Origin of the sequence: Oceanobacillus sojae (assembly GCF_007991515.1) — a bacterium.
Lineage (GTDB): Bacteria > Bacillota > Bacilli > Bacillales > Amphibacillaceae > Oceanobacillus > Oceanobacillus sojae.
This window is the reverse complement of sequence record NZ_BJYM01000008.1, coordinates 57,672-115,342: the sequence shown is the minus strand read 5'-3', so window position 1 is coordinate 115,342 and position 57,671 is coordinate 57,672. Positions and strand designations below refer to the sequence as shown.

General features: G+C 37.6%; 58 protein-coding genes and 1 riboswitch (2 of these 59 cut by a window edge). Of the genes, 12 read left to right on the top strand and 46 right to left on the bottom strand.

All coding sequences use genetic code 11. The features are described 5' to 3' along the window. A protein-coding gene (locus OSO01_RS10895; RefSeq protein WP_186813633.1) for a response regulator crosses the window boundary here: on the top strand, window positions 1-117 show its 3' end. The gene continues 573 nt to the left of window position 1, outside the view; 117 of the gene's 690 nt are visible here — the last part of the coding sequence; its start codon lies off the left edge, out of view; its stop codon occupies window positions 115-117. Then, window positions 114-1,136: a HAMP domain-containing sensor histidine kinase gene (locus tag OSO01_RS10890; protein ID WP_147210460.1), complete on the top strand. Its 1,023-nt coding sequence runs from the start codon at window positions 114-116 to the stop codon at window positions 1,134-1,136. Before OSO01_RS10895 ends, OSO01_RS10890 begins: the two co-directional genes overlap by 4 nt. Window positions 1,137-1,232: 96 nt before the next feature. Here the strand turns inward: OSO01_RS10890 and erm are convergent, their stop codons facing one another. Together erm and OSO01_RS10880 are read right to left on the bottom strand one after the other, a co-directional pair. Beyond that, window positions 1,233-1,970, bottom strand: a complete 738-nt coding sequence (erm, locus tag OSO01_RS10885; RefSeq protein WP_147210459.1) for a 23S ribosomal RNA methyltransferase Erm — start codon at window positions 1,968-1,970, stop codon at window positions 1,233-1,235. Between the two features lie 259 nt (window positions 1,971-2,229). Further along, window positions 2,230-2,985 carry a sensor histidine kinase gene (locus tag OSO01_RS10880; protein WP_147210458.1) on the bottom strand — a complete coding sequence of 252 codons (756 nt, stop codon included), beginning with the start codon at window positions 2,983-2,985 and terminating at the stop codon, window positions 2,230-2,232. A 39-nt stretch (window positions 2,986-3,024) separates the two neighbouring features. Here OSO01_RS10880 and OSO01_RS10875 point away from each other — a divergent pair, with 39 nt between their 5' ends. From OSO01_RS10875 to OSO01_RS10865, 3 genes are all read left to right on the top strand, one after another. After that, window positions 3,025-3,297, top strand: coding sequence for a hypothetical protein (locus OSO01_RS10875; RefSeq protein ID WP_147210457.1), 273 nt, complete (start codon window positions 3,025-3,027; stop codon window positions 3,295-3,297). Between the two features lie 8 nt (window positions 3,298-3,305). Next, window positions 3,306-3,578 carry a hypothetical protein gene (locus tag OSO01_RS10870; protein ID WP_147210456.1) on the top strand — a complete coding sequence of 91 codons (273 nt, stop codon included), beginning with the start codon at window positions 3,306-3,308 and terminating at the stop codon, window positions 3,576-3,578. An 88-nt stretch (window positions 3,579-3,666) separates the two neighbouring features. Continuing rightward, window positions 3,667-3,852 (top strand): hypothetical protein, encoded by a 186-nt coding sequence (locus OSO01_RS10865; RefSeq protein WP_147210455.1) that lies wholly within the window; start codon window positions 3,667-3,669, stop codon window positions 3,850-3,852. Window positions 3,853-4,015: 163 nt separating this feature from the next. Here the strand turns inward: OSO01_RS10865 and OSO01_RS10860 are convergent, their stop codons facing one another. The 12 genes from OSO01_RS10860 to OSO01_RS10810 form a co-directional block, all read right to left on the bottom strand. Continuing rightward, window positions 4,016-5,053: a serine hydrolase domain-containing protein gene (locus tag OSO01_RS10860; RefSeq protein ID WP_147210454.1), complete on the bottom strand. Its 1,038-nt coding sequence runs from the start codon at window positions 5,051-5,053 to the stop codon at window positions 4,016-4,018. A 157-nt stretch (window positions 5,054-5,210) separates the two neighbouring features. Next, a complete protein-coding gene (locus OSO01_RS10855; protein ID WP_147210453.1) occupies window positions 5,211-5,981 on the bottom strand; it encodes an NUDIX domain-containing protein in 771 nt (256 codons plus the stop codon). A gap of 76 nt (window positions 5,982-6,057) precedes the next feature. Continuing rightward, a complete protein-coding gene (locus tag OSO01_RS10850; protein ID WP_147210452.1) occupies window positions 6,058-6,690 on the bottom strand; it encodes a response regulator in 633 nt (210 codons plus the stop codon). Next, window positions 6,683-7,735, bottom strand: coding sequence for a sensor histidine kinase (locus tag OSO01_RS10845; RefSeq protein ID WP_147210451.1), 1,053 nt, complete (start codon window positions 7,733-7,735; stop codon window positions 6,683-6,685). Before OSO01_RS10845 ends, OSO01_RS10850 begins: the two co-directional genes overlap by 8 nt. Further along, on the bottom strand, window positions 7,732-8,466 hold the full coding sequence (liaF, locus tag OSO01_RS10840; protein WP_147210450.1) for a cell wall-active antibiotics response protein LiaF: 735 nt from the start codon (window positions 8,464-8,466) through the stop codon (window positions 7,732-7,734). Before liaF ends, OSO01_RS10845 begins: the two co-directional genes overlap by 4 nt. A 106-nt stretch (window positions 8,467-8,572) precedes the next feature. After that, window positions 8,573-9,208: a PspA/IM30 family protein gene (locus OSO01_RS10835; protein WP_147210449.1), complete on the bottom strand. Its 636-nt coding sequence runs from the start codon at window positions 9,206-9,208 to the stop codon at window positions 8,573-8,575. Between the two features lie 24 nt (window positions 9,209-9,232). Beyond that, complete coding sequence (locus OSO01_RS10830; RefSeq protein ID WP_147210448.1) at window positions 9,233-9,586, bottom strand: lmo0954 family membrane protein; 354 nt, start codon at window positions 9,584-9,586, stop codon at window positions 9,233-9,235. 391 nt (window positions 9,587-9,977) lie between these two features. Beyond that, window positions 9,978-10,421, bottom strand: coding sequence for a GNAT family N-acetyltransferase (locus OSO01_RS10825; protein WP_147210447.1), 444 nt, complete (start codon window positions 10,419-10,421; stop codon window positions 9,978-9,980). 35 nt (window positions 10,422-10,456) lie between these two features. Then, on the bottom strand, window positions 10,457-10,612 hold the full coding sequence (locus tag OSO01_RS23375; RefSeq protein WP_156987580.1) for a hypothetical protein: 156 nt from the start codon (window positions 10,610-10,612) through the stop codon (window positions 10,457-10,459). A gap of 124 nt (window positions 10,613-10,736) precedes the next feature. Beyond that, complete coding sequence (locus OSO01_RS10820; protein ID WP_147210446.1) at window positions 10,737-11,894, bottom strand: serine hydrolase; 1,158 nt, start codon at window positions 11,892-11,894, stop codon at window positions 10,737-10,739. Between the two features lie 19 nt (window positions 11,895-11,913). Continuing rightward, window positions 11,914-12,780 (bottom strand): DUF2705 family protein, encoded by an 867-nt coding sequence (locus OSO01_RS10815; RefSeq protein ID WP_186813632.1) that lies wholly within the window; start codon window positions 12,778-12,780, stop codon window positions 11,914-11,916. Beyond that, window positions 12,773-13,705 carry an ABC transporter ATP-binding protein gene (locus OSO01_RS10810; protein ID WP_147210444.1) on the bottom strand — a complete coding sequence of 311 codons (933 nt, stop codon included), beginning with the start codon at window positions 13,703-13,705 and terminating at the stop codon, window positions 12,773-12,775. The genes OSO01_RS10815 and OSO01_RS10810 overlap by 8 nt, the downstream gene beginning before the upstream one ends. Window positions 13,706-14,052: 347 nt before the next feature. On the opposite strand from OSO01_RS10810, the gene OSO01_RS23370 reads away from it, so the two are divergent. Beyond that, entirely contained in the window at window positions 14,053-14,193 is a 141-nt protein-coding gene (locus OSO01_RS23370; RefSeq protein ID WP_156987584.1) for a hypothetical protein, read from the top strand. Between the two features lie 108 nt (window positions 14,194-14,301). On the opposite strand, the gene OSO01_RS10805 is transcribed toward OSO01_RS23370, so the two are convergent. From OSO01_RS10805 to OSO01_RS10710, 20 genes are all read right to left on the bottom strand, one after another. After that, window positions 14,302-14,808 carry a DUF3189 family protein gene (locus OSO01_RS10805; RefSeq protein WP_147210443.1) on the bottom strand — a complete coding sequence of 169 codons (507 nt, stop codon included), beginning with the start codon at window positions 14,806-14,808 and terminating at the stop codon, window positions 14,302-14,304. Between the two features lie 211 nt (window positions 14,809-15,019). After that, entirely contained in the window at window positions 15,020-15,430 is a 411-nt protein-coding gene (locus OSO01_RS10800) for a VOC family protein (RefSeq protein WP_147210442.1), read from the bottom strand. A 48-nt stretch (window positions 15,431-15,478) separates the two neighbouring features. Next, entirely contained in the window at window positions 15,479-16,579 is a 1,101-nt protein-coding gene (locus OSO01_RS10795) for a CAP domain-containing protein (RefSeq protein WP_246145126.1), read from the bottom strand. A gap of 649 nt (window positions 16,580-17,228) precedes the next feature. Further along, window positions 17,229-18,455: a DUF819 family protein gene (locus OSO01_RS10790; protein ID WP_147210441.1), complete on the bottom strand. Its 1,227-nt coding sequence runs from the start codon at window positions 18,453-18,455 to the stop codon at window positions 17,229-17,231. Window positions 18,456-18,635: 180 nt separating this feature from the next. Further along, window positions 18,636-19,517 (bottom strand): 4-hydroxy-tetrahydrodipicolinate synthase, encoded by an 882-nt coding sequence (gene dapA / locus OSO01_RS10785; RefSeq protein WP_147210440.1) that lies wholly within the window; start codon window positions 19,515-19,517, stop codon window positions 18,636-18,638. A 242-nt stretch (window positions 19,518-19,759) separates the two neighbouring features. Next, window positions 19,760-19,940, bottom strand: a riboswitch (Lysine riboswitch). 188 nt (window positions 19,941-20,128) lie between these two features. Beyond that, window positions 20,129-21,052 (bottom strand): cysteine synthase A, encoded by a 924-nt coding sequence (cysK, locus tag OSO01_RS10780; protein ID WP_147210439.1) that lies wholly within the window; start codon window positions 21,050-21,052, stop codon window positions 20,129-20,131. A 15-nt stretch (window positions 21,053-21,067) separates the two neighbouring features. Further along, complete coding sequence (locus OSO01_RS10775; RefSeq protein ID WP_147210438.1) at window positions 21,068-21,481, bottom strand: PH domain-containing protein; 414 nt, start codon at window positions 21,479-21,481, stop codon at window positions 21,068-21,070. 299 nt (window positions 21,482-21,780) lie between these two features. Further along, window positions 21,781-22,677: a 5'-3' exonuclease gene (locus tag OSO01_RS10770; RefSeq protein WP_147210437.1), complete on the bottom strand. Its 897-nt coding sequence runs from the start codon at window positions 22,675-22,677 to the stop codon at window positions 21,781-21,783. 18 nt (window positions 22,678-22,695) lie between these two features. Next, window positions 22,696-26,304: a dynamin family protein gene (locus OSO01_RS10765; RefSeq protein WP_246145125.1), complete on the bottom strand. Its 3,609-nt coding sequence runs from the start codon at window positions 26,302-26,304 to the stop codon at window positions 22,696-22,698. Between the two features lie 300 nt (window positions 26,305-26,604). Beyond that, window positions 26,605-27,594 (bottom strand): phosphotransferase enzyme family protein, encoded by a 990-nt coding sequence (locus tag OSO01_RS10760; RefSeq protein ID WP_147210436.1) that lies wholly within the window; start codon window positions 27,592-27,594, stop codon window positions 26,605-26,607. A 459-nt stretch (window positions 27,595-28,053) separates the two neighbouring features. Next, entirely contained in the window at window positions 28,054-29,583 is a 1,530-nt protein-coding gene (locus OSO01_RS10755) for an acyl-CoA carboxylase subunit beta (protein ID WP_147210435.1), read from the bottom strand. Window positions 29,584-29,604: 21 nt separating this feature from the next. Beyond that, window positions 29,605-30,384 (bottom strand): enoyl-CoA hydratase, encoded by a 780-nt coding sequence (locus OSO01_RS10750; RefSeq protein ID WP_186813631.1) that lies wholly within the window; start codon window positions 30,382-30,384, stop codon window positions 29,605-29,607. A 21-nt stretch (window positions 30,385-30,405) separates the two neighbouring features. Beyond that, entirely contained in the window at window positions 30,406-30,615 is a 210-nt protein-coding gene (locus OSO01_RS10745) for an acetyl-CoA carboxylase biotin carboxyl carrier protein subunit (protein WP_147210433.1), read from the bottom strand. Between the two features lies 1 nt (window position 30,616). After that, a complete protein-coding gene (locus tag OSO01_RS10740; protein ID WP_147210432.1) occupies window positions 30,617-31,972 on the bottom strand; it encodes an acetyl-CoA carboxylase biotin carboxylase subunit in 1,356 nt (451 codons plus the stop codon). Window positions 31,973-31,988: 16 nt separating this feature from the next. Further along, window positions 31,989-33,131 (bottom strand): acyl-CoA dehydrogenase family protein, encoded by a 1,143-nt coding sequence (locus OSO01_RS10735; RefSeq protein WP_147210431.1) that lies wholly within the window; start codon window positions 33,129-33,131, stop codon window positions 31,989-31,991. 319 nt (window positions 33,132-33,450) lie between these two features. Then, a complete protein-coding gene (gene parC / locus OSO01_RS10730) occupies window positions 33,451-35,910 on the bottom strand; it encodes a DNA topoisomerase IV subunit A (protein ID WP_147210430.1) in 2,460 nt (819 codons plus the stop codon). A gap of 25 nt (window positions 35,911-35,935) precedes the next feature. Next, window positions 35,936-37,891 carry a DNA topoisomerase IV subunit B gene (gene parE, locus OSO01_RS10725; RefSeq protein WP_147210429.1) on the bottom strand — a complete coding sequence of 652 codons (1,956 nt, stop codon included), beginning with the start codon at window positions 37,889-37,891 and terminating at the stop codon, window positions 35,936-35,938. Window positions 37,892-38,509: 618 nt separating this feature from the next. Then, a complete protein-coding gene (locus tag OSO01_RS10720; protein WP_147210543.1) occupies window positions 38,510-38,926 on the bottom strand; it encodes a CoA-binding protein in 417 nt (138 codons plus the stop codon). 19 nt (window positions 38,927-38,945) lie between these two features. Next, complete coding sequence (locus tag OSO01_RS10715; protein ID WP_147210428.1) at window positions 38,946-40,469, bottom strand: ABC transporter permease/substrate-binding protein; 1,524 nt, start codon at window positions 40,467-40,469, stop codon at window positions 38,946-38,948. Next, window positions 40,466-41,530, bottom strand: a complete 1,065-nt coding sequence (locus OSO01_RS10710) for an ABC transporter ATP-binding protein (protein WP_147210427.1) — start codon at window positions 41,528-41,530, stop codon at window positions 40,466-40,468. Before OSO01_RS10710 ends, OSO01_RS10715 begins: the two co-directional genes overlap by 4 nt. Window positions 41,531-42,799: 1,269 nt before the next feature. Here OSO01_RS10710 and plsY point away from each other — a divergent pair. From plsY to OSO01_RS10690, 4 genes are all read left to right on the top strand, one after another. Beyond that, window positions 42,800-43,381 (top strand): glycerol-3-phosphate 1-O-acyltransferase PlsY, encoded by a 582-nt coding sequence (gene plsY / locus OSO01_RS10705; RefSeq protein WP_147210426.1) that lies wholly within the window; start codon window positions 42,800-42,802, stop codon window positions 43,379-43,381. Between the two features lie 114 nt (window positions 43,382-43,495). Beyond that, window positions 43,496-44,428 (top strand): GTP cyclohydrolase FolE2, encoded by a 933-nt coding sequence (gene folE2, locus OSO01_RS10700; RefSeq protein ID WP_147210425.1) that lies wholly within the window; start codon window positions 43,496-43,498, stop codon window positions 44,426-44,428. A gap of 7 nt (window positions 44,429-44,435) precedes the next feature. Further along, window positions 44,436-44,666: a membrane protein insertion efficiency factor YidD gene (gene yidD, locus OSO01_RS10695; protein ID WP_222595726.1), complete on the top strand. Its 231-nt coding sequence runs from the start codon at window positions 44,436-44,438 to the stop codon at window positions 44,664-44,666. 17 nt (window positions 44,667-44,683) lie between these two features. Then, the gene (locus OSO01_RS10690) at window positions 44,684-44,980 is read left to right on the top strand and encodes a HesB/YadR/YfhF family protein (protein WP_147210423.1); all 297 of its coding nucleotides are present in this window, start codon (window positions 44,684-44,686) and stop codon (window positions 44,978-44,980) included. Window positions 44,981-45,037: 57 nt separating this feature from the next. Here the strand turns inward: OSO01_RS10690 and OSO01_RS10685 are convergent, their stop codons facing one another. The 5 genes from OSO01_RS10685 to OSO01_RS23705 all read right to left on the bottom strand — a co-directional run bounded on the left by OSO01_RS10685 (window position 45,038) and on the right by OSO01_RS23705 (window position 50,666). Then, window positions 45,038-45,334 carry a hypothetical protein gene (locus OSO01_RS10685; RefSeq protein ID WP_147210422.1) on the bottom strand — a complete coding sequence of 99 codons (297 nt, stop codon included), beginning with the start codon at window positions 45,332-45,334 and terminating at the stop codon, window positions 45,038-45,040. Between the two features lie 2 nt (window positions 45,335-45,336). Beyond that, window positions 45,337-45,765 (bottom strand): acyl-CoA thioesterase, encoded by a 429-nt coding sequence (locus OSO01_RS10680; RefSeq protein ID WP_147210421.1) that lies wholly within the window; start codon window positions 45,763-45,765, stop codon window positions 45,337-45,339. Between the two features lie 28 nt (window positions 45,766-45,793). Beyond that, a complete protein-coding gene (locus OSO01_RS10675) occupies window positions 45,794-46,396 on the bottom strand; it encodes a TlpA family protein disulfide reductase (protein ID WP_147210420.1) in 603 nt (200 codons plus the stop codon). 157 nt (window positions 46,397-46,553) lie between these two features. Further along, a complete protein-coding gene (gene acnA / locus OSO01_RS10670) occupies window positions 46,554-49,265 on the bottom strand; it encodes an aconitate hydratase AcnA (protein WP_147210419.1) in 2,712 nt (903 codons plus the stop codon). A 279-nt stretch (window positions 49,266-49,544) separates the two neighbouring features. After that, window positions 49,545-50,666, bottom strand: a complete 1,122-nt coding sequence (locus OSO01_RS23705) for an ATP-binding protein (RefSeq protein ID WP_246145124.1) — start codon at window positions 50,664-50,666, stop codon at window positions 49,545-49,547. A 222-nt stretch (window positions 50,667-50,888) separates the two neighbouring features. On the opposite strand from OSO01_RS23705, the gene OSO01_RS10660 reads away from it, so the two are divergent. Beyond that, window positions 50,889-51,362, top strand: a complete 474-nt coding sequence (locus tag OSO01_RS10660; RefSeq protein WP_147210418.1) for a DUF2621 family protein — start codon at window positions 50,889-50,891, stop codon at window positions 51,360-51,362. A 73-nt stretch (window positions 51,363-51,435) separates the two neighbouring features. Here OSO01_RS10660 and OSO01_RS10655 read toward each other — a convergent pair whose 3' ends face one another. The 7 genes from OSO01_RS10655 to OSO01_RS10625 all read right to left on the bottom strand — a co-directional run bounded on the left by OSO01_RS10655 (window position 51,436) and on the right by OSO01_RS10625 (window position 56,902). Then, window positions 51,436-51,909 (bottom strand): CcdC family protein, encoded by a 474-nt coding sequence (locus OSO01_RS10655; protein ID WP_147210417.1) that lies wholly within the window; start codon window positions 51,907-51,909, stop codon window positions 51,436-51,438. A 128-nt stretch (window positions 51,910-52,037) separates the two neighbouring features. Beyond that, window positions 52,038-52,742 carry a cytochrome c biogenesis CcdA family protein gene (locus OSO01_RS10650; RefSeq protein WP_147210416.1) on the bottom strand — a complete coding sequence of 235 codons (705 nt, stop codon included), beginning with the start codon at window positions 52,740-52,742 and terminating at the stop codon, window positions 52,038-52,040. A gap of 214 nt (window positions 52,743-52,956) precedes the next feature. Then, on the bottom strand, window positions 52,957-53,184 hold the full coding sequence (locus tag OSO01_RS10645) for a YneF family protein (protein WP_077601369.1): 228 nt from the start codon (window positions 53,182-53,184) through the stop codon (window positions 52,957-52,959). 47 nt (window positions 53,185-53,231) lie between these two features. After that, window positions 53,232-53,690, bottom strand: a complete 459-nt coding sequence (sirA, locus tag OSO01_RS10640; protein ID WP_077601368.1) for a sporulation inhibitor of replication protein SirA — start codon at window positions 53,688-53,690, stop codon at window positions 53,232-53,234. A gap of 157 nt (window positions 53,691-53,847) precedes the next feature. Continuing rightward, window positions 53,848-55,848, bottom strand: a complete 2,001-nt coding sequence (tkt, locus tag OSO01_RS10635; protein ID WP_147210415.1) for a transketolase — start codon at window positions 55,846-55,848, stop codon at window positions 53,848-53,850. A 101-nt stretch (window positions 55,849-55,949) separates the two neighbouring features. Next, the gene (locus OSO01_RS10630; RefSeq protein WP_147210414.1) at window positions 55,950-56,183 is read right to left on the bottom strand and encodes a DUF896 domain-containing protein; all 234 of its coding nucleotides are present in this window, start codon (window positions 56,181-56,183) and stop codon (window positions 55,950-55,952) included. 68 nt (window positions 56,184-56,251) lie between these two features. Next, window positions 56,252-56,902, bottom strand: a complete 651-nt coding sequence (locus tag OSO01_RS10625) for a YneB family resolvase-like protein (protein WP_147210413.1) — start codon at window positions 56,900-56,902, stop codon at window positions 56,252-56,254. 477 nt (window positions 56,903-57,379) lie between these two features. Between OSO01_RS10625 and lexA the strand changes: the two genes are divergently transcribed. After that, window positions 57,380-57,671 carry the 5' end (the start) of a transcriptional repressor LexA gene (gene lexA, locus OSO01_RS10620; protein ID WP_147210412.1) on the top strand. The gene runs 329 nt beyond the window's last position, so 292 of the gene's 621 nt are visible here — the first part of the coding sequence; the start codon lies at window positions 57,380-57,382; the stop codon falls past the right edge of the window.

The window sequence follows — 57,671 nt, the reverse complement described above, 5'->3', positions numbered from 1 at the left end:
GGAGACATCAATACAGTTATGATTCATATACAAAAAATCAGAGAAAAGCTGGGGAACAGCAGCTACATCACTACTTTACGCGGAATAGGCTATCGTTTCGACGGTGAAATACAATGAAGCAGAGTATTGTAAAAGAACTTATTTGGATGTGTATCATCACTGCTTGTATACCGCTGCTGATTGCTTTTATGATGGCACAGTCTGATATTATCTTTATTATTATCCTGATAACAACCTTGCCTTTTTTTCTATTCTCTTTTTGGATGATTACCTACGTGAGAAAAAGAATGATTGCCCCTCTATCCATTTTAGCTGAGGAAGCTCAAAAAATTTCTCAAGGGAACTTATCACATCGAATCTCATACAAAAAAGAGGATGAATTTGGCCGTTTTATCTCTGCTTTTGATCAGATGAGAAATACATTACATCTGCAAGAGCAGCAGCAGCAATCCTTTGAAAAGGAACGTAAGCATTTTATCGACAGCATTTCCCATGATTTAAAAACACCGATTGCTTCGATTTCTGCTTATATTGAAGCATTACAGGATGGCATGGCAGAGGGTCCGGAAGAAGAACAGCTTTATTTACAAGTCATTCAAAAAAAGGTACATGTATTAAATGACCTTTCCAATCAATTAAGCCTAAGCTATGAAACACCGGACACCATTCATTTGGAAACACAATCAATCAATTGCTATGAATGGGCAGTGGACTGGCTGGAAAATATTCTTGTGGAGTGCCAGACAATGGGTATACATGCCCAATTAGAAAATCAACTTAACAGTAAGGATGCTTCCAATTTCTGCATCGATGTCTATCAGCTGGATCGAGCGCTGCAAAATATTCTTAACAATGCCTACCGATATGCGAAAGAATTTTTATCGGTTAAAACAAGTCTCGACGCTGCTTCTTTTAAAATATACATGGCAAATGATGGAGCCCGCCTTCATAACACACAGATCCATAGGATTTTTGAACGGTTTTATACGGAAGAACTGCACAATGCAGATGGTCATCTGGGTTTAGGGCTTTATATAACAGATACACTGGTCCAGGCGATGGATGGGAAAATAACGGCAGCTGTGAAAGATGGCCGGATATATTTTGAAATTACTTTTCCGATTGTAAGTATATAATTTGATTCAGCAATTTTAGTTCTATATAAAATAGAGAAAAGGTAAAGCATTCAATTTATTTTCTTCTAAATGCTTTACCTTATCATTATCTTTTCTTCAGTTCAAGAATAACTTATAGCTATGAAACATTGATAAGGCCTGCTCACCAGTTAAACAATTTATGTTTGTGACCCCGGTATGCTTCAATGTCTTTTTAAACTGATTTTTTGTAAACAGCTTATCATATTCCTTATTTACCAATTTATAAACAAAATATTGATACAAATCTCTATCACTAGAGTGAATTCCAGATTCTTTTCTTCTAAGTCTGATTAAAACAGAATCAACTTTCGGTTTTGGATGAAAATAATCTCTAGGAATTCTTCTTAAAACCTTTATATCAACTTCAGGAAATAGGAATAATCCTAAAGTCCTTCTATAATCTGTCAGCCGCTTCGCAAAACCTGCTTCTACAATCAGAAAACAGTATGCAGCAGCACTTTCAAATACAATCTTTTTTATTATTTTTGTACTTATATTGTAAGGTATATTTCCGAAAATTTTATACGGTTGATTTCCTTTTGAAAATCTATATTTTAATATATCTGCATGCACAACTTGAATGTTTTCAGAACGTTTGATAGACCTCTGCATCATAGATACAAGCTTCGTATCTATTTCAACAGCTGTGAGAAAATGACAGATCTTAACGAGCTCTCTGGTGAAGTGACCTTTCCCCGAACCAATCTCAATAACCGTATCATTTTTCCCAATGTTTGTTTGGGATAATATGTCATTAATATGCTTTTTCGACGTAATAAAATTTTGACTATCTTTTAGATTTATTTTGTTCATTATAACCCTCTATCCTATTGGTTATAACAAACTTTACCTATCGTTCATTATAACCATTTCGTATTTTTCTTGGTTTATAATGAACTTTTTTAACAACAGCAATGCTACAAATCCCCATGTCTACCCTCCTTTTAAATTTTAGAAGAGTAGACTGTTATCTACTACTGCGATAGATGCAATTCCCATTACGATAACCTCCAAATATAATATGACAGATTGATTATAACAGATGCGTGCATCTAAAAACAGCCTAGCTCTATCATTTAGCTGTTGGCAATACAATCTGTACAGCCAAACCTCCATACTGGCTCTGGTCAATAACGACTTCACCGCCATGCGAAGAAATAATCTGTTTTACAATCAGCACTCTCAGACCATGCCGAAACTCTCCAGAACGATTGGTCCTAAGCATATAGTGCGGGGTATTATTTAAATGTTGAATTTGTTCCTTCGTTGCACCTTTTCCATTGTCTTCTACTGAAATAACGCATTTACTCTCCGCTATTTTAATAGATATAAAAATGGTACATCCATCCTCATTATGATTCATGCAATTTTGAACCAGATTGCTGATCGTCCGTTTTAGTAAGGATTTATCTGCCACAATGATACAAGCGGATACCTCTTTATCAGCAATCCATTCTACCGGATATTTTCCATCCAAATCGATATTCATAAATTCTACTGCTACTTCCCGCACAACAGCAACCACATTTTCGTCCTTTAAATGAATCGGCTGCATATTATATTCCAATTTGGAAGCCAAGTTCAAATCATCAATTAACCGCTTCATTTTTTCACTTTGTTTTCTAATGACTGATATTTTTTTCCTGGATTCTTGATTCAGTGTATCTTCCTCTTCCAGTTGCCCGACATAGCCCATTACCATCGACAAAGGAGCCCGTATATCATGCGAAACGCCGGCAATCCAATTCGATCGTGCTTCTTCCTTCCTTTTCAGCATCCGCTGTTGCGATTGTAAAATAGCAGCAGTTTGATTGATATTTGCCGCCAATTCAGATAAAGCGCCCTTCTTTTTCCTGGCGGCTAACCAATGCTTTCTGTATTTTGGATGTTGTCTATCTGCATTCAGACACCTATTTTTGCCACAGGACTCAGACTGGCTTCTGTCGTTCCATCTGTACTAATAATTAATACGAAACTTTGGTTTATTTATCCGATGTGCTACCCGTTTTACGTAATAACCGCCAAATACATTTCGACAGCTCAGGTCAGTCTCTTCCCATGGATACCTGCTGCAGTTGGAATTACAATCGTTTGTTTAGCCATTTCCTGTATCTTTTTTGGGAAAGCGGAAAGGAGGTAGGATTATAAATGAAAAATATTTTTATAAGCATTTGTACAATCATGCTGTTTATCCCCTGGACAATTCTAATTCTCAGGACAAATGATTGGGCACTTGAATCACCAACAGCTGAATTTATAATTTTATCCTATGCTGCATTTATGGTTTTCAGCGGCATATTCACGATATTTACCTATCTAAAAGTAGATAAGGAAGCCTTGATGAAAATCTGTCTGATAATCAATTGTCTATATGCTTTTACCGGGGCAGCAGCAATCTTTCTTATCGTTGCTCCTTCTTAGCGGATGCACATACACTAAGTTTAAAACTAGACATCTATGGGAAGAAACTTAGCATGAAGAATATACAATATGTATGGAGGCAGTACGAATGATTGTTGTTTTTATCATTATCATTTTGCTGAGTTTTTTCGTAAATAAAAGATTTACGAATAGAGATTCAAAACCAAAAATTCCTGTTCAGATCGGAATGGCAGCAGTTTCCATTGCTGCGACGATGCTTATTTTGTTTAATGATCATGCGGGGGATCATTTAAATATATTGCTGTTGGTATAGGCATATTTTCTGCAATAGCGATTTTATCTGAAGCATTTATTACAAAAAGAGATTATAAACAGTAATTCTAAAGAATAAAAATAGCAATGGGATGATGTTGTTGCTATTTTTATTCTTTTCAAATAGAGTAATCTGACTGTTTTCTCTCATCATATAATGCTTTCTAAGAAAAAAGTGTCTTATATATTTCTCCTATGATGCCTTCCATTTGATGAACACCTAATTCTGCATTTGTCATGATCACTGCACCTTTTCCTGGATACGGATATGCTACGATCATACATTGAAAACCTACACCCCAGCCTAGAGATGCAATTTCCAGTTTTTCTTCCGAACCTTCCAAAAACACTCCTAACCCAGCCCAGTTTTTACCTTTTTGCGGAGTAATCATTTCTTTTGCTGCATTTTCCGATAGACCAATCTTACTTTTCCTTTTTACAGCATTCATTAATTCCAGTACTACTTTAGCTAAATCGAAAGATGTTGTCCATAATCCAGAAGCTGCCGGATAAGGATATATAGGGTATTTTTCATCTGTGAGTCCACCATTTCTGTTATGTCCGCAAGAAAAATTATCACTATCCAAATTCAAACTTGTCGTATCTAAATAACTGTTTTCCATTCCTAGCAGTTCAAATACTTGCTCATTCATAACCTGATGAAAGGCTTTTGCAGTAACATCTTCTATCAACTGCTGAATAATACAGAAGCCTGCATCTGAATAACGGAATTCACTTTCAGGTTCACGCTTTACTTTAATAGGAGCTCTACAATAAGGTGTTTTTCCTTCTAATAACGCAACTATAGAAGGGGTTCCTGCTTCCGAATCCAGTTCAGAAAAGCTGCCCTCAGGATCTATAATTCCAGATTGATGACTTAATAAATTTCTTAATGTTACTTTCTGATTTTCTGTAAATTCACTTTCCGGTACTTTCCACGAGATAAGGCTTTTATTTACGTCTTCATCTAAATAAAGAATTCCTTCATCTGCCAGTTTCATAGCAAGGATGCCCGTTAAGAACTTGCTGATGGAACAAGCATTAAAAATAGAATTATCATTTACTTTTCTATTGCTTTCAGCTTCCAATAAGCCTTTATTTATCGTTCTGCTGATTTGACCGTTCTCAAACAATGTAATACTCAACCCATTAACATGATAAAACTTCATCCGTTCTTCCAAGTCAATATTTTTTAACTCCAAATTGTTACCTCCTTCTTTTTAGGTTATTTTGAAATGTAATTGCCTATTGTCAGAATTAAATACACAAATATTCAGACAAATAATCTATATAGAAACTAAAGGAGATATACGTCTTATATAATAAGCATATATCCCCTTAGTTAAGTCTACAGCAGCTCTAATCGGAAAGTATAAGATTAGAAACAACTATTTTTGACCATGACTCCAACGCGTCAAAATGTTGTTTCAACTCCTCTTTTGTCATCCATATCCCCGTAAGCTCTTCTTCCTCTGATTGAATATCTTTACTATTTAATTCTATTTCATAAATAATCCCCAGATGATCACTATCGACACCATCATTCGATTTAATTATACCTTTCATTTCCAGCTTTTTAACCTTTTCTGCTTTTATTCCGGCTTCTTCTTCCAGCTCACGCCAAAGTCCATTTTCGATAGAACTTTGAATATCACCGGGTACTGCATCAATTTCCCCGACGTGTCCTCCCAGAAGTCCTTTTCTTCCGGCAAGTCTGCTTTCTCCGACACCTGCACCGCGTAAAATAAAGAAGTATTCCTCTTCATATCTTACAGCGACGTATGGGATCGGATGTCTTTGATTCGGGTGGTATTCCAATAAACTGCGTTCTTCTATTTCATAGTCTATTAACGGCAGGTTCTTTACTTTACTGAAGCCCCATGGAATACTGTCTAAATCAGCTTCTTTAAAATATAATATTTTTTCCGCTGTACTTGGCTTTTTCTTTTGTAAAATTTCCGATTTAAACTTATTTAAATACTCCCATTCATCTGATTCAACAGGATACTGCGACCGTTCAGCTAATATTTCTTCCAGACTTTTTTCTTTGAGAAAGTCTTCATCGTTTTTTAGAAATTTGACTGCTTCATTCTTTTTATTAGAAGAATACATCATTTCTTTATTTGTCATAACATCACCTTTTCCCTGAAACTATAGTTCACTTTTCATTTATTTAAAGAAGCTGAAGATACCCGCTCCAAAAATACTATTCTACCAGCTTATTTTGAAAAGCATAAATTACCGCCTGTGTACGATCGTGCACTTCCAATTTTCCTAGGATATTGCTGACATGCACCTTCACTGTTTTTAATGCGATAAACAACTCATCGGCAATTTCCTGATTCGATTTCCCTTTTGCCATTAATAATAATATTTCCCTTTCTCTCCCTGTTAATTGCTCATGTAAAACTGTCTCCTGCTTTGTCCGCATACGATTCATAATTTTCCCGGTAACTTCTGGTTCCAGTATTGATTGTCCTTCGTATGTAGCACGAATTGCTTTGGCAATTTCGCCGGCTTTTGATGTTTTCAGCATATAGCTGGTTGCTCCCGCTTCTAGTGCCGGATATACCTTCTCATCATCTAAAAAGCTGGTAACGATAATAATCTTTGCTTCCGGCCAGGATTCAATAATTTTCTTTGTGGCTTCAATTCCATCCATTTCTTTCATCACAAGATCCATTAAAATAATATCCGGGCGAAGCTCTAATGCCAGGTCAATAGCACGTGAGCCATCATCTGCTTCTGCAACTACATCAATATCCGGCTGTGATGACAGATATGCGGATACGCCGATTCGTACCATTTCATGATCATCAACAAATAAAACTTTAATCATCAGGGTTACGCTCCTTTCTTAAAATAGGGACTTTTACTTCCAAACGCGTGCCTTCATTCGGCAGACTGATAATTTTCAAAGTACCGCCAACCTCATAAGCACGTTCACGCATATTCTGCATTCCATAAGAACTTGTTTTAACAGCTTCTGTCTCGAACCCGACTCCATCGTCAACCACGCGCATAATAATATTTTCATCTCGTTCCAGTAATAATATCTGAAGATTTTCAGCCTTCGCATGACGCAGCGTGTTGGAGATAGATTCCTGAAAGATACGAAATAGCTGGTCTTCTACCCCTTTATCAACTTGAAATGCTTCTATTTTTGCATCGATTTCTAAAGGTACTTTTTGTGTCAATTCTCTTAAAAGCCCCTCTACGCCCTCCTGCAATGTCTTCCCCTTTAAGTCAACCGGCCGTAAGTGCAGAAGAAGTGCACGCATTTCCAATTGTGATTGATGAATCATTTTTTCCACCATATTTAACTGCTTATTTAATGTTGCATCCTCAGCTGATCCTGCCTCATTAATTGCTGACATCAGCATGGAAGCTGCAAAAAGCTGCTGACTCACGGAATCATGCAGTTCCCGGGCTAAACGGTTTCTTTCTTGTACAACTACTTCCTGCAAACTCTGTTCCCTCTCGTTTGCTCTTTCTGTAGCAATCTTTTGCGCATGCTCCGTTTGTGCACGCAACTTCTCCTGAACCTGATTCATTCGCGCAGAGATCGGTTCCAGTTCTTTTGGTATTTCTTCTGTATCAGGAGGTCTTTCTCCTTTAATAATGCCTGTAAGCATTTTTTCAATTTTTTTCAAATTCCCCTTCCAATACCAGCCTATAATTGCACCGACTATGGAACCGAAGATAATCACAAAAGCCAGAACCGTCAAAAGGAAGGAAACACCTCCAATTTGCCCTTCCCAAAGTGCGCTCCAACCCGCTGACTCATTTACAGAGAAAGTAACAAAGGTCGTTAAAACTGCAGCAATTGCCAGAACAAAACTGCAGGCAATAGACAAGAGAACAAAACGGATAATCGTATTCATATGCGTTTCACCTCAATGTCTCCGGAAAATAAAGATGTGACAATCTTTACTCTTTGATGAGCCGTATTATATTTTTTTGTTTCATAATGAAGTGACTTGTTCATTAGCCGGCCGTGGTATTCTCCAAAAATAGATGCCCTGCCGAATATAGAACTATGATGAATACTGACCTCTACTTCATAAGGAACGTAAATCTCAATATTGCCTACAAGATGCCGGATAGAGATAATCGCCGTATCGTAAGGCAGCACTGTATTACTTAAATCAATAACACGATCACCATAAATGCCATGCATATTGACATCTTTCCATTGATAAGCTGTTTCCTCCGTCCGAAAGTCATCAAAAAAGCGTTCATTAAATAAATTATCAACCTGAACAAGAGGTTCTTCATCTTTCAAACTTGCTTTATTCGGAAGCTCCGGTTTTTCTTTACTGGGTTCTTTCGTTGATTTGATATAATTTAAAATAAAGAAAACAATGGCAACGATAATTAAAAATCGAACCGCCAATAAATTGAAAACGTTCAGAATGAAGGATATTGCAGCAATTGCGAACACAATCTTCCAGCCCAGTGAATGCAATCTTTTCCAGCTGAAGTAAACAAAGAAGCCGGAAATTAACGCTGATATCAGTGAACCGCCATGGAAAAAGACGATTTCAAAAACAAGAAGAATGGCGACGGTAATCCATATCCAGTTTAAATTTCTCGTGCTGAGCTGTTTATACATCCTTCCATTCTCCTTTCATTATTATGTAAAATATACAAGGCGCAAGAACAACCTGCGCCAGTATAAGTATATCATGATTTTCTAATTCACCCTACAAATTCTGAGTTTATTCATTTTCCTTTTCTTCTAATTTCTTTTCGATTGCTGCAATTTTATTATCAAATGTGCTCTGATAGTATGAGCTGTTTACTCGGTATTCCAGATTTTCAATATATTGTTCCATTTCTTCAAATTTGGAGAAAGGTTTTTCCGGTGACTCATCCACGACCCGGTTAATTTGATGATTTGCTTTCGCAATATTTTCACGGCCCATTAATTCCATACGGCGCAGATGCATATCCTTTAAGCGATGCTTCATCTCTTCGTATTTCTGCTCCAAATTTTCAAGCTGGGTAATAGCTTCTTCTCTGGATGCTTTCATGCGACCTGCACGGTTTTGATACTCTTCATGCTCTTTTAGAGCAAATTCATGCATTTCCTCTTCCTGAGCACGTTCTGCGATTTGCGCTTGTTTCAGACGTTTATCAGCAAGGTCCTGTGCTTTCATATACTCACGTGCAAACTCTTCTTTTAATTTATATTGGCGGTCAATCAGCTTTCTTACCTTTTCTTTTTCCTGTTCACTTTGGCGTAAATAATGGTTAAGCGCAGCGATTGGATTGTTTTGTTCCTTTTTGTCCATCATCGTGTGTAAATCTGCTGAAATCGAATCCTTCATTCGAGTGAAAATATTTGTTGCCATTATCAATCTCTCCTTTTAATGTAATTATTTATTTAACTCTGCCCACTGTTTTTCAAAATTTGTAAATGGATCATCATCTTCTTTTATTTCGTGGACAACGGAGCTTTCCGGTGTGTTCCAATTCTTATAGATAAGGTAAAGTGCGTATGCTGCTGCAACACCTAAAACGGCATAGATGTTAGAGAACGTGATGCTCAATACGATCAATCCTGCAATCACCCATCCAATTTTTGCAGCAGTTGAATCTGTGCCCATAAATTTTTTAAAGCATATATACAGTAACCATATGCTTAATGCAAGCAATATCATCGGGCCAAGGTTTGCCAGAAGTATCAGCACTGCGACAAGTCCTCCGATAAATAACATGAATTTTTTCATTCCGTTTTCCTCCTTTCGTTATTGTATCTTTATCTTACCGTGTGACTGTTTTTTGTGTAATGAGCCTGAGAAATATCTTTATCTAAGTCTTAGGGTCTATGCGCCTCTAAACCTCCGCAGCAATACTTTTCCAATAGAGAAAAAACATCTGCTAAATTCAAAAATGGAATGGTATCTCAGCAAGAGATACCATTCCATTTCTATTCTAGCTATTCGATTTTAAATGTAATAAAAGTTCTTTTTGCCTTTAATCCTTTCGTTAAGGCCGGCACAATACTGTGTATGAATCCCCCCTAAATTTAAATTTATTTTTGAGTAGAGAGCCTCCTAGACTTTAATGTTAGAGAATAACATTAAAGTTATTTAGTTTACATAATATAATTATGGTCATCTATAAATGCTTCTCCATAATAATTTCTCCTTCCGAATCATGCTGCCCTGTCCGGACAAAGCCATGCCTTTTATATAATTGTTCAGCTGGATTGTTTCCCGGAACAAAGCTTAAACGTATGATTTGCACATCATAATTCTCTATAATGTATTTTTCAATTAATGGGATAAACTGATTTGCATAACCTTGCCCCTGAAAACGACGATCAATCATAAAACGATCAAACCAAATGCTTCTTTTTTCATCAAAATAAAATCCAGTCATGGCATACCCAACCGGTTGATTGTCATCATACAAGCCAAGCGATGTTGTAAGCTGTTCAATAAAGCTTTCTGCTAAACAAAATGATACGCTTTCCATAAAATCTTTTTGATTTTCAGTTACTTCTAATGCAGCAATTTCTCTCCAATTTCCCTTATTTACTTCTTCTATATAAATTGACACTGCTTTCCACCGCTTTTCTTAGTTTAGTGATACATTTAAAAATAATGTTGAATTATTTTTACCCAGCCACTAATAGAAAGGATTAATATTATCAGTAAAAATAAACCGGCACTTAAAATTCTCGGGATAGAGAACCAATACGCTGCTATTTTCAAGGAAGTCTTTTCTTCCTTATTTTTATCATCTTTCATTTTTTCATCCTCTCAAGCAACTGTCTCCTGCTCTTTTCTTGAAACAGATCTTTTTAGAATACAGCTTATAAATCAAAATCCCCTTAATACGATGCAATGTACCGGCGTCAGGGGGATTATATAATTATTCAGCTAATAATTCTCTAACTTTCTCACGAAAATCTTCCTCATTTACTAATTTATCCGTCAAAGCCTGCACCTGCATAGCTGCGACCTCCAGCTCAGAAAGGTTAAGATCATTTGTAAATAAAATCATCTCTAAACGGTTGCCTGCCTCGTCTTCTGCATATACAGCCTGATTTAATACAAAAGCAGTGCTCCCGCCTTTTTGTGCCGCGCGTTCAATTGCTTCATTTTCTAATTTCAGGCTAAAGATAGCATCCAATTCTTCATAAAAAGCATCGGAGTAATGCTCTTTTTTATTCAGCATAGTCATGATTTTATGGTAATCTTCAGCTGTTGCATGGGTCAATCGATCAGACCAGACCTTTTGAATCGGCATATCCAATAGTGCAACAGCTTTTTCTTTTTCCTCTTCACTTAACGGTTCCTCTTGCCATTCTTCAAAAAGATCGACAGCTATCTGGCGGTATGCATCATCATCTAAATCACGTAATGCTGCTTCTAATTCGTCTTTTTCTAAATTGTTCTCTTCCAATACTCTTTCCGGAATTGCAATGCTTGCTGTTAACGGATAGATCGGATCATGGTTATTTAAATCTAATTCCCCAACCCGATTATTTACTTCCTCCAGCCCCAATCGTTCTATTAAATAATCAGTATTTGCATTAGAGCTGAAATCCATCATTCCTTGTGCAATTTGTTCAAGGGAAACCTCTCCTGCTTCGTTGCCCAAGGTATTTTTCCAGGCGTCATGTGCTCCGCCATCTGTATTAGCAAAATAATACTTATCTACTTCTTCCATAGATACCTTTTCCGAAGGGTCGATTTTCCCTTCCTCCGCTTGACTGGCGAATTCAATCGCAATAATTATTTTGACAACACTGGCAAGCGGCAGGGCTAGATTGGTATTCATTTCTGCTATTGGTTCATCGTTCCATGTAGCTAAAAAAGCAATCCGGTCAGAGTCTTTATTTTCTTTTATAAATTCCATAAAAAGCCCTGTTGCAGGATCCAGATTTTCTTTATTATCCTTTTCTTCCAGATCCTCTTCTTGCTCCGTATCATTTTGATTATCTTCTTGTTCTCCCTCATTCTCATTAGAGCAAGCTCCTAAGAGAAGCAAAAGAAATACAAACAATAAAGTAGAAGATTTCTTCACAATGCCTCTTCCTTTCCAATTAATTTCCAGCTACATCTCTTTTTTTGAAAGTGAGCCATCCTACTATCATAAATATAATGTAATAAACGATAAGAACAGCAATAGAAAACCCAATAGTTGTTCCTTCAATTAAAGGCGCCCCCGCAAAAATACTTTGGAGATCGAGATGTGCCGTTAACAGATATTTTGCAATTTCATAGCGGCTTACCAGCATGGTAATAATAGGTGCAGCAATGAAAATCACAATACTTGCTGCAATCGCCATGGCGCTGCCTTTGAATAAAATTGCAATCATGAAGGACAAGGTTGCCACTATAATTAACGGAACAAGACTAAATAGTATATTTTTACCGATAGAAGTAATGATAGAAACTTCGGTATAACCAGACCCCATGTTATCTACAATGATTGGATTCCAAGCATCAACACCAAAAAAGATAAGCCCAATAATCATGGATAGAATAATGGTGTATAGAATTAATACAACTGCAAAGAGTAAAACAGTAATATATTTGGATGTTAATACGGTTCCCCTTCCTGCCGGGCGAATAAGTAACAATTTAATCGTTCCCCATTTATACTCATTCGAGATAATTTTAGCTGCTGCGACAATGATAAAAATAGTAATAAAACTGATAAGCGAGATATTATCAGCCACGAAAGCCCACATATCATAAGCTGGAATCTCTACCCCAACAGACTGATAAGCTTGAACCAGTTCACTTTGAAAGGTTGCGTCAATAATCATACTCTGGTTAGCTACAAAGTTTGTAATGATAGCCCCGCCAACCAGAAGAACCGCAATAATGATATACATAGCCCACGTAGATTTATAATGATGCAGTTTAATAAATTCGTTTTTTATAAGCTGACTCAGATTACTCAATGACATTCTCTCCAATCAAATCGAAAAATTTGTCTTCTAACGTGCCTTTTGCAGCCTGAACTTCATATACATTGATATTATTATTTAATAATTCTTTGAGTACAGCTGGTATTTGTTCACGTTTCATCGCTGTTTTTAAGATTGTTTCATCTGCTGTCTCTACAAATAAAGATTCATCCAGACTATCCAGATGCGCTTTCGCAGTCTCCGCATTGCTAACGGAGATAATATATTCTGATATATCACTATCCTCAATCTTCCTGTTCTTTTCTACATCCTCTACAGCGATTAATGATCCATTTTTAATAACTCCAATGCGATCACACATCAGCTCAATTTCAGATAATAAATGACTGGAAACAATGACACTGACATTTTCTTTTTCCGCCAAGGTACGGATATATTGGCGAATCTCCTTCATTCCAGAGGGATCAAGACCATTTGTGGGCTCATCCAAAATGAGAATCGATGGTTTATGTAACAAAGCCTGTGCAATTCCCAACCGCTGCCGCATTCCAAGAGAATATCCGCCAACTCTATCATTGATTACCTTCTTCAAACCGACTAATTGGACTACCTCTTCTATCCTTTCTTTTGTTGTGCCTGGAACCATTCTTGCAAACTGCTCCAGATTTTTTCTTCCTGTTAAAAAAGGATACATCTCCGGGTTCTCAACAATCGCTCCAACCTCTCTGATCGCTTCACTATAATCTGTTTGAATACTTTTGCCAACAATACGGATGTCGCCTTCTGTAATTTTCATTAAACCAACCATCATCCGTATGGTGGTGGTTTTACCAGCCCCGTTCGGCCCGACAAAGCCAAAGACCTCGCCCTGTTTTATTTGGAAGCTGACATCTTTAATAATTTCTTTATTCTTGATACGCTTGCTGACATTTTTTAATTCCAATGCAATTTCAGTCAATTCTAGTCCTCCCCGTTCAACTTATTCTTCTTAATCAAGTTATACGAAATGATTGAAAAAAAGTTTCAAATTCATTTGTATTTTTTAAGTAATTCGTTTATGAATCTGCAGTCTCCATTAAAAAATGTGTTAGCTCCTATTAAGTTTGTCTAATCCCTTTTTTCTTACTAACGTATATTGAATGGGAAAGGGGGGATAAGCTATGTGCGGTCATCACTCATCAGAAGGAAGACGTAAAGACCCTTGTTGCAACACAAGTCGTCCAGGCGCCGACTATCGTCGTAAAAATCATAAACAGGATTGCTGTCATAACAGTCACCAAAATCGCAACAGATGTGAAAACAGACATGAAGACTGTTGTCACAGCAGAAATAATCACAGAAACGAACACCATCACAGATGTCGTGAATCGAATCGTTGTGATAATAGGCAAAGGAATAGTAACAGAAGGAAATTCTGTTTTTGTTGTAACAGCTTCTACTAATTAAAGCTTGCAGACAGGTCACCCTCATCTTTTGAAAAACACATCAGGCTATCAGGTATTTTATTCTGATAGCCTGATGTGACCTATAGAAAACTTTTTCTCCTAAATAAAATCAATGAAATTTTTTATTTTCCAATACAATAACTTTGGCAGTCATAGAATGACCCGCCTGCTTTGTTTCCTCAACTAACCGGTTAATCTTTACACAGCATTGCTTTGCACCGGCAACCAATAAAGGTTCTCCTAAAAAATTGATATTCAATCCTCTGGATAAGAAGCCTCCCACTGACATCACAAATGGTACAGTAGGAGAAGTATTGGAAATAATAATCTTTTCATTCATCGAAGTTCTTTCATGTAACAAGGCTGCTAAGTCTTTTATAGCTGGCACAACATATTTATTATTTCTTCTTCCTATGGTGTATACTGCATTTCCCTCGTCATCCATACCATGGAAAATCAGTTTACCTAAATCATGCTTTGTTAATTTATTGAAGTATCTGACATGATGTATTTCTTCCTTTGTCAGCTTTCGATTCGTTGGAAGTTTATTTAAATGATAGGCTGCTGCAAGTGAAGTGGTATGTGTACCTCCGTAGTCGTTATATATATAAATCAAAATAATTTCCTCCTCTAAAAAGTTTCCTTTTGATACCTTCTGAACGTATATCACCTGCTCCTTGAAATAACCCCAATCCATTAAAATTTCTAATCAAGATTTATTATTATCCAAAAAATATAAAGCAATGCACCCAGGCATATCATTTACTAAAAAAGGATAAACAACACATATATGTATTGTTTATCCTTAAAACTTTATATAAAATTGATTACTCTTTCGTAAAATTCAAATCCCAAACAATCCCGAATTTATCTTTGACTTTTGCATATTTTGCTCCCCAAAATGTATCCTGAAGCTTCATTAATACTTTGCTTTCCTGATGCAGGTTATCATATACCTTCTGAATACTTGCTTCACTTTCAAATTCGAGCACCAACGAAATATGATTCCCCGTTTCAACAGGCTGACCGGGAAAAGTATCTGAGAGCATAAAGAATAATGCATCCTTTTTAAATTGTGCATGAATAATTCTGTTTTCCGCTTCAGGAGGAGTTGGATAGTCCGCTTCACCAAACGTTTGTATCGCCAGGATTTCCCCATCGAAAACTTTCTGGTAGTAATTTAAAGCTTCTTTGGCATTTCCGTTAAATGTGAGGTAAGGTGTTGCCTGTTTTTTCATTAAATCACTCCTTTTCATTAGATTACCCGATAATCTTTCTTCCGTTAGTTACTGAAGAAAGTTCTCTGTATAAAACGGCTGGTCACTTTCATTAAAATCAACGCCGATTCCTAAATGACTAAAGCTTTCGTGTAAAATATTTTCCCGGTGTCCAAGAGAATTCAATAGACCCTGATGGGCAAAAATACTGCTGAACTGGCCATAAGCGAGGTTCTCACCCGCGCTTAAGAAAGAAATGCCATCTGCCTTCATCCGGTCAAAAGGAGATTGTCCTTCTAAATTCGTATGACTGAAAAATTGATTGACAGCCATATCAGTACTATGCTTTCTTGCTGTTTCTCTTACATCTTCATCCCATTCTAAAATAGACAGATCCTGTTTCACGCGTGTAGCGTTGGTTAAATCAAATAACTGGTATTCCAGCCCTTCTTTCAGTGCCTCACTGCCGGGAGTATAAAGCGTGCTCTTCGCAGCTTCTAAATCTTCATCTATGATTTGAATGGCAGTTACTTCATCCAATTCATGCAGATCATAAAACATGGTTACGTAAGTACCATCCATATGATAAACATCATATTCGCCTTCACTCTCTATTTTATAATTAAACCAGCCGTTGCGGATCATTTCTTCCGGCTCACCTAATATCTCGTTTACTGATGACTTGGAATCACCAAGCGCAATATCGTGCTTAGATGACAGTAAATCCTGGTTGGTAAAGAGTCCACGGACTACATCCTGTTCATCGTAAGCAACCATCATAAAGTTTTGATAGTTTTCATGATAAGTGGACCACTCTACCCCATATTCATTTTCACTTTTCCGTTCAGGTTCTCCATACGTCTCTTCAACCTGATCTCTTGTATCTCCAATTTCTACATTGCCCACGGAAAAAGATTGCTCCTCGGGTGTAGTGAGCTCCGGTGTTTCCACTCGCTCATACTCTCTATTTGTTTCTGAACCTGTGATGGAATTAAAAAATGAAGCAGCTTGATCTGATACCTGCCGAAAGTAAAAATCATTATCTACCGCATCATTAATAAAATCACCTGCAGAGGAAAATGTATCACTTACAGCATCAGGAATTATATTACGGACTGGATCTTCCCATAATGGTTTTGTCCAAATGGCTAACAGTATAATTAACAGCAAAAAAAATAATCGCTTAAAAATAGCTATCCCAACCTTTTTAATCTCTTTGATGCAACAAAAGGATTACAACTGATATTTTATTATTTACTGAATCAGTCTTTATTAATCCTTGAAATTAGCAGTCTGCCTGCTGACGTATATTAAATTATACTATGTTCAAATTGCTTTCAACAAATCTGAACATTTTTCATAGTAATGCTCTTGAGAACAAAAGCGCAGAGCGCCTGCTTAAAAACGTAGAGATTGGAGCGGCGCAACTGAGATAAAGGAAACGCGGTGAAGTTGACGAACCGATGTTGACTTTCGCCCACAGGGCATAAGTGCGACGTGAAGTCTCTAAAGTTTGGCGCTCGGAGCTGGACACGGCTGCTTTTCTATAAATAGTTATCCAGAAGGCAATTATTCTATAATTTCCTGGTGTATGAAATAATGATTTCAAACACAAAAAGTCCCTTTGACTATGCTACGATTGAAATACTTAACCAAGTTTACTCAATCACCCACCCGACAAGGAGGAAATAGTCAATGAGATACTTTAATGGAAACAAGGTTTTAGAAGAAGTCAATTCGCAAAAGAGATTCGAGGTACTGATTTATGCAATAAAAAAATCTGCTTCTGTATTAATGACAGAAGCAGATTTGACTATCTCTACATCATGGTTCCAAACCACACAGCGAGGAAGGTGCCAATATAGTTTCCAATAATATAGCCCAGGGTACCGACGATTAATATTGGACCTACTAATTGCCGCCAGCCTTTTGCAATCGCAAACGCTGCTGCAGTAGTTGGTCCGCCAATATTTGCATTACTTGCCAGCAAAATTTCCTCTAAGCTCATTCTAAATAGCTTTCCAAAAACAAGAGAAAGTATTAAATTGATTGCGACAATAATAAACGCAAAAACAAGCAATAATGGTGCCGTATTAATAATTAACGTGATGGATGCCGGGACTCCAATAACGACGAAAAATATGTGAATCAGATATGTACCAATTTCCTGACTGCCGTTTAATTCAGAAAAATAATTTGGAAAAACTCCTAAGGCAATAAAAGTAAGTGTTGTTAATACCAGATACTGATCACCGATTAAACCGTTTAACAGGTTATTGAAGAAGGATGCATCTTCTCCACTTGGAATAATACTGGCAAAGAAATCGGCAATTTTTAAAGAAACGACTACTAAAAGAAAAGCTGTTCCAACAGAAAGTGCCATATCCTTTAATGAGACTGATTTTCTCTTCCAAAAGCTTTCTGCTAATGTTTTATCACCATCAGCTGATTGATTCTGCTCCACTTCGTCAATATGAGGCGTTGGATAGCGTTTTCTAATAAAGTTCATGGCGGGAATAGCCATCAGCATGATAAATAATAATGCCATCATTAAATTATCAGCAACAACTGCCGCCGAAATGATTTCGCCAGGAGTTTCAAATTTAGCAGCCATTGCTGCAAAATTCACGCCTCCCCCAATATATGTAGCACTGAAAATACCGCTTAATTGGTCTAATAGAGGTATGTAATTCCTTAAAGTGAAAAAGGCAACAATTGTTCCTGCAATCGTACCAATAGAGCTCAGCAGAAAAATAAGCAACAGCCTGCTGCTTTCCTTCCATATTTTTTTAATATTAACATGAAACAACAGAAGCGGTATTGCTAATGGAACAATAATAGACCAGACAGCATCATATACCGGCGACTCCGTTGGAATGATACCAAAATTAGATAAAACCATTGCTCCCACTAATGCAATAATTGCTCCTGTAACCTTGGAAGCCCAGCTATAACGCTGTTCTAAAAAAATACTGACAGATGCCCAGATAATGATAATCCCCCAAAGGGTGATTGTATCATCTGCTTGAATGAATGTTTCTTTCATTAACTCCTCATTCCCTTCTTTTTATGGTTTGTTTCATATTTTACCATTTAAAGTTAATAATTTCGCAGGTATTGTGGAGTATTTTTTTAGAATTATAGTAAATAGTCAGCTGTTACTTAAATGGAAAAAAATTGAAAATATCCTCTCTAAAACGTTTTAGAGAGGGTTCAACAAAAATATTTATTTTACTTTCTCAAATAAATCCAGTTTATGATTTAAGGATTGCAGCTGTTCATCATTTAATGGGAGCAAGGGCAAACGGACGCCTCCTACATGTACGCCAATTCGATTTAATGCTGCTTTGACGGGTGCAGGGCTGGGTGCTGCAAACATTTCCTGCATTACCGGCAGGATTCGCTGGTGAATAGCAGCAGCTTTTTTCACAGCTCCCTGTTCATATGCCGCAATCATCTCTTGCATCTCATTACCGATAATATGTCCAGAAACGGAAACAATGCCTATGGCTCCGACTGCAAGGGATGGTAATGTTATCGCATCTTCTCCGCTGTATACAGAAAAACTTGCATCCGTCTGTGCCACCATCTCTGTCAGTTTATCCATATCACCACTCGCATCTTTAATTGCCACAATATTATCAACTGCAGATAAACGAATAGCTGTTTCAGCTGCCAAATCTACAGAAGTTCTGCCAGGTACATTGTATAGCATTACTGGCAATTGAACCGCGTTTGCCACTGTTTTAAAATGCTCATACAGACCATCCTGAGAAGGTTTATTATAATAAGGCGTTACGAGCATAATTGCATCAACACCTGTTTTTTCAGCAGCTTGTGACAGCTCAATAGAGCCTTTTGTCTGATTGGAGCCTGTGCCTGCAATCACTGAAACCCTTCCATTTACTTTTTGTACCGTATGAGAAAATAATGCCAGCTTTTCTTCATTTGACAAGGTTGGTGATTCGCCCGTTGTTCCTGCTACTACCAATCCATCTGAACCATTATCAATAAGGTATTCAATCAGGTTATCTAATGCATTATAATCAATTTCTTTTTCTTCGTTAAATGGCGTTACCATCGCCGTGACCACTTTTCCAAAATTCATAACAACACACCCTTTGTATAATATCAACATCACTTGATGAAAATAGACGGACAGCGCCTAAGTAAAGTACTAAAAAAACTAGAGGATGGAAAATAATAAAGACAAGCAGAAAAAGTTTTATTTTCTGTCCTTCTGCTTCTGAATTTATTTGATTCTCTTATCATTATTCATTACTTCCATTATTTCCACAAAATAAAAAGCACCAACGGAGACCGCTGCTGCACAAACATTTGAATGTCCTCTCAGCTGATAGCCCTCCACATAGTTTCCTATATGACAGCACCGGATTTATTCAATCCCAGTACCAGTACAATAAGAATACGGCTTATTATACTTCGGCAAATTCCCCTTTCCATATGCTTCATCGCCAGCCTATTCTGCCTCTGCATATTTACTGATGGTCTTTGCACCTCTATCGTTCATCTATGAATAATGAATTTGTTTGTATTATAGCAGGAATACGCAAGAAAAACAAATGAAAAATAGAGATTTTTATGGAGTAAGAAAAGCTTTATAGCGACCGCACCAAGATGCAGAAGCCCAATATTGTTCAACTTCTTTACTGGTAAACTATGCAAAATAAAAAAATAGGTGATTCGCCTGCTTGATTATTAATTCTCTTGCAGAAAGTCCATAGACAAGTATCTTTCTCCAGTATCAGGCGCGATACAAACTATCTTTTGTGAAGGCTTCAGACGCTTGGCGACCTCTCTGGCTGCGTAAATGGCTGCAGCCCCGGACGGTCCGATAAATAACCCTTCTTTTTGGGCAAGCTCCTGCAATAAATTCAATGCCTGATCATCATTGATTTGCATGATTTCATCATAAATGGAGGTATTTAAAATCTCAGGTACGAAGCCTGGACTTGTTCCTACTAACTTATGCGGACCAGGTTCTCCCCCTGATAAGACTGGAGAGCCTTTTGGTTCAACAACAGTAATATGTAAATCCGGAATAAATTTTTTTAGCGATTCTCCCGTACCTGTTACTGTTCCCCCTGTACCGGCAGTACAGACAAAGGCATCTAATTGATTATTCATATCCTTTAAAATTTCCAGTGCAGTTGTTTTACGATGAGCATCAGGGTTCGAAATATTTTTAAATTGCTGGGGAATAAAACTGTTTGGTATTTCCACCTGCAATTCCAGTGCTTTTTTTATGGCGCCCGGCATTTTTTCATTACTTGGTGTTAAAACTACCTTTGCACCATATGCTTTCAAAAGATTTCTTCTCTCTTCTGTACTATTATCGGGCATCACAAGAATTGCCTGATAACCCTTTGCAGAAGCTGCCATTGCCAATCCTATTCCTGTGTTTCCGCTTGTCGGTTCAATAATTGTATCTCCCGGTTTTATAAGTCCCTCCTGCTCTGCAATATGAATCATATGAGTTGCAGCCCGGTCTTTTACACTTCCGCTCGGATTAAACATTTCCAGCTTCACATAAATTTTTGCTGCATTTTCTGGCTGCAGTTTATTTAGCTCAACCATGGGTGTCTCTCCTACTAATTCTGTAATATTATCTACAACTCTCATAATTGCCGCCTCCTTCTATTCTTTTAATAAACGCTTATCTACTGAAATATCTGGATTTATCTTCATCAGTTCTTCTACAAAGGTAAATTTATCCTTCGGTGAGATTGCAATTAAATCATATTTTCCGCTTCGGATTTGTATACGATCTAGAGATAGCGCCGGGGCAATAATCGGCATCTTCGCCAGGAGAATTAACTCCATATTTTCTATATAAATCGTTTGACGAATCGGCCCATAATAGACAATTAAACGGTCTTTATCAATCTTATACCCTGTACGGAACCAAAACCAAAGCAATATACTGCATAGTATTAGCATAATGATTAAATTAATTATCTGGCCTTTCAGTAATGGAATAAACACACCACTAAGCACAACAGCCCAAAGAATAACCACCATCCAGGTATCTTTTTTCGATTCAAAATACATTATATTCCCCCATTCATCCTAACAATATCTCATCTTCCATTATAGCCACTGAAAGTGTATATACCAAATTTCAACATTATTTCCATATGTTAAATTTATACAATAAGAATAACTTATATCACCCGAACCCTTTCATTCTCTATAAAGAACACAGAGGTTTTCATCCTTTTTCACTTCTATAAGTATAAATAATCTCCACCTAGGTCTGATATCCTTCAACATAAAATGAAAGGAGGGGGGTATGTTCTATACCTACGCCCGGTATAAAGCATACCCCCCTCACCAAAGAATTAATTAATTTAAAATGATACAGATGGTTTATTTTTTAATGGAGCAAGTAAACGATCCAGATGCTTCCATTCAAGTTTATCTAATTCGGTTATCACTTTATCTTCTTTAAAATCCCATCTGGAACCTTCTAAATCACAGCTAATTGGAACATCACATTTTATTTCCGCTAATTGCCGTGATAAATAAAGCATATCCATATCGGCTTGTAATTTACTTTGTATTCCTTTTGGGAGCCTTTCAATATTCTCTACTAAACCATCGATGGTTTCAAATTCCTGCAGCAATTTTAAGGCTGTTTTTTCTCCAATTCCTTTTACTCCAGGATAATTATCCGAGGAGTCTCCCATCAATCCTTTTAAATCAATGATTTGTGCTGGAGAAAGAGCCTTTTTCTCATAGAAATTATCCTTATCAAAGACCTCATAATTCCCCTGGCCTTTCCGCATAATAATAACACGGATATTTTCTTTTACTAATTGAAGCAAGTCTTGATCACCAGAAAGAATAAACACTTCATTTTCCGGATTATATATATTTGCAAGTGTACCCATGCAATCATCCGCTTCAAAATTTTCTAACCCTATATTAGGAATATCAAAAGATTGTACAATTTCTTTTACCAAATCAAACTGTGGAATTAATTCCACAGGCGGTGCATCCCGATTTGCTTTATACCCATCATACATCTCTGTCCGAAATGTTTTGCTTCCCATATCCCAGCAGCAGACAACATGGGATGGTCCGAAAGTTTGAATGGCATCTGTTAAATAGCGTAAAAATTGGTAAACACCATTAGTCGGAACTCCTTTTGAATTATACATAAAATTCCCCCGGAAAGATGTTGCAAAAAATCCCCGGAACAGGAGTGCCATCCCGTCTACTAATAAAACTTTATTTGCTGTCATGCTTCATTTCCTCCCTCTTTAGTATCGATCTAAAATTAGATCCATTTGTTCTTTTCTATCTGTCAGATCATCCATATCCACTTCCACAAATAAACGGTCAATAAATTGCTGATAAAGTATATCCGCTTCTTGTAGAAGGACTGACTTTTCTTGATGAATCCGATTATTCCACTGTTCCTGATAGGACGACTCGATTAATTTAGCACCTTCTTCTACAAAATCCTGGACGTCTGACTCTATGATTGCGTATAGCTGCTCCTTTATCTCTTCCTTTTGATTTTGTACAAAGAACGTTTTTGTATCTTTAAATTTACCAAATAATTTCTGAAGCTCGCTATGCTTTTGAACCGATAGCTTAATCGTTAAATCAGGTGTATCAAAGCCGGAGATATCCCACTCTGATATTGAAAAAACAGGGTCGAATCTTTTAGCTTTTTCTATCATTTCAAGCTGATTGGTTTTTAACAAACCTTTTAAGAGCTGCTCAACCCGTAAAGAGACAGCTAACAGCTCTTGATGCAGCTCCGATTCCATATAAGTGACCAGCTGTTCAAACTGCTTGATCAGCTGCTGCCGGCCAGCTCTGCCTGACTCCGTAATCGTTGTTGGATTATAAATTTCTTTAAATAGATCATGAAAGCGGATCGCAAAGCGCTGATTTAGAAAAAAGGCTTGTTTTTCTAATTTTTGATGCCATCTATTTTTAGTTGAGTCTAGATCTAAATTTTCTACTGTTTGAGCGATTTGCTGATAAGCGTTTTGCAGCACTTTTTTCCGCTTTGTTTTTGCAGACTGGTCCAATTTTAACGATTGAATAAATTGTTCTAATGCTTCACCTGACCGTTCGATATCGCTGATTGCTGCTCTTTTTGCAAGCGCAGTTAAATCATGATGAATAAAATCATAGAAACGGGATTCAAATGACCGCATCTGTTCATTCAGTGTTTTTTGTTCTATTTTTTCTGCTAAAGATATCTTACTCGATACAGGATAAAGACGCGGAAAACGAATTCCTAATTGTGCTAATTGCTCTTTAACGTACATAGTTACCATATCTAATTCTTGCTGATCACTGGCAAGATCTGCAGCATTGACAATAAAAAACATTTTATCAAGCTCAAATACATCCTTTACACGTCCCAGCTGCATCAGAAAATCTTTATCTGCACGGGAGAGTGCATGATTATAGTAGGTAACATATAAAATAGCATCTGCATGCTTAATATATTCAAAGGATACATTCGTATGTCTGGCATTAATCGAATCTGCACCCGGCGTATCAACAAGTGTAATTCCCTGCTTCGTTACTTCACAATCATAAAAAAGATCCATCGATGCAATATAACACGCTTTTTCTTCATCTGTCACGTAGGATCCAAAATTATCAAAGGTGATTTTCTTGGCAGAGCCAATGACAGATCGGACCTCTTCATAGCCTTCAAGCATCGCATTTAAATAAGCCTGATACATTTTTGGCAAACGCGAATCCGTTAACACATTCTTTGTTTTCAGCCATGTAATCAGCTCCTCCAGGGAAGCATTTGGCGGTTCACATACCTTTGCCAGTGTCATTATATCATCTACCAGCATTTTTTCTGATTTAAAGGTGACAATTACATCCCGATGCCGATTTTCATTTGTAACTGGACGAATCCGGTTAACTGCAGCTGTTGTCGGATTCGGTGATACCGGAAGGACATGTTCTCCAAGAATAGCATTAGCAAAGGATGATTTCCCGGCACTAAATGCACCAAACAAAGCAATGGTATAAGAGCGTTCTGTTAAGGATATTTTTCGTTTCTTTAGATCCTGCTGGTAGCTTTCAAACCCGGGTAAATGAATTGCTTGTAAGACATTATCTATATCACAGACAACATGCTGGTCTGTTGCTGCAGGTGACTCGTTCTTTATTTCTTCCTGTACTTCATCTGCATCAGCATATACCTCCTCATCAAGTATTTCCATAGTCTCTGTTCCCTGTCTGGGAATTACTTTTCGCGCTTGGAGCTCTTCCTTCATCTCTGTAATGACTTCCGGTAACACATCAGGATTTTCCTGCTGCTCATCTAAATGGTTGAAATAAGCTGCTTCCTCACTTTCAAGTGCATAATTAGCTTGCTGATCCACCTCTGCAGCCTGCAGCTCCTCCAATTGTTGCGTCATTTCCTGCAGCTGTTTCTTATTCTTTTCTTCAAGCTCCGTTCTTACTTCTTTTGCCAGCTGTCTCATTTGTTTTTTGAAATGCGTCTTTAAACTGGCAGCAATATCATTCGTATAATTTAAAACATAATCTCCATTTATACTTGCGCCTTTACGCAAACTGCTTTCCAGCAGCTCTTCACTTAAAGACCATTCCAGGAAGGAGATGCCTTTTTCCTGATAAGAGGAATCCAGTTGATTCAATTCAATTTGCTCATACCACTTATCACGGAGCTTCCATTTTAATGTGGTCTCAACATTCTTTTCTAAAGCATTCATAAAGGCTTGCTTCCGCTCTATTTTTGCTTCCTTCGTTTTTTTACTGCTTGTAAGTAAGCCGCCAACCTTAAAGTCAGGCTGTACAGATTCTAAATAAGCCTTTGCAAGCTCTCTTAAATCTGCGGGCATCAGATACGCATTTTTCGCAGTTTGATCTACCTCATTTAAGAACCCATCTGCTATATTTTCCGGATACTGCTGCAGGTCTTCAATCTTTTTCGTTAATGTGTCTATCTGCTCTGTCAATGCCACTTCCTCGACTTCATCTAAAAAAGCTTTTTGATTCGACATTTCCCGATGAACTTTTTCTTTATGATCTTTCACAATTTGTCGAATACTTGCATCCATTGTTGTGTATTCATCTTTAGACCTGAGCATTTGAAATACGGTGTCTTTCAGCTCTGGCCACTCATTATGCGGTGCTTCCGGACTTTTAAGGGATGTGTAGAAAATGGAAGAAGGATGCAGATTCCATTGATCAAACGTTTGTTTAATTTTTTTATCAAATTCGACAAAGGGCAATTCCGTTTCATTATGCTTATCTATCTGATTGATAACAAACATGAATGGAAGGCCATTTTCCTGCATTGCCTGAAGAAATAATAGATTCACTTCAGATTGAACATGATTATAATCGGTTACATAAATAAGATAATCTGATAAGTGAAGAGATGCTTCTGTAAGCATTCTGTCAATATCGTCTGCGGCATCAATTCCCGGCGTGTCTAAAATAGCTGTATGAGGCGGTAAAATATCCTCGCCGGTACTGATATGCATTTTTTTTATTTGATTTTTATTTTTTGAGAACTTTTTAATCTGATCTAAATCATATGGTTCATGGTATTCAATCACTTCACCATTATGAAAAAAAACATTGACAGTGCCTTCCCCAGATGAGATCTTAACAATATTTGCACTGGTAGGGATGGGACTGTTCGCTAAAATCTCCTGCCCTAATAAATGATTTATTAATGAAGACTTTCCAGCAGAAAAATGCCCTGTCAATGTAATAATAAATTCCTGATTAAAGTATTTTTCCAGTATATCAAGCATCTTATCTGCATTAATTTTATCTCCCCTATTTTTCATTTCCTGATAGAGAGATGTAATTTGCTGTTCTGTTACCCTTTTTTCCATATACGTGATCACAAGCCTTTACCCCTTTTTGTCAACTTATTCATACCTGCTAGCTGCTTTATTGTTTTCCCCTTCTTTTGACATAATATCTTTATTATACGGAATATTGGTATCGATTTCTAGGGATTTAAATATTTTAGTTTACATAATAAAATTATGGTTAATTAAATTCGTTGCTGCATGGAATGAAATAACATTGACTCTACCAAAACTATTATTTTTTTCTACAAACATGTTCCCGTTTCCTTTCATTTAGTCAATACCTGCATCGTAAATAAAGGCGATACATCAGGAACATGCACCGCCTTTTTACTATTTATTTAGCTTTTCAATGGAAAGACGGTATTTTTCTATTATACCAGACAACTTTAATCGAAGGTTTATCAGCCATTCAGGATGATCTTCAGCTGCATCAATATCTACAGCTCTTATCAATTTTGCCAGGGAGATTAATTTGTGTAACCTTTCAAAGCCTGAAAATGCACGAAGTATTTCCATATCTAAATTAGTTTCGGTTTTATATCCATCGATAAATGTTGTTATCATCGGATTTTTAACATTAAAATCTCCCACATCTCTCCATGCATAGACAATATCAGCTGCAAACCAATGGAGAGAAGAATCATCAAAATCAAGCATTCCAATTGTGTTATTATCAAAAATCACATTATCCAGTTCAAAGTCATAGTGAATGATTCCAAAGTTTTCTTTCGATAGGCTTAACTCATCCGCCCAGATTAATAGTCTTTCAAATTCTTTATGAGCTGCCAATTCTTTTTTAGGAAGTGCTTCTTTCGCTTCTAGTAAAAGGTCCTTCCAGCTTGGACGATTAACTCGATATTCTTCTGGCAGCTGCTTAAGGTTTGCGTGTAGATTACCTAACGATTTCCCCCAGATATAAGCCTGTTGATCTGAAATTTCTTCCATATTGAGATGCTTACCTTCCAGAGCTTCAAATACGACTGCATAAAAAGTTCCCAGCTTCGTTTCTATGACTTCTATATCATTTCCATTTAATGATGTTATTGGTTGAGCAACGTTTAGTGCCCTATTCCCCAAATACTTTACAATGTTCAGTTCAGCTTCAATCGACGAATAATCCCGTTCTGATGAATCATTAAATCTCAAGAACAATTGTTTTCCTTCTTTATAAAATTCAAAAATAAAATTTGCGCTTGCTCGTAAAATAGTTGCAGAGCATTTATCATAGCCCCACCGTTCCAAAATTTCTTCTCCCAATGGGCTTCTCCATTCACTGTTAACAGTATTCATTACTTTTTTCATCGTACTTAATTTCATCATAAATATAACTTCCCCTCTTTTGAATATTGATAAAATATTCAATAAGCTGCAGGGCAAAAAGGAGAGCTAAAATTATATGCTTCAGCTCTCCTTTTTATTTTAAAAGATGGTTTATGAAAAAATCTTTTATGATGGAAGCCCTTAATCTAATCCATCCAAAGGGCCGGCCATTAATATTTATCAACCATAAGCCATGAGCAAGGATGGACAAACTAAACTTATTGAATTAGCTGACATCAACCTCACCCCTTTCCATTTAACGTTTCTCTCCATTGTATATCAGATAATTTAGATAAACAAGAATACTTTTATATTTATCAAATATTCTGATCAATGAAATTTGGCTAAATCGAAGCAGACCATTCTCAATTTCTAAAATTATATATCTGGTTTACTGTATTTATCTATTTATGTTAAAACGCCCAGGATTCAATCAACCTGAGCGTTTCAAAAATAGCTTTACACTGGATAAACTCCATGCTTTCTTTCCGTAAATTGTTTGTTCTTATTCTGATAAACGGAAAAACGACTTATCAATGCTTGGCGAAGCTGATCGGGGTTAATTATATCATCAATAATCATCTCCGAGGCTAACCGGTAAATATCAATATTCTCTTTATAAGCAGCCTGCTTTTCCTGAATATAAGCTGCTCTCTCCTCCTCCGGAAGCTTGGCGATTTTATTTGCTTCTACTGCGTTCACTGCCGCTTCCGGCCCCATGACAGCAATCTGTGCATTTGGGAAGGCCAAGCAGCAATCCGGATCAAAAGCAGGACCTGACATTGCATATAGACCTGCCCCATATGCTTTTCGGACAATAACGGATATTTTAGGAACTGTTACTTCACTCATTGCAAACAGCATTTTTGCTCCATGACGGATAATCCCTTGCTTCTCCACTCTTGTTCCAATCATAAATCCTGGTACATCTGTTAAGAACAGCAGCGGAATCTCAAACGCATCACATAGTTGGATAAACTTTGCTGCTTTATCTGCTGAATCTGTAAAAAGGACGCCTCCTTTTACACGAGGCTGATTTGCAATAATCCCTATACTACGGCCATCAATACGTGCCAGCCCTGTGATTAATTCCGGAGCAAACCGTTTTTTTATCTCACAAAAACTGCCTTCATCAATTGTACGGTCAATCAGATCGTACATATTAAAAGCTGCATTTTGATTTTCCGGGATAATTTCACTGATAGGCTTATCAAATGTCTTTGGCTCTACAGGGGCAATTTGTTTTGGTTTTTCCCGAAAATTAGCCGGAAAATAGGTTAAGTACTTCTGTGTAAATTGAATAGCTTCCTCCTCTGTATCTACTAATACATCGCCTACTCCTGAGGTTGTGCAATGCATCTTTGCTCCGCCCATTTCCTCTAAGGAAACCTTTTCACCAATAACCTTCTCAGCCATTCTTGGAGAACCTAAATACATGGACGCGTTTCCATCAACCATGATAACAATATCGCAAAAAGCAGGAATATATGCTCCGCCAGCTGCTGATGGACCGAATAATATGCAAACTTGAGGAACCCTTCCAGACAGCTTAATTTGATTATAAAAAATGCGTCCAGCTCCCCTTCTTCCCGGGAACATATCTATTTGATCGGTAATCCTTGCACCTGCAGAGTCAACCAGATAAATCATCGGCACTTCCAGCCGTTCTGCCGTTTCCTGAATACGCAAAATTTTCTCTACAGTCCGCTGACCCCAGCTTCCAGCTTTGACAGTAGAATCATTCGCCATTGCACAAACTGTCTGTCCGTTAATTTTTCCTGTGACAGTAATCACACCATCCGCCGGTAAATCTTCAGCCAACGCATTTGCAAATAAGCCATCCTCAAGTATCTCATGAGAATCAAAAAGAAGATTAATTCTTTCTCTTGCGAAAAGCTTGCCCTTTTCAGCATTACTGTCATGATATTTTTGTTTCCCCCCTTTTTGTATTTTTTCAATACGCTGCTCCAGTTCCTTCTCCATACTCATATAAGCATACTCCTTCCAGCTTTAGTTTCCGTGATAATCGGGCTTTCTTTTTTCTTGAAACGCCAGCAGCCCCTCTTTTCTATCTTTCGTTGGTATAACCTTTAAGTAAGATTCATGCTCCAGTTGAATTGCTTTATCCAGCGGAAGATTAACTCCCTGGTTAATAGCTTTTTTAGCCTGTTTCACAGCGATTGGACCATTATTTGTTATTTTCCGGGCGATACTGATTGCTTCATCCTGTAAAAAGGAAGCAGCGACTGACCGCTCAATCAGTCCGATTGCTAAAGCATCATCCGCTGAGATAATTTTGGCAGTATAGATAAGCAGCTTTGCCTGCCCTATTCCTATTAATCTAGGCAGCCGCTGTGTTCCTCCAGCTCCCGGTATAATTGCTAAAGATGTCTCCGTTAATCCCAGCTTTACATGGTTGGCAGCGATTCTCAAATCACAGGCCAAAGCAAGTTCCAGCCCGCCTCCAAAGGAGACACCATTGATTGCAGCAATAACTGGTACATCTATCTTTTCTATGGAATCGCAGACACTTCCAATTTTTTGTACTGCAGCAACAACCTCTTCCTCATTCATTATCTTTCGTTCTTTCAAGTCAGCTCCGGCACAGAAAGCCTTCTCCCCGCTTCCAGTTATAATTACACAACGAATTTTTCCTGAGGCTTTGATTTTTTGAATACATTTCTCTAACTCTGTTAATAAAGCTAAAGATAAAGCATTTGCAGCTTCTGGCCGATTTAATGTGACAACAACTATATTCTCATCAACCGTCTCATAGTTTACAAATTGCATAGGCATACACTCCAGACTAAATTATTCAACAATCGCTATTGTATCTCCCTCATTAACGAAATCTCCTTCCTGCACCTTCCATTCCTTCAGAACTCCCTTTTCCTCAGAAGCAATCGGAATTTCCATTTTCATAGATTCCAGAATAACAACATCCTGTCCTTCTTCTACTGCTTCACCCTGCTGAACTGTAATTTTCCACACATTTCCTGCCATCGATGCTTTAATTTCCATGTTATTTACCCCCTGAGTTTGGTTGATAATATTTGCTTAAAAAGGATGTTTGTGTATTTCCTTTCAGAAATGCTTCATATGTTATAATTTCCTGAAGCATTAGTATGTTCGTTTTAATCCCTTCAATATTAAATTGACGCAGTGCCTCTTCCAGCTTATCTATTGCCTCTGACCGATTTTCTCCATAGACAATCAATTTCGCAATCATCGGGTCATAAAAAGGTGTTACCGTATCTCCAGAAGTAACTGCACATTCATTGCGGACATCTTTTCCTTCAGGCAGTTCAAGCGCTGTAATTTTACCCGGTGATGGAAAGAAACGAATGGGGTCCTCTGCGTAAATCCTGACTTCAATTGCATGCCCTTTTATTGCTATCTCTTCTTGTTTAAAAGAGAGTACTTGATTATTAGCAATATTGATTTGTTCCTTCACAATATCAACACCAGTAATTTCCTCTGTAACTGGATGCTCCACCTGAATACGTGTATTCATTTCTAAAAAGTAAAATTTACCTGATTCATCAACTAGGAATTCAATTGTTCCTGCATTGGAATAATGAATTGCTTCAGCTGCGATAACTGCTGTTCTTCCTAACTGTTCGCGAAGCTGTTCAGAAATGGATGGAGAAGGAGCCTCCTCTAATACCTTTTGGTTCCGGCGCTGTATCGAGCATTCCCGTTCAAATAAATAAATTGTATGATTATGTTGATCTGCTAATATCTGCACTTCAATATGTCTGCTATTTTGTATGTGCTTTTCTAAAAACATCGCGCCATCTCCAAAGAAAGACGCAGCCCGCTTGGAGTTGTTTTCAAAAGCTTTTTTCAGCCCATCGGCTGAATGCGCTATCTCCATTCCGATGCCGCCACCGCCAGCTGATGCTTTCAACATAACCGGATAGCCGATTTTCTCAGCAAACCGAAGAGCTTCTTCTGCAGATCCTACAGCACGATCTGTACCAGGAATTACTGGTACACCAGCTTCTATCATCGCTTTTCTGGCTTCAATCTTGCTCCCCATCAGCCTTAATATATCTGCTTCAGGACCAATAAAAATGATATTTTCTTCTCGACAGCGTTCAGCAAATGCCGGGCTTTCACTTAAGAAGCCATAACCGGGGTGGATCGCATCAGCATTTGTCTGTTTAGCAACTTCAATGATGGAATCTAATTGAAGATAGCTTTGTTGTACTTGTGATGGACCGATATGATAAGCTTCATCAGCATCTTTTTTAAATAGTGCATTCTGATCAGCGTCTGAATATACAGCTACTGTTTGAATACCCAATTGTTTACAAGTACGGATAATTCTCCTCGCTATTTCACCTCGATTAGCAATTAATACTTTTTTTATCATTGACTTCCCTCCTTCTCTAGCAGCCTAGAAGCCTCGCAATAACCAGTCGCTGAATCTCTGAGGTTCCTTCTCCAATTTCCAGTAATTTAGCATCTCTTAATAACCTCTCTACCTCATATTCACGCATATAACCATAGCCCCCGTGAATTTGAATCGCCTGGTTTGCAGCACGAAAGGCCATTTCTGATGCATATAATTTGGCATATGCCGCTTCTTTGGAAAAATTTCTGCCCTGATCCTTTAACCATGCTGCTTTATAAACCATATTACGGGCAAGCTCAATCTCCATAGCCATGTCAGCTAATTTAAATTGAATCGCCTGAAAACTGGAAATGGACTTTCCAAACTGCTTCCGGTCTTTGGCATATTGTAAGGAACGATCTAAAGCAGCCTGTGAAATACCAACCGCTAACGCAGCAATAGAAATTCTCCCGCCATCTAATGTTTTTAAGAATTGTTTATGCCCCTCATGCGCTGTACCAAGTAAATTTTCTTTGGGGACACGGACATTATCTAGAATGACCTCTGCTGTATCTGATCCGCGGACTCCCATTTTTTCATAATTACTGCGGATTGTTAGTCCCTCAGCATCTGTTGGAACAATAATGGCTGAAATTCGATTCTTATTGTTTTCATCTTTTTTAGTAACTGCCGTAACGATAATGAAATCTGCGAAGCTGGCATTTGTGATAAAACATTTTTCTCCTTGAATAATATATGCATCGCCATCCAATTTAGCAATCGTTCTTGTGCCTCCAGAATCTGATCCGGCATTTGGTTCTGTTAATCCAAACGCTCCAAGCGAATGTCCTTCAGCAATCGGCTTTAAAAACGTTTGTTTTTGTTCTTCCGTTCCAAAATAATAAATCGGACTGGCTCCTAAAGACACTGCCGCTGCATAACTTAGTCCTGTGCTGCCACAACGCCGCCCAATTTCCTCTACGGCTATCGCATATGAAATCATATCACCGGAAGAACCTCCATAGTTTTCAGGAAAAGGAATGCCTAATAAGCCAAGCTTTCCCATTTCTTGAAAGATGTCTTCTGGAAAAGCTGCATTTACATCGATTTCTATTGCTCTTGGCCGGATGGTTTTTTCCGCAAAATCAGAAACCATTCGTTGAATCATCTTTTGTTCTTTTGTTAAATCAAAATTCATCCCCACGCCCCCTTGACTTAAATATCGCATTCATATTCTTCTTTTTCTTCGAGAAATTGAATTTGTTTTACAGGCAGTTCTAAAAAGATATAGACCCAAATTGAATGCGCTTCCATTTCTATTTTATCAAAAGGTGAGAGTTAGGCAAACAAAAAGATAAAATGTTTTTTATCATAGACTACGTAAAATATTTTTATTCTTCTCTTAAGCTTGAAAAATAAATTCGCCGATTATCATTTGAGTGCTTTTTTGAACATACTCTTATAATAAAAAAGCTCCTCAGCATTATTATTTCATGCTAAGGAGCTTATATGATTCTCTATATTTCATCGCCCATATCTTCAAAAGGCTTTTTATAGGTTGTCTCTTTGTATACCTCGATTACTTCACCGGCTTGATCCGTATCGACGATAAATGATCCGTTACTATAGCGGTCGGCAATAGACAGCTCAAGTGGGTATACCTGCTGTGTTCCGCCATTTTTCGTTCTATAACAAATGGTTTCTTGTTTACTCACCATAAAAAATCCTACAATCCGATGAGGTTTTTGCTTTAATTCTTTAAGCATGATTAGCCCGCGTTTGGCACGACTTGCTTTTTCAAAGGATTTTAGTTTCATGCGTTTACAAGCTCCACGCTGCGTTATTACAAATAAATCTTTTTGAACTTCCTGATCAAATACTTGTCCATTCACCACATAATCATCATCTTTTAAAGCAATGGATTTCACCCCTGCTGCTCTCTGACCGACAATGGATACTTCAGCTTCTTCATACCATAAACCGTAACCTTTATTTGTTGTGATAAAGATGTCTTTGTTTCCATCTGTACGGCTTACTTGTACAAGTTCATCATTTTGCTTGAGATTTAATGCAATTAATGCTTTTCCCCGACGCTGTGCTTCGTAAAGCTGAAATTCACTTCGTTTAACCATACCGTTTCGAGTAAAGAACACTAAAAATCCTTTCTCTTCTTTAAAATCACGAACAGGAATGACTTTAATCAGATGCTCTTCTTTTTCTAATGGCACAATATGTGAAATGTGTTGTCCCATATCCTTCCAGCGAATATCCGGCAGTTCATGAACAGCACATAGTATATATCTTCCCTTATTTGTAAAGATTAATAAATCATCTGTTGTATTAACCTCTAATAAACTTATCGGATGATCATCATCTTTCAGCGGTAAGTCTTGATTATTAGAAGCTGCATAGGAACGCAGACTTGTCCGCTTCACATACCCGTCTCTGGTGACAGAAACCAGCACGTCTTCACTTGCGACAGTAACCTCAATATTAATCTTTAATTCTTCTACTTTGTCTTCAATATGCGTACGCCGTGCATCTGCAAATTTTTTCTTAATTTGTCTTAAGTCACTCTTAATGGTCTGGAGTAATTTCTTCTCACTATTCAGGATTTCAGAAAGTATTTCCATTTGCTTATTTAGCTCGCGTGCTTCTTCTTCTAATTGAACAATATCCGTATTTGTCAATCTATAAAGTTGAAGCGTAACAATAGCTTCGGCCTGCGGTTCTGTAAATCCGTATTTTATCATGATTTGATTTTTGGCATCCGTCTTGTCTTTTGACGCACGAATGGTTGCAATCAATTCATCTAAAATCGAAATAGCTTTAATCAATCCCTCAACAATGTGTGCTCTGGTTTTAGCCTTGTTTAAATCAAATCGTGTTTGATTCGTTACAACCTCACGCTGATGACTGATATATGCATCAAGAAGCTGCGGTAATGATAAAAGCTTCGGTGTTTTATCTTTAATAGCAACCATATTGAAATGGTAGGCAATTTGTAAATCCGTATTTTTGTATAAGAAGTTTAAGATACCTTCACTGTTTGCATCTTTTTTTAGCTCTACAACAACACGTAATCCAGTACGGTCTGTATCATCACGGACTTCTGCAATTCCTTCTACTTTCCTATCAATACGAAGCTCATCCATTTTCTTGACCATCGTTGCTTTATTAACTTCATACGGGATTTCCGTAATAACAATTTGTTCACGATTCCCTTTTAAACTCTCGATAACTGCTTTACCGCGGACAATAACTTTTCCTTTTCCAGTCTCATATGCTTTCTTAATTCCTTCGATACCTTGAATAATTCCACCTGTCGGGAAATCAGGACCCTTCAGTACCTGCATCAAATTATCCACACCGGCTTCGGGTTTATCAATCCGCATAATAACTGCGTCGATTACTTCTCCCAAATTATGAGGAGGGATATCTGTTGCATACCCTGCAGAGATCCCAGTTGATCCATTCACTAACAGGTTTGGAAATTTTGCCGGTAAAACAACTGGTTCATTTGTTGTTTCATCAAAGTTAGGAATGTATTCAACCGTCTCTTTGTCTATATCACGAAGAAGCTCTGAAGCAATAGGAGACAGCCTGGCTTCCGTATAACGCATTGCAGCAGGAGGATCCCCATCAATACTGCCGTTATTTCCATGCATTTCAATTAGTCCATTACGCACTTTCCAGCTTTGGCTTAAGCGTACCATTGCTTCGTAAACAGAAGAATCTCCATGCGGATGATAGTTACCGATAACTGTTCCAACAGTTTTGGCAGCTTTTCTGAAATTCTTATCATGTGTATTTCTTTCAACATGCATTGCATAAAGTATACGCCGCTGCACAGGCTTCAATCCATCTCTTGCATCAGGAAGGGCACGATCTTGAATGATATATTTACTGTATCTTCCAAAACGATCTCCGATAACTTCTTCTAAAGGAAGGTCTAAATATTTCTCTGTTTGATCCAAATGGAATCACTCCTTACAATCCGAACTAATCTTCTTTATGAATATTTTCATTTTCTAAAATGGTCCCGTCTTCTTCCAAACCAAATTTAACATGACCTTCAATCCACTTACGGCGCGGCTCTACCTTATCTCCCATCAAGGTGGTTACTCTTCTTTCCGCTCTGGCGATATCATCAATTGACACACGAATAAGTGTACGGGATTCTGGATTCATTGTTGTTTCCCATAACTGATCAGCGTTCATCTCACCGAGACCTTTATACCGTTGAATATCATAACCATTTTTTAATTCAGTGACTGCTTTTTTCAGCTCTTTTTCATCCCATGCATAAAGCGTTTTTTCTTTTTTTCCTTTACCTTTAGAAACCTTAAACAGAGGTGGAAGTGCGATAAACACTTTTCCAGACTCTACTAAAGGACGCATATATCGATAAAAGAAAGTTAACAGAAGCACCTGGATATGTGCTCCATCGGTATCTGCATCGGTCATAATAATAATTTTGTCATATTGAACATCTTCCATATTGAAATCTCCGCCGACGCCCGCTCCGATTGTATGAATAATCGTTGAGATTTCTTCATTTTTAAAGACATCCTCAAGCTTTGCCTTTTCCGTATTAATAACCTTACCGCGTAATGGAAGTACCGCCTGGAATTTACGGTCACGGCCTTGTTTTGCCGACCCGCCGGCAGAATCTCCCTCTACCAGGTATAATTCATTCTTTTTAGGGTTTTTCGATTGAGCCGGTGTTAATTTACCGCTTAATAAGGTATCTTTTCTTTTGCGCTTTTTACCGGTACGGGCTTCTTCCCGTGCTTTTCTCGCAGCTTCCCTTGCTTCTTTCGCGCGAATTGATTTCTTAATCAGCACAGTAGAAGTTTCTACATTTTCCTCCAAAAAGTAAGTCAGATTTTCAGACACGACAGAATCAACCGCAGAACGAGCTTCTGTGGTTCCTAATTTTCCTTTTGTCTGTCCTTCAAATTGTAATTTATTCTCTGGAACACGCACGGAAATAATTGCTGTCAATCCTTCCCGAATATCCGTTCCTTCTAAATTCTTATCTTTTTCTTTTAATAAACCAGCTCTTCTTGCATAATCATTCATAGTCCGGGTAATTGCCGCTCTTGCTCCAAATTCATGTGTACCGCCATCACGCGTCCGCACATGGTTTACAAATGAGAGCATGTTTTCAGCAAATCCATCATTGAATTGAAAAGCAAATTCAACTTCAATTTCCGATTGCTCTCCTTCAAACGAAACAACTGGATGAAGAACATCCTTTTCTTCATTTAGCCATTCTACAAAAGACCGCAGCCCTTCAGGATATTCATAAACCTGGTGTTCATTATTATGTTCATCTGTCAGCTCAATTTTTAACCCTTTAAGCAGAAAGGCAGATTCTCTTAACCGCTCTGAAATGGTTTCAAAATTAAATACCGTTGTAGAAAAAATCGCCGGGTCCGGTTTAAAATGAATACAAGAACCTTTCTTTTTGGAAGGGCCTTTGTCCTCTAAGCCGGTTGCAGGCCTCCCGCCATCTTCAAAGCGCTGTTCATATTTACGGCCATCACGATAAGTTGTTACTGTCAGCCATTCTGATAGGGCGTTTACAACAGAAGCCCCTACTCCATGTAATCCTCCACTTGTTTTATAGCTGCCTTGACCGAATTTTCCGCCTGCATGTAGAACAGTGAAAATAACCTCTGTTGTTGGTTTTCCGGTTGCATGCATCCCAATCGGCATCCCGCGGCCTTTATCCTCCACAGAAATACTGTCATCTTTATGTATGGTTACTATAATTTGATTGCCATGACCAGCCAGTGCTTCGTCAACAGCATTATCAACAATTTCATAAACAAGATGATGTAATCCACGAATGTCGGTACTCCCAATATACATTCCTGGCCGTTTACGTACTGCATCCAGCCCTTCCAGTACCTGGATAGAACTATCAGAGTATAGATTTTCTTTCTCCACGAATCATCTTCTCCTTTCAAGACTTCCTCTATATACATCATAGAACATTAGTTCTCACTTGGCAAACAGGTAAATATTAAACAGACTTTTGTATAAGTGCTTGTGCAACTATAACACTCTAATAAAAGAAAAAAAGCACAAAGCAATAATTCAGCGGCAAACCAATTTGGTTACAAACTAGAAGTCTGTAAGCAGCTGAATGCTTGGAGCTTCAGGCAGCTGTGCTTATATGACGTTTCTTTTCCACCCTTGTTCTACCTATATAAGAAATTTTAACCTTGTTTATACACTATAGAGCAAAATTTGTTTCTTCGTCTAGTCTGAACATACACGCTTCCAATAAATTAGAAAACATTTCAATTGAAATGCTTGTTATAAATTGTCGTTCCAAAGAGTTTTATCTGATTAGACTTAAACGCACTATATCAATGTTTACATCATTAATATCTTATGGGAAAAACCAAAGAAAAGCAAGGCAATCATTTATTTAAGGTTCTTGAACAGCTGAATTTCTTTCCGTTATTTTATTTAAAACTAAAAAGCTGAGTCTGAATTATGCCTGACTCAGCTTTTAGTATATTTATAATAGATTCTGAACATAACCCAATCATAAATTTTCTACTTCAATAATACAGCATGAACTACTTTAATACAAAGGTCCATCACTACTTCAAAATCATGCTCTTTTAAATAATCATAAGCCTCTTCATTTACAATTCCCTGCTGCGCCCAAAACATTTTACAATCTGTCTGTACAGCATCTTTTGCTACATCCATCAAATGCTCTGGCCGGCGGAAAACATTAATAATATCAATAGGCTCATCTACTTCTGCTAAAGAGCGATAGGCTTTTTCTCCAAGAACCTCATCAAGAGTCGGATTCACAGGAATAATCTTATATCCTTCCTCCTGCATTCTTTTAGCGATTTGATGTGATGTTCTCTCTGGATTGGCGGATAACCCTACAACTGCAATTGTTTTTGCTTCCGTTAGAATTTCTTTTAACCTTTCATTACTTGGATTTTGAACGGACATCATAATTCCTCCTTTATAATTATTCAATAAAACTATTCTCTATCAAGTAGTCTCTGGCCACATCCTCTGCAGATGCATCCTCATAATCCACTTGATAATTCATTTCCTGCATTTCCTCATCTGTAATTTGTCCACTTAACTGATTCAATATATCTTCCAGTTCTGGATACTGTTTTAACGTATCTGCCCGCATTAACGGTGCACCCTGGTATGGCGGAAATAAGTTTTCAGAATCTTCCAGGGCTACCAGCCCTAATTCTACCATATAGCTGTCCGTTCCATAGGCATCAATCACGTCTACTTCTCCACTGGAAATAGCTCCTTGACGCAGACCGGGATCCATTGTGTTTACCTCATTAAAATCTAAATTATATACGTCCTGCATTCCTACATAACCATCATAACGGTCATTAAACTCTAATGTGAAGCCAGCTGTTATTTCATTTTCAATCGATTTCAAGTCAGAAATATCGTTAAGATTGTTTTCTTCTGCAAATTCTTTTGTTACAGCTACCGTATACGTATTATTAAACAACATTGGTTCTAATAGCTCCAAATTATATGCTTCTTTAATACCGTCTCTGGCTTGTACGTATACCTCTTCTGCTTCGTTAGACTCCGCTTGTTCATCAAGCAGTGAAACGATAACCGTCCCTGTAAACTCCGGATAAATATCAATACTTCCCTGCTGCAATGCATTAAACACCATATCTGTTTTTCCAAGGTTCGGTTCTAACTCAACGGTAATATCACTTTCCTCCTCAATTAATATTTTATAGATATTCATAATGATTTCTGGTTCTGCTCCTAATTTTCCAGCAATAACAATTTCACCTTTTTGGCTGTTTGGTATCATAAAAGGAATCGCAATCACAAGTACAACAATCAACAACATTGCTGCAAAAGCCTGCATTCCGTATTTCTTAGACAGCTTCTCAAATAAACGGAGAATAAAATCAAGAATGACAGCTAATAAAGCAGCCGGTATTGCACCTAATAAGACGAGCGGGATATCCCCTCCCCGATCCAAACCTAGTAAAATAATATCTCCAAGTCCGCCGGCACCGATTAAAGCCGCAATCGTTGTAGTACCAACAATAAGCACCATGGAGGTTCGAATACCAGCCATGATTACTGGCATCGCAATCGGCAGCTCTATCTTCATTAACTGCTTCCTGGTATTCATCCCCATCCCTCTGGCAGCTTCCCGTAATGCCGGATCAACCCCGTCTATTCCTGTGTATGTATTTCTGAGAATTGGCAGCAGTCCATATAGTACAAGCGCAACAATAGCCGGTTGAATTCCGATTCCTAAAAATGGAATTAAAAAGGCAAGCACAGCAAGACTCGGTATTGTCTGTAAGACTGCAGATGTGCCGATAATAGGCTCGGCAACACGTGGATACCTTGTCAGCATTATCCCTAATGGAACAGCAATTAAAATAGCAATACCAAGTGAAATTAAAGAAATCTGTAAATGCTCCCAAATTGCCTGGAGGAGCATATCCTGTCGATTCTGGAATACGTTAATAAATGAACTCATAAGATGCCTGCTCCTTCCTTTTCCTGCTGATAGAAGTATTGAAGCAATTCATTACTTGTAATAACACCGACAGCTTTTTGACCATTCTCCACCACCGGGAAATGAGTCTGGTTTACTGAACGAATAATTGCATATGCGTCCTCAACCGTGCTTTCGACAGGAATCGTCACAGCTTCTTTCTGTTCCTTATGATTTTCAAAAATTCCTTTTAAAATCTGATTTTTGTCCACAAGCATGAAAAATGCACTGCCGTATTCCATCACGTCATCAGCATTATCCTCCTTAAAATATGCTGGGTCCTTCTTCATAACTTCTTTAATCGGTTTTAGCCATGGCGACTGCCGATTTCCAATAAATTCTTCTACAAACTCATTTTCAGGATGTCTCATCAATTCTTCAGGAGATCCGCATTGAACAACACTGCCTTCTTTCATCAGGCAAATACGATCACTCATTTTTAATGCCTCGTCCATATCATGGGTAACAAAAACAATCGTCTTTTTGATCTCCGTTTGTAATTTATTTATATCTATTTGTAATTGCTCCCTGCTGATTGGATCGAGTGCGCTAAACGGCTCATCCATTAATACGATATCAGGATCCGCAGCTAAAGCCCGGATAACGCCGATTCGCTGCTGCTGCCCTCCTGACAGTTCTCCTGGATATCGCTTTTTAAAAATGGATGGATCGAGTCCTACCATATCCAATAATTCATCTGTCCGTTTCTGCATTTTACCTTTTTTCCACTTCAGCAAATCTGGAACCACCTGAATATTTTCCTGCACTGTCAAATGAGGAAACAAAGCAATTTGCTGCAGAACATAACCGATATTCCACCGTAACTCGTGAATGGAATATTCGCTTACCGGTTTATCATCTATGTATATTGTTCCTGCAGATGGATCAATCAGACGGTTAATCATTTTCATCGTGGTTGTCTTTCCGCATCCGCTGGGACCAATCAACGTCATAAATTCTCCTTTTTCTACTGTCAGATTAAATCGGTCTACAGCAGTTGTCCCATCTGGATATGTTTTTGTAATATCATCAAATGTAATCATAGTAGATTCCCCCTTCATAAAATGATTCCCGATTGTATGTGTTTAAAAACCTGGCATCGTTTTATTTTTCAGTTTATATATAACTCAACTTTCGCACTTGAGAATAAGCATCTATACCTTCCTATTCCAGGATGAATATGGTCTACATTATCCTGCTACTGGAATGGAGATTGTGTATAGCGCCGCCCCGACCAACCACTACGCTTTCCATGGGGACGGCTTCAGCTAACTTGAAAAGAAACCCGCTTTTCAAGTGGATCTTCAGCTCGCCCTGTTCCCATAGGAGTCTGCGTGGTTGGTCTGCGCTCATATAGGAGGGGGAGTTGGATGAAATCATTGCCTTTTGCTTGATAAAAAGATTATTTTAGTGTTTCAAATGGTTGATTTGGCAATTTAAATGATGACCCAGCATGGATAATAAATATCGGAATTGCTTTCATGAATAAAGAGTAATCATGACAGAATATTTTATCGTTAATCAGAAAAAATGTTTTATCTGATTTAACTTCTATTTAGTCAGCTGTTTCAACCTGTATAGAACATCCCGCTAGCGGAGGCGGACCGTTTTGACTCCTGAGAGAATAGCGGAAAGCGTCGGTTAAAAACGTAATAACTGGACCGAAGCAACTGAGATAAAGGAATCATGCCCCTTTAGGGGTATGCCGACGTTAGGCTTCAGCCTGCTTTTAGTCGACCTTCCTTTACTTTAACGGATGATGACTTTCACCCGCGGGGCATAAGCGCGACTTTAGCTCTGTCTGCGCCTGACGGCTTGCCAGTCGCTAAGTCTTCTTTATCGTAGGGCGCTTTCGGGAAGTTGTCTAGTTTTTGACGCTTGTAGCTGGACAGGGATTAGCATCATCTGAAGATCCACTTTTGCCAAGAAGAGTACTTGGCAAAAGTTAGATGAAGAGCGTGCCCCTAGGCAGGCTAAGGTCGCAACGTCCTGTTGCAACGCCTGCATTAGTACGTCCTGTACGTCGAAAGCAAAACGGTCCGCCGTAGCGGTCGCTTTACACTTTACCTTCTATCTTTGTCAACAGATATATGGAAGAAATGATCAACCCCTGTTCCTATGGATAGGAAGTTTCTTTTTAAAGTGCGAAAGTTGAGTAATTTATAAAGATACGTATAGGCAAAAAATAAATTTGCTAAAAGAACAGCTCAGATAAGCTTTTCTAAAAAAATTTGTACTTAAACAGATTGGTTCATGCTAAAATAACCATAGGAGTATTGAAATAAGAATTTGTAAAAGAGAGTTGGGAACGTATGGATTATATTATTTTTGGGATTATCGCATATCTCTTAGGATCTATTCCATTTGCCTTAATTATCGGCAAAATAGGATATAAAATAGATGTTCGTGAGCATGGAAGTGGTAACCTGGGCGCAACCAATGCCTTTCGAGTACTTGGAATAAAAGCTGGAAGCATCGTTATTATCGGTGATATTTTAAAAGGAACTGCAGCTGTTTTATTACCTCAATTATTTGATGCAAACGTCTATCCTTTAATCATTGGTATTATAGCTGTCTTAGGTCATACTTATCCAATTTTCGCTAAGTTTAAAGGCGGGAAAGCTGTTGCAACATCAGGCGGGATGATTCTCGGAATTAATCCGTTTCTGTTTATTATCATGATTGCAACGTTCTTATTATCATTATATTTATCAAAATATGTTTCACTTTCATCCATGATTGCTGGAATTGTTGCCTTTTTTGCTTCCTTGTTTTTCAATGACATCGGACTGACCATTGTTATCTTTTTATTAACTGCTTTTGTAACCTACCGTCATTGGGCAAATATTAAACGAATAAAAAATGGTACAGAGCCTAAAATAACGTGGATGTAGAAAGCCGATAAATTGAATATTTAAGCCGAATTCAGTATACTAGTGGCTAGTTATAATTTTGATTGTTTAAGCATCTAAGGTACCACAGATGTTTACAAGAAAGGGCGTTTTTTTATGCAGCAAATAGACACGATTTCATTAAAAAAGCTTCCATCTAAGGAAGAAAGACATAGATTATTTGGTTCTGTTCCGCCTGGAGAGAAAAAAAAGCCTACTGAAAAAAGCAAAATGGCTGATTTACAAAATGTAAAACGTGATTTTCTTTTTGATTTGGATGCAGTTGGAGTAGCAAATGTAAAGTACCCTGTCCGTGTCTTGAGCGGACAAACACCTTATGAACAAACAACCATTGGGACATTCACATTTTCATCCAGCATCCCTGCCAATAGTAAAGGCACAAATATGAGCCGTTTTATGGAGCTGTTAGAGCAATATTATCAAGGCGGCTTCACCATCTCTATTGATGAGCTGAAACAGTTTACCAAGGATCTGGCAAATAAACTGGAGCAGGATGATGCATCTGTTTCTGTGAGCTTCCCCTGGTTCTATGAACGTGAAGCTCCACAGACTCTTGCCTCAGGACTGAACCATGCTGAAGCATCTGTTTCTGTACGCTATTCAAAACATGAGGATTATCAAATCAACGTTTCTTTAAAAGTACAAATAACGACACTATGCCCCTGCTCAAAAGAAATTAGTGAATACAGCGCTCATAACCAGCGGGGTAATGTGACGATTGAAACAGAGCTGGAGTCTAATTTTTCGAATGCAGATGATGATTGGAAGGTACTTTTATTAGAGGCTGCTGAAAGTAATGCAAGTGCCAGACTTCACCCTATTTTAAAAAGACCGGATGAAAAAATGGTAACAGAGCAGGCTTACGAAAATCCGAGATTTGTCGAGGATATGGTTCGCTTAATTGCAGCAGACCTCTATGAATTGCCTTCTGTTCTTAAGTTTCATGTATCATGCCGTAACGAGGAATCTATTCATATGCATGATGCTATTGCTTCAGTTACGTATGATAAGCGCAACGGACAAGGTTAATTTTAATATGAAATATATATTTATTGGACTTATTCGCTTTTACCAGCTTGCCATCAGTCCTTTTACACCGGCAACCTGCCGCTTCTATCCTACCTGCTCAGCCTATGCTATAGAAGCATTTCGACGTTTTGGAATTTTTAAAGGTGGAATATTGACTATAAAGAGAATTAGTAAATGTCATCCATTCCATCCAGGCGGAGTTGATTACGTTCCAGAGAAATCTGAGAAAAAGCATTAATACAAGGGAGAGAGACAATGGACATTAAAGTATCAGAACAAGTTGCAAAATGGTATAAAGAAGAGTTAGCTTTAGAGAATGAAAAGAATGTACGATTCTTTCCAAGATATGGCGGAGTCGGCGGCAGAATTGCCGGTTTTTCTCTCGGAATTAAAGCTGAAGCACCAAAAAACGAAACTGCTTCAACCACGGTAGAAGGTATCCATTTTTTTGTTGAAGAATCCGATGACTGGTATTTTGAAGGAGCAAATTTATCTGTCTCTTATGATGAATCTAAAAAAGAACCAAAAATTGAATATCCTGAAACAGATTAATGAAATTACTGTAGAGCAGACAAAAAGCGTAGGAGATTGATTTTCCTACGCTTTTTGCTATTTAAATCGCTCTAATTGATCCAGCCTGTTTTCAGTTTTTAAAATCTGCCATTGATAGTCGCCGAATAAATCAAAATGGGGGTATTTAGGTTTTAAATCAATCCAGGATTCATCTAAATTATATTTCCTCCCCCACTCTTTTAGCTTCTCCAAGTCACTGCAGCCGACTTTTGTTACTGTATTACAGCCAGGGAAACGATCATCCAGCCAATAATGTGTTATAAAATCAATCTTTCCAGCTCGCACATTTCGCTTCCACTGGTTTAACTCTTCTCTTTTTAATCCAAAAGCCATTTCTAATCCTCTTTCTTAAGCTGATCTTGATATGCAGCGTGCCAATCAGGAAATTTCCTTCGAATAGATAGCGGTCGAAAGGTGTCTTTATCAACAATTGTGTGAGTTGTTGTACCAGTGACAGCTAAATCTCCAGCTCCATTTAGAATTTCATAACGATAAACCGTACGTAAACCGTCGTAAGTCTCCAGCCATGTTTTTACAACTGGTTTTTCACCATAGCGAACGGCATTTTTATATGAAATTTGCGCATCAATTACAGGAGAAACAACATTATGCTTCTCCATGCCTTGATGATAGTTAAGCCCTAAAGCTTCCACAAATTTTGTACGCCCGATTTCAAACCAAACTAAATAATTCGCATGGTAGACGACGCCCATCTGATCGGTTTCCTGATATCTAACTTCTATTGGTGTTTCTGTAATTAACAAGCGTTCTTCCTCCTCTTACTTCCCGCAATCAATCCATTTCTTGAACCATTTCCTCCATAAATTCATAATCCATCGGCCCCATTTTTCTCGGATGCTGTATTTTCCCATCTGTTCCGATAAAATATGTGGTTGGTGCCGCATAGACAACATACTGATCAGACACGGCGTTATCTTTATCTAAAGGTACAGGAAACGTATATCCATGCTCCTGAATAAATTCCTGCGCATCTGATATGCTGTTTTCAACTGTAGTCAGATTTACAGTAACTACCTCCACTTCTTCTTGATAGTCCTCATAGAATTTCTGCAGTTCGGGCATTTCTTCTATACAAGGGGGACACCAGGAATACCAGAAGTTTAAAATTACTTTCTTTCCCTGTAAATCTGAAAGCTGAAAGCTTTCTCCTTCTAATGTCTCAAGTTCAAAATCAGGAGCTTGTTCACCAGGTTCCACTCCGGCACTTTCAGCAGGGGCAATGGCAGCACCCTGGCCAGAAGTACCATCGTCTATAAGAACTGGATCTTCTTCTCCATTTGCAGTGTTATCCATGAATCTGTCTTGAACAATATTTGCAATAACAATCCCAACAAGTACTAATAATAAGGTGAGCGCAAATATCCGTTTATACACTTCTTATCTCCTACCATCCAAATTAATTGGTTTCCTTCCTCTATCGTAAAGAGGAACTTGAAATTTGTAAAGGATAGAGCCCTTAAAAATAGCATAGAAAAAGAGCCTTGTCTGATTAAAAACAAAGACTCTTTTTCCATACAAAACAGCTGACTGTTTATGCTTTTACTTTTTCACGCAGTACCATACGTAAGATACCACCATGACGATAGTAATCAATTTCTACGTCACTATCAAAACGGGCAACTGCTTTAAATGAAGTTACCTTACCAGCTTCATCTGTTGCAGTTACATTGACTAAATCACCCGGTTTTACAGATTCATCAACATCTACAGCAAATGTTTCTTTCCCTGTTAAACCTAAGCTTTCAGCGTTTTGACCTTTTTCAAATTGCAACGGTAATACACCCATCATTACAAGGTTAGAGCGGTGAATACGCTCAAAGCTTTCAGCAATAACTGTTTTGATTCCTAATAGATTTGTACCTTTTGCAGCCCAGTCACGGGATGATCCCATACCATAATCTTTTCCGCCCATAACAATAAGACCTGTTCCGTCTTGTTGATATTTCATTGCAGCATCATAGATTGGCATTACATCACCAGTTGGCCAGTAGGTAGTGTAACCACCTTCTGTGCCAGGAGCTAATAGGTTACGGATACGGATGTTAGCAAACGTACCACGCATCATGATTTCATGGTTACCACGGCGAGACCCGTAAGAGTTAAAGTTTCTTGGTGAAACTCCTTTTTCCTGCAAGTACTTACCTGCTGGCATATCTTTTGCAATTGCACCTGCCGGAGAAATGTGATCTGTTGTTACAGAATCGCCAAATAATCCGATAGCACGTAATCCGCTGAGTGGTTCAACTGTTCCTGCTTCAGGAGTCAGCCCTTCAAAGAATGGAGGATTTTGGATATAAGTAGAGTCCTCATCCCATTCAAATAATGGCTCATCTGTTGTATCAATTTCATTCCATTTTTCATTGGAATTAAATACATTTTCATATTCTTTGCGGAAGATTTCCGGAGTAACTACTTTCTGAACCTCTTCTTTGATTTCAGTAAGTGTTGGCCAGATATCAGACATATAAACGTCATTGCCCTCTGCATCTTTACCAAGAGCATCTTTTGTTAAATCAACATCCACTGTTCCTGCCAGTGCATAAGCAACTACAAGCGGCGGTGATGCTAAGTAGTTCGCTTTTACAAGCGGATGGATACGTCCTTCAAAGTTACGGTTACCTGATAATACAGAAGACGCAATTAAATCACTTTCAGCAATAGCTTCTTCAATTTCTTCACGTAAAGGTCCGGAGTTACCGATACATGTTGTACATCCGTAACCTACAAGATTAAAACCAAGTTTATCTAAATACGTTTGTAAGCCGGCATCTTCTAAGTAACGTGTTACAACTTTGGAACCTGGTGCCAGTGAAGTTTTTACATATTCAGGAACTTCAAGACCTTTTTCAACAGCTTTCTTTGCAACAAGACCTGCCCCTAACATAACATACGGGTTTGATGTGTTTGTACAGGATGTAATTGCAGCAATAGCAAGGCTGCCGGTTTTCATAACAGAAGTTTTACCATTTGGATGCTTGATTTCAACTTCTTTATCAAATTCAGCTTTATCTAATCCAAATCCCTGATTTCCTTCTTTTGCAGTAATTGCTTTATTAAATTCTTTTTTCATGTTAGACAGTGCAATTAAATCCTGAGGACGTTTTGGGCCGGAAAGATTCGGTTCTAACTCTGAAAGATTAATTTCAATTACTTGTGTATATTCAGGATCAGCATCATTTGCATCGTACCATAAATTATTTTCTTTACAGTATTTTTCAACAGTTGCAATCAGCTCATCGTCACGACCAGTTAATTTTAAATAATCAAGCGATTCCTGATCAATTGGGAAGAAACCACAAGTTGCGCCGTATTCTGGCGCCATATTAGAAATAGTCGCACGGTCAGCTAATGGCATATCCTTTAGACCTGGTCCGAAGTACTCTACAAATTTACCAACTACATTTTGTTCACGCAATACCTGTGTTACTTTCAATGCAAGGTCAGTCGCTGTGGTACCATTCGGGAATGAACCTGTGAATTTCACACCAATTACTTCAGGTGCAGGGAAATAAGAAGGCTGTCCAAGCATACCTGCTTCCGCTTCAATTCCACCAACGCCCCAGCCCAGAATACCTAGACCATTGATCATTGTTGTATGGGAGTCGGTTCCTACAAGCGTATCAGGGAACGTGTCATAAGTGCCGTCTTCATTTTCAAGCGCATGTACAACATCAGCAAGATACTCCAGGTTAACCTGGTGAACAATACCTGTTGCCGGCGGTACTGCACGATAGTTGTTAAATGCTTTCTGAGCCCAGTTTAAGAACTGATAACGCTCCGCATTACGTTCAAATTCTAATTCCATATTTGCACGTAATGCATCTGGTGTTCCATATTGGTCAACCTGTACAGAGTGGTCAATGACTAAATCTACAGGAACTTCCGGATTGATTTTGTCCGGCTCCCCACCAAGATCTACCATTGCCTTACGAAGAGAAGCAAGGTCAACAACCGCAGGCACCCCTGTAAAGTCCTGCAAAATAACGCGGGAAGGTTTAAAAGGCACATCTGCTCCTGTAGCCTTATCTGTTCCCCAGTTTGCCAGTGATTCAACATGTTCATTTTTAATTTGATGTCCATCATGCTGTCTTAGTAAAGATTCTAAAAGAACACGGATAGAAAATGGCAAACGATCCACCTTACCTAATCCTGCTTCTTCCAAATCCTTCAAACGGTAATAATTATACGTTTTACCGTTCAGCTCGAACTGCTTTTTTGCATTGTACGCATTTGTGTTCGACATATTGTGTTACCCCTTTCATTTCCTCTCCTCCTCGACTTTTCGCAAGGAGGTATTACTTTTTTTAATCAATACTGCTATTCAAATAAATAGACTGTTCATAGTATATAATATAGGAATCTAGCAAATAAAACAAATAATTATTGTTAAATAGTAGATAGTAAAAAGTTATGCCAAGAGATAAGCCTAACTTATATAAACCCTAAATTATTGATAGTGAAAATAATATGAATGCTTTAAACCTGATTAGGTTTGTAAAATGAAAACATTACATCAAAAAAATTATATGTCAGGATCACCATCAGCCTTTGGAAAAATAATTTCAAACGTGCTCCCTTTATCTTCATTATTATACATATGAAAATCTGCATCATGATTACTGAGGATTTTTTTAGTAATTAACAGCCCCAGTCCTGTCCCGGATGATTTTGTTGTAAAAAAAGGTTCCCCGAGCCGGTGCAGAACCTCTTCTGGCAGCCCGCAGCCTTCATCAATAACAGAAATTTTTATTTTATCATCATTTTCTTTTGCTTTAACAATGATTTGTCCAGGCTGATCCATTGCTTCAATTGCATTTTTCACCAGGTTAATTAGAACTTGTTTAATTTGAGAACGATCACAAAGAACCGGTGCATTTGTACTGCTCTGCAGCTGAATTTGAATATTCTTTTGATTCGCCTGCGATTGTAATAACATTGCTACGTCCTGCATCATACTTGTTACTTCTTCTTTAGAACGATTATCTGTCAAAGGCTTCGAAATAAATAATAATTCTGATGTAATTGACTCGATTTTTTCAACTTCCTCAATCATCACATTAAAGTATTCCTCCTTATGCTGTGCACCAGCCTGGAGTAATTGCAGGAAACCCTTTAAGGATGTAAGCGGATTGCGTATTTCATGAACCAGGCTTGCAGCCAGCTGACCTGCCACATTCATCTTCTCTGAACGGATCATCAAATCATCCAGCATTGAATCTTCTGTTTTTCTTTCCAGATAAGCCAAAATTCTTTTTTCTGTATCTATATCTTCTAAATCGTAATTTAACTCACAGGAAAAAGAGAACACCTCACCTTTTTTAGTCGGAATATCGATTAACAGATTTTTTTGTTTCACTTTGTCATCAATCAAAAACTGTGATGTAACCTCAGGCTCTATTCTGAGTGGAGCATCCTTCCACGTCTTTCCAATTACTTCTTTTGGTCCATAACCAAGTATCCTATAGACAGAATCACTGATATATTCTATTTCGCCGCTTAATTTGAATACTACCACAATTCCTTCAATATTCTTACTCAGCCATGAAACAATGGCTGCTGAAAGCGCTGCATCGGGGTGTAAATTATGACGACTTTCAGAACTTTGTAAGCCATTAGGCAGTTCATTTTTTTGTTTTTTATCCATACCCATGCTCCTTCCAGAAATTATTATAAATAATATGTATGATTATGACGAAACAATTATGAATACTTGTGTATATTTCTTAATAACTTTATAATATAAAAGTAAGGAATGATGACAATGGTTAAGTTAATGTTACTACAATTTTCTAAAAAAATAAATTGATAGTTTATAATAATTAGCAATATTCGTAATTTTTCTTGTAAGATTAAGGTGAGGTGTACGATGATATCACTTATTGTTATAATGTGGGGCTGTTTATTAATAGGTTTGATGGCAATCGGTGGGTATTTTATGTTTCGAAAGTTCTTAAAACGGCTGCCAAAAGAGGACGGACGCTCAATTATGGATTGGGAAGAATATTATTTTGAACAGACGTTACATAAATGGTCTCAGTCAGAAAAAGACTTCTTAGAAGAACTGGTTTCACCAGTTCCTGAATTGTTTAGAGATGTTGCCAGACAAAGAATTGCCAGTAAAATTGGCGAATTATCCATTCAAAAAAATGAGGAATCCATTACACGTCCAACATTAATTGAAGGATATATTTTAGCAACACCAAAAAGAGATCATAAATTTCTCCGTAAAAAACTGAAGGAAAAAAATATTGATATTGCGCCCTATGAAGATTTTTTCCGGCAGTCAAGAGACAATTATCAGGAGAATTGGGAAGAGAAATATAAGCAGAAGAAATCATAGTTTTCATATCCCGGGGCTAAACAAGTTATATTCCAATAAAAGAATGGTTTTCGTAAATAAAAAAGCAAAGTGCTTAAATTTCTGCACTTTGCTTTTTTGTTAATTGTAAATACTGATAAAGCATAGCTAATCTCCAAGTCCCAATCATTCCTAAAGCAAGTAAAAAGAACATGCCGGAGGTTTCTCCGACAGAGATGCTTGTACCAATAATAAGCTTTATAATAATACGGATTACCAGCAAACTAACTAAAATGACGGGAAACATCTTTGATGGCTTAACATAGATATGATCCCCTTCATGCTCTAATTTTGATGTTTTAATTAAAAAAATAGAAAATATTATTCCTACAATCAGCGCTTCCGCAACTTGAAGCCAGCTTATCTGAAACATCGGAAATAAGAACATAAGCGCCCCGGTACTCATAAAAAATGGCGGCAGGATAATGCTTTTTACAGATGCCGGCCTTCTGGAAGCACGCATCCGCACAAATATCATCACAATTGCCATAAATGCAAAAACAGCCGTTGTCGCAATTGCTAAATACATACCTAACAACTCTTTTCTCTAAATTCTGGCAAACATCAGCTTTTAAATAGTTTAATCTGATGCTTTTCATCTTCTAGTTTAAAATCTTTATTTCAAGCATACCTCTAAATACTCTTATTTGAAAGCATTTAAAACCCGGTAAAGCCGAATAAATTTGCTAAAAATCCAGTTAATTTTGTCATCCAATCAAAAAACAATGCAATTCCCACTAAAATCATTATCCAGCCGCCGATTTTCACCATTTTTTGGCTGTGCTTTCTAAACCATTTTAACTTGCCGATAAAAAAGCCCAGTACTAAAAAAGGAATAGAGAACCCTAAAATATAGCTGACCATCATAATCATTCCTATATTAGGACTTGTTGCAGCCAGTGAAAATACAATAGCTAGAATTGGCCCGGTGCATGGTGTCCACCCTAAGGAAAAAGCCATACCAATGATAACAGAACCAAAATAACCTGCAGGACGATTTTTAAAATGAATTTTACGATCTTTCATGAGAAACTGAAAATTTAATACTCCGACAATAACTAAACCAAAAAAGATAATTAAAATAGCACCAATTTGTCTTATTTCATTTTGATATGTTACTAAAAACTCGGAGATATAAGTTGTCGTAAAACCAATCATTATAAAAATACTTGAAAAACCAATTAGAAAGCATACCGTATGTAAAATTGCTTTTCGATCAAGCGCCTTATTATCTTGATTTATTTCATCCATGCTCATTCCCGTAATATAAGAAAGAAATACTGGATACAACGGTAGAACACAAGGCGAAATAAATGAAAGAAATCCAGCTGCAAAGGCTAAGAAAATATTAATTTCCTCCATGATAATCCCCCTATCAATCATTTCTATTCTAACAGAGAAATACAAAAATAAAAGATTATTTTATGACAATCTCCATACATTTTACGAATGATATGAAAAAAAGATGCCTAAAGGGATAATATTGTATCCTTCCCTGCATAATTTTTTTTACCAATAAGAAAAACCACCTTCTAAAAAAAGTGGTTTTAGTGCTTGTCCATAAAATAATTATAAATTATTTCCCAGACTGATTTTGGTTATTCATCGCCCGCATCATCTGATTAATTTTCTTCTGCGATGGCTTTTGGCCCATTTGCATCATCAATGTACGAAGCATCTGCTCATTAATCGGCGGATTCTTTTTCAAATAATTCATCATATATTTTCTGGCAATGAAAAATCCAAGAGCAACACCAGCAACTAAAGCTGCAATTGCAATTAATACTACCCATATCGTACTCATGTTACAAAATTTCCTCCTTCGTGTTGTCTCTAATACAGTATATTAGATTAGAGGAAATTATACAACACTTGACTTTCATCATCCTGTGCTTTTACCGGCTTTGGAGAAATCCATCCATACTGAGGTGTATCCTTCCCCTGTACAAAGAAATAAGGATGAATATCTTCTAATATAGGAAAAAGTACAGATACTGCCGAAACTAAATGATTACATTTTAAAATTAACTGTCCATTCTCTATATATAGACAAAGTGTTTCTTCCCCTTTTTTTACAATCACTCTATTCCCGATTCGTTTTATCATGATATCAGGTGAAGAAAACGTCTTTAAATGCATAGCAAACTTATAAAAATGGATTTTTCTGGTTATGAATCGAAATTGCTTTCTAATTATTATCTCATCTTGATTTTCAGCACATTCTAAAAAGAATCGATGTAATAAATCACTTTTATGAAAATAATTTTTTGCTACACTCTCTTCTATCCAATAAATTGCATATTCATTCATCACGCATTCCTCCTTTGACTATTATTATAGAGGAATCTATTTCCGAAAGTTGTCAAAATAGTGTGCAAAGAACAACTTCTTTTGTCGAAACTAGAATAATAAAAGAGAGAGGTACTTTTACCTCTCTCTTCATTGATATAAAGTATATAAACTTTCCTTATTTTGTAACTTCTTCAACCAATTTAACAACATTATCCACTGTAAAACCAAATTTCTCAATTAATAGATCGCCATTCGCAGAAGCGCCGAAACGGTCAATGGTAAGAGTCTTTCCTTCAAAGCCGACATAACGATCCCATCCAAATGACGCTGCCATTTCAAGACCAACTCTAGCTGTTACTTCTTTAGGAAGTACTTCGTTTTTATATGCTTCATCCTGCGCTTCGAAACGATCCCATGAAGGCATACTTACAACCTGAACATCGACACCTTTTTCTTTCAAAGCCTCTTGAGCAGCAACTGCTAATTGAACTTCAGAACCTGTAGCTAATAGAAGGGCATCTGGAGTTTCTTTTTCAGATTTACTTACAATATAAGCACCTTTTTTAACTCCTTCATAAGCTAATTCTGCTGTATTAGCTAATGTAGGAAGATTTTGGCGGGTCAACACAAGAGCTGTAGGCTGATCTGTTGATTCCAGAGCTAGTCTCCATGCTGCCTGTACCTCGTTTCCATCAGCTGGACGGATTAAAGATAGATGAGGCATAGCACGTAGAGCAGCTAAATGCTCTACAGGTTCATGCGTTGGACCATCTTCACCAACCGCGATAGAATCATGTGTAAACACATATGTTACAGGCATATTCATAATAGATGCAAGACGAATAGATGGGCGTAAATAGTCACTGAACACAAAGAATGTTCCGCCAAAAACATGAAGTCCGCCATGAAGAGCCATTCCGTTTAACGCTGCGCCCATTGCATGTTCACGAACGCCAAACCAAACATTACGTCCGGCATAATCTTCTTTTGTAAAATCATTTTCATCATTAATTGTCGTTTTATTGGATCCTGCAAGGTCCGCACTTCCGCCAAAGAAGTTTGGAACAGCTTTTGCTACTGCATTTAACACTTCACCTGAAGAGGCACGTGTAGCAAGTTTTGATCCTTCCTCATACACCGGAAGACTTTCATGCCAGTTTTCAGGAAGCTCGCCTTTCAACGCAAGTTCAAACTGCTCACCTAATTCTGGATATGCTTCTTTATAAGCCGCAACAAGTTCATTCCATGCAGATTCTTTTTTTGAACCGTCAGTAACAATCTTTTCTTTGAAGTCGGCATATACTTCATCAGATACATAAAAATCTTCATGATTCCATTTATAGGCTTCTTTTGTTAACTTCACTTCATCTGCTCCAAGCGGAGATCCATGTGAAGCACTGGAAGCAGACTTATTCGGAGAGCCATAGCCGATAATTGTTTTCACTTCAATTAATGTCGGCTGGTCTTGATTTTGCTGTGCTTCTTTAATTGCCTGGCGGATAGCATCTACATCATTTCCGTCTTCTACCCGAAGCACTTGCCAGCCGTATGCTTTAAAGCGTTGTTCCGTGTTTTCAGAGAATGCGCGATCCAAATCACCATCTAAGGAAATATCATTTGAATCATAAAGGGCGATCAGTTTGCCTAAGCCGAGATGACCGGCTAAAGATGCCGCCTCATGAGAAATCCCTTCCATTAAATCCCCGTCACTGACAATAGCATATGTATAATGGTCTACCACATTATACGCTTCTTTATTATAAGTAGCACTAAGATGTGCTTCAGCCATTGCCATTCCAACAGACATAGCAATCCCCTGACCTAATGGCCCTGTAGTTGCTTCCACACCGTCCGTATGATGTACTTCCGGATGCCCCGGAGTTTTAGAATCCCACTGACGGAACTCTTTTAAATCATCGATAGACACTTTATAGCCGGATAAATGCAATAGACTGTAAAGCAGCATAGATCCATGACCAGCAGATAAAACAAAACGGTCACGATTGAACCATTTCGAATTTTTTGGGTTATGATTCATAAAATCTGTCCAGAGGGTGTAAGCCATAGGCGCCGCCCCCATTGGTAAACCAGGATGTCCGGAGTTTGCTTTTTCAATCGCATCAATGGATAACGTACGAATCGTATTAATGGATAGTTCTTCAATTTGTTGTGTCATTATTTTTCTCCTTCCACTTCAAAACATATTCTATTTCTATCTCTATTTTATAATGAAATCCTTTACTATACAAGCTAAGTCAATATGAAGAATGTGAAGAATTAGTGTTTTTTACTGCGTTCCTGATAATCACGAAGCTTTTGCGGGGTAACATCATTACCTTCCGGATCAACTACTGTCATCCCTTTCAGATGATTTTTAAAAGAGCCTCGTACATTTGCTAAATACTCTTTACGTAATGTTTGCTGCTCATTTTTTTCTTCCTCTGTTAATCCTTCATTTTTTGCTTTATTGGCTAAAATATTAATTCTATCTAATTTATCTTTAGACAACATATAACTTGTCCCTCCTTCTACTAAAAAAACAGGAGATAAACTTCCTGTTCTTCTATCTTACGCTACGATTAATTTTCATTCAAGGAATTGATATACTCCTGATAACGCCGGTGGATTGTAGCTTTTGATGCATTAAAGCCAAGACCGTTTAAAACCGTAGTGATTTCGTGAAACGTTAATTTATTCTGACGAAGCCGGACAATCTCTTCTATTGGAATTTCAGTACGCTCTCTTCCCGGAGACTGATTGATATGATTTAAATTTTTTTGAGGTTTATATCCATTTGATACAGCGCGGCGCATCCCCCGTTTTATTTTCATATTATGTAGTTTACGCTGATATTCTTCCACTATACCGACAATATTTAGCACCATTGAGTCAGCTTCATTTATCTCCAGTCTCCCCTCATGTGTAATTGTATAAATAGGGATATCCATTTTCCGCAGCTGATGAAATAAAGCAATTTTAGTATTTCCTCTACCTAATCTTGTCTCGTCTTGAATACAAAGACAATCAGCTTCTTGATGTGAAAAATAATCAAGAAGCTGAAAAATACCATCTCTATCTATGTCATAGCCGCTGGCCTTTTCCTCAATGCAATCCACAATAGTAAAATTTAATTTTCCAGCCAGTACTGTTAACTCTTCATATTGTCTTTGAAGTGATGTTTCCTGTGTTTCTTTCTCAGTACTTACCCGACAATAAATTATTGTTCTCAATATTTTATCCTCCAATAGCAAAGCCCTCTTTTTCTCATCTCTTAAGTAAAATGCATCTTTAAGAATACGTTCATAAGTCTAATAAAAATAAAACAGAAAATTTATTCATACTTTTAGAACAAGCACTTTAAACAATTTATTTTACCAACACTGCAAATTTTATTTACTCTCTAAAAAATATGCAAGGAAATTGGCCATACGGGCTAAAATATTTAAGCAGTAGTAACCATCATCGTATATAAAAATAATAATGCAATAATAAAAGCCACAATATAAAATGCATCTGATTTCATTAGTTTTTCAAACATATAAAAAACTCCCTTCAGTATTTTATAAGGTCCCGGAACAGTTGTTCTGATACTAGTATATTTAGAACAGTTGTTCTTGTCAATACTTTTTCAGAACATTTGTTTGTAAAATTATTATTTAAGTGCTATACTGTGAATAACAAATACCTATGCTAGAGGGGAGAAAGTCATGACAAAACTATCAAAAAGACAACAGATGATTTTTGACTTTATTAAAGAACAAGTAGAGCAAAAAGGGTATCCGCCTTCTGTTCGTGAAATCGCTGTTGCTGTAGGATTAGCTTCAAGCTCTACCGTTCATGGCCACTTAGAAAGGCTGGAGAACAAAGGATATATACGAAGAGATCCAACAAAGCCCCGCGCCATTGAGATTATGTATGAGAATGAAAACGAAGCACCCAGAGACAAAGCTATTTATGTACCTGTAATCGGAAAAGTTACTGCAGGAATCCCTATTACAG

Excerpts from the sequence above, each read along its gene's own strand:
- OSO01_RS10735 (WP_147210431.1), bottom strand. The coding sequence starts at position 33,131 with ATGAATTTTGATTTAACAAAAGAACAAAAGATGATTCAACGAATGGTT.
- OSO01_RS10655 (WP_147210417.1), bottom strand. The coding sequence starts at position 51,909 with ATGTATTTAGCAATTGCGACAACGGCTGTTTTTGCATTTATGGCAATT.
- OSO01_RS10740 (WP_147210432.1), bottom strand. The coding sequence starts at position 31,972 with ATGATAAAAAAAGTATTAATTGCTAATCGAGGTGAAATAGCGAGGAGA.
- OSO01_RS10660 (WP_147210418.1), top strand. The coding sequence starts at position 50,889 with ATGATATCACTTATTGTTATAATGTGGGGCTGTTTATTAATAGGTTTG.
- OSO01_RS10645 (WP_077601369.1), bottom strand. The coding sequence starts at position 53,184 with ATGAGTACGATATGGGTAGTATTAATTGCAATTGCAGCTTTAGTTGCT.
- folE2 (WP_147210425.1), top strand. The coding sequence starts at position 43,496 with ATGCAGCAAATAGACACGATTTCATTAAAAAAGCTTCCATCTAAGGAA.
- OSO01_RS10845 (WP_147210451.1), bottom strand. The coding sequence starts at position 7,735 with ATGAATACGATTATCCGTTTTGTTCTCTTGTCTATTGCCTGCAGTTTT.
- liaF (WP_147210450.1), bottom strand. The coding sequence starts at position 8,466 with ATGTATAAACAGCTCAGCACGAGAAATTTAAACTGGATATGGATTACC.
- OSO01_RS10750 (WP_186813631.1), bottom strand. The coding sequence starts at position 30,384 with ATGCAATTTGTAAACTATGAGACGGTTGATGAGAATATAGTTGTTGTC.
- OSO01_RS23370 (WP_156987584.1), top strand. The coding sequence starts at position 14,053 with ATGAAGACTGTTGTCACAGCAGAAATAATCACAGAAACGAACACCATC.
- OSO01_RS10800 (WP_147210442.1), bottom strand. The coding sequence starts at position 15,430 with ATGAAAAAACAGGCAACACCTTACCTCACATTTAACGGAAATGCCAAA.
- OSO01_RS10630 (WP_147210414.1), bottom strand. The coding sequence starts at position 56,183 with ATGTTGTCTAAAGATAAATTAGATAGAATTAATATTTTAGCCAATAAA.
- OSO01_RS10850 (WP_147210452.1), bottom strand. The coding sequence starts at position 6,690 with ATGATTAAAGTTTTATTTGTTGATGATCATGAAATGGTACGAATCGGC.
- OSO01_RS10650 (WP_147210416.1), bottom strand. The coding sequence starts at position 52,742 with ATGGAGGAAATTAATATTTTCTTAGCCTTTGCAGCTGGATTTCTTTCA.
- plsY (WP_147210426.1), top strand. The coding sequence starts at position 42,800 with ATGGATTATATTATTTTTGGGATTATCGCATATCTCTTAGGATCTATT.
- OSO01_RS10770 (WP_147210437.1), bottom strand. The coding sequence starts at position 22,677 with ATGACAGCAAATAAAGTTTTATTAGTAGACGGGATGGCACTCCTGTTC.
- OSO01_RS23375 (WP_156987580.1), bottom strand. The coding sequence starts at position 10,612 with ATGAAAGATGATAAAAATAAGGAAGAAAAGACTTCCTTGAAAATAGCA.
- OSO01_RS10865 (WP_147210455.1), top strand. The coding sequence starts at position 3,667 with ATGATTGTTGTTTTTATCATTATCATTTTGCTGAGTTTTTTCGTAAAT.
- tkt (WP_147210415.1), bottom strand. The coding sequence starts at position 55,848 with ATGACACAACAAATTGAAGAACTATCCATTAATACGATTCGTACGTTA.
- OSO01_RS10710 (WP_147210427.1), bottom strand. The coding sequence starts at position 41,530 with ATGATTACATTTGATGATATTACAAAAACATATCCAGATGGGACAACT.
- OSO01_RS10690 (WP_147210423.1), top strand. The coding sequence starts at position 44,684 with ATGGACATTAAAGTATCAGAACAAGTTGCAAAATGGTATAAAGAAGAG.
- OSO01_RS10775 (WP_147210438.1), bottom strand. The coding sequence starts at position 21,481 with ATGTATTTTGAATCGAAAAAAGATACCTGGATGGTGGTTATTCTTTGG.
- OSO01_RS10720 (WP_147210543.1), bottom strand. The coding sequence starts at position 38,926 with ATGTCCGTTCAAAATCCAAGTAATGAAAGGTTAAAAGAAATTCTAACG.
- dapA (WP_147210440.1), bottom strand. The coding sequence starts at position 19,517 with ATGAATTTTGGAAAAGTGGTCACGGCGATGGTAACGCCATTTAACGAA.
- OSO01_RS10875 (WP_147210457.1), top strand. The coding sequence starts at position 3,025 with ATGCTTTCTGTATTTTGGATGTTGTCTATCTGCATTCAGACACCTATT.
- acnA (WP_147210419.1), bottom strand. The coding sequence starts at position 49,265 with ATGTCGAACACAAATGCGTACAATGCAAAAAAGCAGTTCGAGCTGAAC.
- OSO01_RS10890 (WP_147210460.1), top strand. The coding sequence starts at position 114 with ATGAAGCAGAGTATTGTAAAAGAACTTATTTGGATGTGTATCATCACT.
- OSO01_RS10835 (WP_147210449.1), bottom strand. The coding sequence starts at position 9,208 with ATGGCAACAAATATTTTCACTCGAATGAAGGATTCGATTTCAGCAGAT.
- OSO01_RS10760 (WP_147210436.1), bottom strand. The coding sequence starts at position 27,594 with ATGATGAAATTAAGTACGATGAAAAAAGTAATGAATACTGTTAACAGT.
- OSO01_RS10755 (WP_147210435.1), bottom strand. The coding sequence starts at position 29,583 with ATGAGTATGGAGAAGGAACTGGAGCAGCGTATTGAAAAAATACAAAAA.
- OSO01_RS10870 (WP_147210456.1), top strand. The coding sequence starts at position 3,306 with ATGAAAAATATTTTTATAAGCATTTGTACAATCATGCTGTTTATCCCC.
- OSO01_RS10830 (WP_147210448.1), bottom strand. The coding sequence starts at position 9,586 with ATGAAAAAATTCATGTTATTTATCGGAGGACTTGTCGCAGTGCTGATA.
- OSO01_RS10715 (WP_147210428.1), bottom strand. The coding sequence starts at position 40,469 with ATGAGTTCATTTATTAACGTATTCCAGAATCGACAGGATATGCTCCTC.
- OSO01_RS10790 (WP_147210441.1), bottom strand. The coding sequence starts at position 18,455 with ATGAAAGAAACATTCATTCAAGCAGATGATACAATCACCCTTTGGGGG.
- cysK (WP_147210439.1), bottom strand. The coding sequence starts at position 21,052 with ATGAGAGTTGTAGATAATATTACAGAATTAGTAGGAGAGACACCCATG.
- erm (WP_147210459.1), bottom strand. The coding sequence starts at position 1,970 with ATGAACAAAATAAATCTAAAAGATAGTCAAAATTTTATTACGTCGAAA.
- OSO01_RS23705 (WP_246145124.1), bottom strand. The coding sequence starts at position 50,666 with ATGGATAAAAAACAAAAAAATGAACTGCCTAATGGCTTACAAAGTTCT.
- sirA (WP_077601368.1), bottom strand. The coding sequence starts at position 53,690 with ATGAATGAATATGCAATTTATTGGATAGAAGAGAGTGTAGCAAAAAAT.
- OSO01_RS10685 (WP_147210422.1), bottom strand. The coding sequence starts at position 45,334 with ATGGCTTTTGGATTAAAAAGAGAAGAGTTAAACCAGTGGAAGCGAAAT.
- yidD (WP_222595726.1), top strand. The coding sequence starts at position 44,436 with ATGAAATATATATTTATTGGACTTATTCGCTTTTACCAGCTTGCCATC.
- OSO01_RS10745 (WP_147210433.1), bottom strand. The coding sequence starts at position 30,615 with ATGGAAATTAAAGCATCGATGGCAGGAAATGTGTGGAAAATTACAGTT.
- OSO01_RS10855 (WP_147210453.1), bottom strand. The coding sequence starts at position 5,981 with ATGACAAATAAAGAAATGATGTATTCTTCTAATAAAAAGAATGAAGCA.